The following is a 44,077-nucleotide window of genomic DNA, read 5'->3' on the forward strand; positions in this document are numbered from 1 at the left end:
GGCGCGGTCTTCACCACCCCGGCCACCTCCGTGTCCGCCTCCGAGGCCCAGCACAAGGCCGAGTCGGCGGCGGGCGGCCACCAGGCCGTGGTGCAGAAGCTCGGCGACGGCGCGCTGCGCATCCAGATCAGCGGCCTGGACACCAAGCAGGCGGTGCCGGTCCAGGAGGAGCTCGCCAAGGACCTGAGCATCCCGGTCAAGGACGTCAACACCCAGCTGGTCGGCCCGAGCTGGGGTGAGCAGATCGCCAACAAGGCCTGGCTGGGCCTGGGGATCTTCATGGTCCTCGTGGTGATCTATCTGGCCATCGCCTTCGAGTGGCGGATGGCGCTCGCCGCCCTGATCGCGCTGGTCCACGACCTCACGATCACGGTCGGCGTGTACGCCCTGGTCGGCTTCGAGGTCACGCCCGGCACGGTCATCGGTCTGCTGACCATCCTCGGCTACTCGCTGTACGACACGGTCGTCGTCTTCGACAGCCTCAAGGAAGCCTCCAAGGACATCACCAAGCAGACCCGCTTCACCTACAGCGAGATCGCCAACCGCTCCATCAACAGCACGCTGGTCCGCTCCATCAACACCACCGTCGTGGCGTTGCTCCCGGTCGCCGGTCTGTTGTTCGTCGGCGGTGGCGTGCTGGGCGCGGGCATGCTCAACGACATCTCGCTGGCCCTGTTCGTCGGCCTCGCCGCCGGTGCGTACTCCTCGATCTTCATCGCCACCCCGCTCGTCGCCGACTTCAAGAACGCCGAGCCGGAGATGAAGGCGCTGGCCAAGCGGATCAAGGCCAAGCGCGCCGCCGCGGCGGCCAAGGGCGCGAGCCAGGAGGAGCCGCAGGACGCCGCCCCCGGTGGGGCGGACACCGACGAGGAGGAGGACGCCGCGGTCGTCGGTCCGCGCCGGCAGCCCCCCTCCCGCCCCCGCGGACGCGGCCGCTCGTCGGGCAAGCGCCGATGAGCGAGCGCAGCGAGGCTTCGCCTTGCGCCCCCGCGGCCCTGCAGGAGCTGCTGCTCAGCCGGATCACCGATGTCCCGGACTATCCCAAGCCCGGGGTGATGTTCAAGGACATCACCCCGCTGCTGTCCGACCCGGTGGCCTTCGGGGCGCTCACCGACGCCTTCGTCGAGCTGTGCGCACGGCATCGCGCCGACAAGGTGGTGGGTCTGGAGGCACGCGGCTTCATACTCGCCGCCCCCGTGGCGGTCCGCGCCGGCATCGGCTTCGTGCCCGTACGCAAGGCCGGAAAGCTGCCCGGAGCGACGCTCGGCCAGGCCTACGAGCTGGAGTACGGCACCGCCGAGATCGAGATCCACGCCGACGCACTGGCCCCGGGTGACCGGGTGCTGGTCATCGACGACGTGCTCGCCACCGGCGGCACCGCCGACGCCTCGCTGCAGCTCATCCGCCGCGCGGGCGCCGAGGTCGCCGGCCTGGCGGTGCTGATGGAGCTGGGTTTCCTGGCCGGGCGGCAGCGGCTTTCGCCGGGTCTGCGGGGCGCTCCCCTGGAGGCTCTGATCACGGTCTGAGCCCCTGGCGGGCAGCCTTCGCACACCACACGAGCAGCAGGGGCATCCGGAAGAATCCGGGTGCCCCTGCTGCTGTGTCATGTACGGACCCATGGCCGCGGGGGAGCCGCCGCCGCGGGGTCGATACCATGGCACCCCGACCCGTTCGAGGTCCTGGGGTCCGGAACCGCTTGAGGAGTGCTCTTGCCAGACGAGGCCCAGCCGCTCTCCCCCGGACTGCGTCCGGCGGGATCCGACGCCGCGCGCCCGGACGAGCCGAAGCCGAAGGACGCGGCTTCCAAGGACGCGCCCCGGCCCGAGCGGCCCGGCGCTCCCGACGCAGGCGCGGGGTCCCGGCCGCCGGCCGGCCGGCCCGCCACGTCCCCCACCGAGCAGTCCCGGCAGGCGCCCGCCGCCTCCCCGGCCACGCGTGCGCCCAAGCCGCCCGCCAAGGCCGACCAGCCGGCCGCGCCCAAGCCGCTGCCGCCGACCCCCGCGGGCCGCTCCGGTTCCCCCAACCGGGTACGGGCCCGCCTCGCCCGGCTGGGCGTCCAGCGCTCCAGCCCGTACAACCCGGTCCTGGAGCCGCTGCTGCGGGCCGTGCGCGGCAACGACCCCAAGATCGAGACCGCGACGCTGCGCCAGGTGGAGCGGGCCTATCAGGTCGCCGAGCGCTGGCACCGCGGCCAGAAGCGCAAGAGCGGCGACCCGTACATCACCCACCCGCTGGCCGTCACCACCATCCTCGCCGAGCTGGGCATGGACCCGGCGACGCTGATGGCGGGCCTGCTGCACGACACCGTCGAGGACACCGAGTACGGCCTGGACACCCTGCGCCGGGACTTCGGCGACCAGGTCGCGCTGCTGGTCGACGGCGTCACCAAGCTCGACAAGGTCAAGTTCGGTGAGGCCGCGCAGGCCGAGACGGTCCGCAAGATGGTCGTCGCGATGGCCAAGGACCCGCGTGTGCTGGTCATCAAGCTGGCCGACCGCCTGCACAACATGCGCACCATGCGCTACCTCAAGCGGGAGAAGCAGGAGAAGAAGGCCCGCGAGACGCTGGAGATCTACGCTCCGCTCGCCCACCGCCTGGGCATGAACACCATCAAGTGGGAGCTGGAGGACCTCGCCTTCGCGATCCTCTACCCCAAGATGTACGACGAGATCGTGCGGCTGGTCGCCGAGCGGGCGCCCAAGCGGGACGAGTATCTGGCGATAGTGACCGACGAGGTCCAGGCCGACCTGCGCGCCGCCCGCATCAAGGCCACCGTCACCGGCCGCCCGAAGCACTACTACAGCGTCTACCAGAAGATGATCGTGCGCGGCCGCGACTTCGCCGAGATCTACGACCTGGTGGGCATCCGCGTCCTCGTCGACACCGTCCGTGACTGCTACGCCGCCCTCGGCACCATCCACGCGCGATGGAACCCGGTCCCCGGCCGGTTCAAGGACTACATCGCGATGCCGAAGTTCAACATGTACCAGTCGCTGCACACGACGGTCATCGGGCCCAGCGGCAAGCCGGTCGAACTCCAGATCCGCACCTTCGACATGCACCGCCGCGCCGAGTACGGCATCGCCGCGCACTGGAAGTACAAGCAGGAAGCGGTGGCCGGCGCCTCCAAGATCCGTACGGATGTGCCGAAGAACGCGGGCAAGGGCCAGGACACCGTCAACGACATGGCCTGGCTGCGGCAGCTGCTGGACTGGCAGAAGGAGACCGAGGACCCCGGCGAGTTCCTGGAGTCGCTGCGCTTCGACCTGTCCCGCAACGAGGTCTTCGTCTTCACGCCGAAGGGCGATGTGATAGCGCTGCCGGCCGGCGCCACGCCCGTCGACTTCGCCTACGCGGTGCACACCGAGGTCGGCCACCGCACGATAGGGGCGCGGGTCAACGGACGTCTCGTCCCGCTCGAATCGACCCTGGACAACGGCGACCTGGTGGAGGTCTTCACCTCCAAGGCCCCGGGTGCCGGGCCGTCCCGGGACTGGCTCGGCTTCGTCAAGTCCCCGCGCGCCCGGAACAAGATCCGCGGCTGGTTCTCCAAGGAGCGCCGCGACGAGGCCATCGAGCAGGGCAAGGACGCCATCGCGCGGGCCATGCGCAAGCAGAACCTGCCGATCCAGCGGATCCTGACCGGCGACTCCCTGGTGACCCTCGCGCACGAGATGCGCTATCCGGACATCTCCTCGCTCTACGCCGCCATCGGCGAGGGACATGTCGCGGCGCAGGGCGTCGTCCAGAAGCTGGTGCAGGCGCTCGGCGGCCAGGACGAGGCCACCGAGGACATCGCCGAGTCCACCCCGATCCGGCCGCGCTCCAAGCGCCGCTCCAGCGCCGACCCCGGTGTGGTCGTCAAGGGCGTCGACGACGTCTGGGTCAAGCTCGCCCGCTGCTGTACGCCGGTCCCGGGCGACCCCATCATCGGCTTCGTCACCCGCGGCAGCGGCGTCTCGGTGCACCGCGCCGACTGCCTCAACGTCGACTCGCTGTCCCGGCAGCCGGAGCGGATCCTGGACGTCGAGTGGGCGCCCACCCAGTCCTCGGTCTTCCTGGTCGCCATCCAGGTCGAGGCGCTGGACCGCTCCCGGCTGCTGTCGGACGTCACGCGGGTCCTGTCGGACCAGCACGTCAACATCCTCTCGGCGGCCGTCCAGACCTCCCGCGACCGCGTCGCCACCTCCCGCTTCACCTTCGAGATGGGCGACCCGAAGCATCTGGGGCATGTGCTGAAGGCGGTCCGGGGCGTGGAGGGCGTGTACGACGTGTACCGGGTGACGTCGGCCCGCAGGCCGTAGCCGCGCGCACGAGGAGGGCCCCGGTACGGAAGTACCGGGGCCCTCCTTCGTATCGGGCGCCTCAGCCATCAATGGAGGAACCCCGACGGCGAGCAACCACCTCCGCGAGAGCGATGGGGGTCCCCCCCCGCGCCTTAAGCGTGGGGGAGGTTCAGCCGCAAAGGGGCGCTCAGCCGCCGAACTCCTCAAGGCCCTTCAGCGCCTGGTCCAGCAGGGCCTTGCGGCCCTCCAGCTCCCGGCCGAGCTTGTCGGCCTTGGCGTCGTTGCCGGCCGCCCGGGCCGTGTCGATCTGCTTCTGCAGCTTGTCGACGGCGTCCTGGAGCTGACCGGTCAGCCCCGCGGCGCGGGCCCGCGCCTCGGGGTTCGTCCGGCGCCACTCGGCCTCTTCGGCTTCCTGGATGGCGCGCTCCACGGCGTGCATCCGGCCCTCGATCTTGGGGCGGGCGTCCCGCGGGACGTGGCCGATGGCCTCCCACCGCTCGTTGATCGACCGGAACGCGGACCGTGCGGCCTTCAGGTCGGTGACCGGGAGCAGCTTCTCGGCCTCGACGGCAAGCTCCTCCTTGCGGGTGAGGTTCTCCCGCTGCTCGGCGTCGCGCTCCGCGAAGACCTCGCCGCGCGCCTGGAAGAAGACGTCCTGGGCGCCGCGGAAGCGGTTCCACAGGTCGTCCTCGTGCTCGCGCTGCGCGCGGCCCGCGGCCTTCCACTCCGCCATCAGCTCGCGGTAGCGGGCGGCGGTGGCGCCCCAGTCCGTCGAGGCCGACAGCGACTCGGCCTCGGCGACCAGCTTCTCCTTGGCCTTGCGGGACTCCTCGCGCTGCGCGTCCAGCGACGCGAAGTGCGCCTTGCGCCGCTTGGAGAACGCCGAGCGGGCGTGCGAGAAGCGGTGCCACAGCTCGTCGTCCGCCTTGCGGTCCAGCCGCGGCAGGCCCTTCCAGGTGTCGACCAGCGCGCGCAGCCGCTCACCGGCCGCCCGCCACTGCTCACTGGCCGCCAGCTCCTCGGCCTCGGCGACCAGCTGCTCCTTGGCCTTACGGGCCTCGTCGCTCTGCTTGGCCTTCTGCGCCTTGCGCTCCTCGCGGCGCGACTCGACCGCCTCGACGAGCTTGTCCAGCCGCTTCCTGAGCGCGTCCAGATCGCCGACCGCGTGGTGCTCGTCGACCTGCTGGCGCAGATGGTCGATCGCGGTGCTCGCGTCCTTCGCCGACAGGTCGGTGGTCCTGACCCGGCGCTCGAGGAGGCCGATTTCGACGACCAGGCCCTCATACTTGCGCTCGAAGTAGGCGAGGGCCTCCTCGGGAGTGCCCGCCTGCCACGATCCGACGACCTGCTCGCCATCGGCGGTACGCACGTACACGGTCCCCGTCTCATCGACGCGGCCCCATGGGTCGCTGCTCACAGCGCCTCCTCCACATGATGCCGACGGGGGCGTGCGGCCCCCCCGGCATCGTCCACAGTTTCTGTCCGGCAGAGCCGCGCCCTGGCCGGTCCGACGGGCTGTCTTGCGGGTGAGGGTGGCAGCCGTCGGAGCAGGCACCCTACCCAACGCCAATCTAGGCGAACGGCGCTCGGCTGTCCGCATCCAGCGCGACCGAAATTCCACGGTGCGCACCCGGGGGCGACGCCGCGCCGCCCCCGCCCCGGTCCGCCGGTCAGGACTTCCGCACGCTCGCCCGGTCGATCACGACGGTGGCGTTGGGCGCGGTGTTGCGGGTCTGCGGGTCGGGCGTGGAGCCCGCGTCGGCGATCTTGCGCAGCACGTCCATGCCGCCCGTGATCGTCCCGAACGGCGTGTAGTCGGGGGGCAGCCGGCTGTCCTCGAAGACGAGGAAGAACTGGCTGCCGCCGGAGTTGCGGGTCTTGTCGTTCTGCCCGTCGTAGGTGTTGGCCATCGCGACCGTGCCCGCCGGATACACACCGCCCTTGAGCCGGGCGTCCTTGAGGTTCTCGTCGGGGAGGGTGTAGCCGGGCGAGCCCTTGCCCGTGGCCGTCGGGTCGCCGCACTGCAGGACGTGGATGCCCTGGTCCACCAGGCGGTGGCAGCGGCTGTGGTCGAAGTAGCCCTGACGGGCCAGGAAGGCGAACGAGTTGACGGTGTGCGGCGCCTTGCCCGCGTCCAGCTTCAGACCGATCGTGCCGCAGGTCGTCGTCAGCTTCACCGAGTAGGAGGCCGCGGTGTCGACGGACATCGCCGGTTCCTTCTTCCAGGTCTTCGTCGAGGGCGCACCCTTCGCGGGCCTGGCGCACGGGTCCGGCGCCGCGGACGGTGTCGCGTCGGCCGCCACCTGGTCGTCGCCGGCCAGTCCCGCCGAGGCGTAGGCCGCGGCGCCGGCGGCCAGTGCCACGGCCACGGCGGACGCGATGATCACATTGCGTCGCCTGGCCTTGCTCCGGGCGGTGGACCGCCGCTGCTGCTGACGCTCGAACTTCTCCCGGGCGAGCTGCCGCCGCCGCTGATCCTTGCTGACCACCGGTCGTCTCCTTGTCCGATCATCGATGTGTCCGAGCAGTGCGGTGTCCGGGCGCCGAGGTCCTCGCCCGCCGATCGCCTCCGCCGTGGCCGTACCGTATACGGGTTCGCCCTGGCGGGAGTCGCGCCGGTAGGCTCTGGAGCTGCCGAGATGTCCGGGAGCGGCCTTGCGCGGCGCCCTCCACACCGACCTTTAAGGACGAACGTGCTGATTGCCGGGTTCCCCGCCGGGGCCTGGGGCACCAACTGCTACTTGGTAGCCCCCGCCGCCGGCGAGGAGTGCGTCATCATCGACCCGGGCCACCAAGCGGCCCAGGGAGTCGAGGACGCGGTCGCAAAGCATCGGCTCAAGCCCGTCGCGGTCGTCCTCACCCACGGCCATATCGACCATGTCGCCTCGGTCGTCCCCGTGTGCGGCGCGCACGACGTCCCGGCCTGGATCCACCCCGAGGACCGCTACATGATGAGCGACCCCGAGCGGGCCCTTGGCCGCTCCATCGGTCGGCAGCTCATGGGCGAACTGACGGTGGGGGAGCCGGACGACGTCAAGGAGCTGAGCGACGGCACCGACCTGGAACTGGCCGGAATGCGGTTCTCCGTCGCGCATGCGCCCGGCCATACCAAGGGGTCGGTGACGTTCCGGATGCCCGAGCAGGCGGACGTTCCGCCGGTCTTCTTCTCGGGCGACCTGCTCTTCGCCGGCTCCATCGGACGCACCGACCTGCCGGGCGGCGACCACGCCGAGATCCTGCAGTCGCTGGCGCGCGTGTGCCTGCCGCTGGAGGACTCGACCGTCGTCCTGTCCGGCCACGGCCCCCAGACCACCATCGGCCGCGAGCGCGCCACCAACCCGTTCCTGCGGGAGGTGGCGGCCGGCCTCGGAGACGGCTTCAGCGCCGCTCCACGACGAGGAATGTGACGAGAGCTTCGTGAGCACCTTCAAGGCCCCCAAGGGCACGTACGACCTGATTCCGCCGCAGTCCGCCACCTACCTCGCGGTGCGCGAGGCGATCGCCGCGCCGCTGAAGAACTCCGGTTACGGCTACATCGAGACGCCCGGCTTCGAGAACGTCGAACTGTTCGCGCGCGGCGTCGGCGAGTCCACCGACATCGTGACCAAGGAGATGTACGCCTTCGAGACCAAGGGCGGCGACCGGCTCGCGCTGCGCCCCGAGGGCACCGCGTCCGTGCTGCGCGCCGCACTGGAGGCCAACCTCCACAAGTCCGGCAACCTCCCGGTCAAGCTCTGGTACTCGGGCTCGTACTACCGCTACGAGCGTCCGCAGAAGGGCCGCTACCGCCACTTCTCGCAGGTCGGCGCGGAGGCCATCGGTGCCGAGGACCCGGCGCTGGACGCCGAGTTGATCATCCTGGCCGACCAGGCGTACCGCGCCCTGGGGCTGCGCGACTTCCGCATCCTGCTCAACTCCCTGGGCGACAAGGAGTGCCGCCCCGTCTACCGCGCCGCGCTGCAGGACTTCCTGCGCGGGCTCGACCTGGACGACGACACCCGGCGCCGGGTCGACATCAACCCGCTGCGCGTCCTGGACGACAAGCGCGAGTCCGTCCAGCGGCAGCTGGCCGGGGCGCCGATGCTGCGCGACTACCTGTGCGAGGCGTGCAAGGCGTACCACGAGCAGGTCCGGGAGCTGCTGACGGCGGCGGGCGTGGCCTTCGAGGACGACGAGAAGCTGGTCCGCGGCCTGGACTACTACACCCGCACCACCTTCGAGTTCGTCCACGACGGCCTCGGCTCGCAGTCCGCGGTGGGCGGCGGCGGCCGCTACGACGGCCTGTCGGAGATGATCGGCGGCCCCGCGCTGCCGTCCGTGGGATGGGCGCTGGGCGTGGACCGCACGGTGCTGGCGCTGGAGGCGGAGGGCATCACGCTCGACATCCCCGCCGCCACCGCCGTGTACGCCGTACCGCTCGGCGAGGAGGCCCGCCGGGTGCTCTTCGGCACGGTCACCGAGCTGCGCCGGGCCGGCGTCGCCACCGACTTCGCGTACGGCGGCAAGGGCCTGAAGAACGCCATGAAGTCCGCCAACCGCTCCGGCGCACGGCTGGCTCTGGTGGCCGGCGAGCGGGATCTGGCCGAAGGCGTGGTCCAGCTCAAGGACCTCGAGAGCGGCGAGCAGACCCCCGTCGCGCTGGCCGCGGTGGCCGACGAGGTCCGCCGCCGGCTGGGCTGAGGCCGCCGGTCGGTCGACGCCGGGCCCGCGAATTCGCCGTGTTTACGCGCAGCGAACGGCGGTGCCCGGTGTGCTTGAGGCAGAATGAAGGGCGCGGCCGCGGCCCCGCGGGCCGGTCCGCGCAGCCCATCTCCCAAGGGACCGACGGAACGGCGATATGACGACGACAGCGGTTGACGACGTGTCCATCGACGACGACCACGCGAGCGGCCCGAGCACCATCGGCTCGGGCCGCGGCCTCGCCCTGCTCCTGGTGATCACCGGAGCGCTGGGCGGCCTGGCCGCATGGATCATCACGCTGGACAAGTTCGAGCTGCTGAAGGACCCGAACTTCAAGCCGGCCTGCAGCTTCAACCCGATCATCTCCTGCGGCAGCGTCATGCAGAGCAAGCAGGCGGAGGTCTTCGGCTTCCCGAACCCGCTGGCAGGTCTGGTCGGCTTCGGCGTGATCATCGCGATCGGCATGGCCCTGCTCGCCGGCGCCCGCTTCCGCCGCTGGTACTGGATCGGGCTGAACATCGGCACCGGGCTCGCCGCGGTCTTCTGCATGTGGCTGATGACCCAGTCGCTGTACAGCATCAACGCGCTGTGCCTGTGGTGCACGCTGACCTGGTGCGTGACGATCCTGATGTTCTGGTACACCACCGTGCACAACATCAAGCACGGCGTCATCCCGGCCCCCGAGGGGCTGCGCCGCACGGTGCTGGAGTTCCACTGGGTCGTACCGGTCCTCTGGTACGGCGTGATCGCCCTGTTGATCCTCACCAAGTGGTGGTCCTACTGGAGCACCCTGCTGTAGGCCACGCCTCGCGCACTGCCCGCCCCGGTCCCGTCCCCCGGCGGGCCGGGGCGTTGTCAGTGGGGTGGCATAGGCTCGTCGACGTGGAGCCCGACCTGTTCACCGCCGCCGCCGAAGACCGCCAGGAGAAGGACCCCGCGGGGTCTCCGCTCGCCGTGCGGATGCGTCCGCGCACCCTCGACGAGGTGGTGGGCCAGCAGCATCTGCTCAAACCGGGCTCACCGCTGCGCCGCCTGGTGGGGGAGGGCAGCGGGGGGCCCGCGGGGCCGTCGTCGGTGTTCCTGTGGGGGCCGCCCGGCATCGGCAAGACGACCTTGGCGTATGTGGTCAGCCAGGCGACGAACAAGCGCTTCGTGGAGCTGTCGGCGATCACGGCCGGGGTCAAGGAGGTCCGCGCGGTCATCGACGGCGCCCGGCGCGCCTCCGGCGGCTTCGGCAAGGAGACCGTCCTCTTCCTCGACGAGATCCACCGCTTCAGCAAGGCCCAGCAGGACTCCCTGCTGCCCGCCGTGGAGAACCGCTGGGTCACCCTGATCGCCGCGACGACCGAGAACCCGTACTTCTCGGTGATCTCCCCGCTGCTGTCCCGGTCGCTGCTGCTGACGCTCGAACCGCTCACGGACGACGATCTGCGCGGGCTGCTGCGCCGCGCGCTGACCGATGCGCGCGGGCTCGCCGGGGCGGTCACCCTCCCCGGGGACACCGAGGCGCATCTGCTGCGCATCGCCGGCGGCGACGCCCGGCGCGCGCTGACGGCCCTGGAGGCCGGCGCCGGATCCGCGCTGGCCAAGGGGGAGAAGGAGATCACCCTCCAGACCCTGGAGGAGTCCGTCGACCGCGCCGCGGTGAAGTACGACCGGGACGGCGACCAGCACTACGACGTCGCCAGCGCGTTGATCAAGTCGATCCGTGGTTCGGACGTCGACGCCGCGCTGCATTATCTGGCGCGGATGATCGAGGCCGGTGAGGACCCGCGGTTCATCGCCCGCCGGCTGATGATCTCGGCGAGCGAGGACATCGGACTGGCGGATCCGTCGGCCCTGCAGACCGCGGTCGCCGCCGCCCAGGCCGTGGCGCTGATCGGCTTCCCCGAGGCCCGGATCACGCTGAGCCAGGCCACCATCGCGCTCGCCCTGGCGCCGAAGTCCAACGCCGCCTACACGGCCATCGACGCGGCGCTGGCGGACGTCCGGGCCGGCCGGGCTGGTGCGGTCCCGCCCCATCTGCGCGACAGCCACTACAAGGGCGCCCAGAAGCTCGGCCACGGCCAGGGCTACCAGTACCCGCACGACCTGCCGGGCGGCATCGCGGCCCAGCAGTACGCGCCGGACGAGGTGCACGGCAGGCGGTACTACGAGCCCACCCGCCATGGCGCGGAGGCACGCTACGCCGACGTGGCCGAGCGGGTGCGGGCCCGTCTGCGCGGCGCCACCGGCGAGGGTGGCGCCGAATAGCCCCGCGCGTCAGGGGCCGGCCGGCATCGGGCCGGCCGGCCGCCGGACTACTCGGCCGCCGCCTCGAAGAGCACATGCATCGCCCGCCGCAGCTCCGCCACGTCCCGTACGGGTTCGGGGAAGTCGAAGCGGGCGTCGAAGGCGTGCTGCTCGCCATCGGTGCCGCAGTCCTCCGGGGTACGGCCCCCGGCCCCCCGGACGAACCGCACCCGCAGGCCGAAGCGGTCCAGGCCCACGGGCACCGCCCGGTCACGCGCTGCGCACACCCGGCCGCGGTCGCCCAGCAGGGCGCACAGTCCGCGCACCTGCTCGCTGTGCGCCGCGTGCAGATGCTGCAGCAGCTCCGCCTCGTGGGCGACCAGCGGATCGGGCACCGCGTCGGCGAAGTCGTCCGGTTCGACGGCCTCGGCGCCCCACAGGTCGTCCACCGCGCCCTCACCGACCTCCAGGCGCAGCATCATCCAGGCGGTCCGCCCGTACAGGCCCGGTGCCGGGTCCGGCTGCAGCGCCTCGCCGATGCCGAGCAGCTCGCCCACGGGGTGCCGCTCGGCGAGCAGCATCGCCGCCTCGGCACGCTGCTCATTGCGTACGGGGGTCAGCCAGCCGGCCACCCAGGCCCGTCCGCGGATGCGATGGGGCACCGAAACCGGTGCCACGTCCGTGATCTCCATCACTGCGGCAAGATCATCATCCTGCGCGTGCGCGGCCGCCCGAGCCGCCGCGGAGTCCCCAGGGACCAGCAACAGCACGTCTCCTTCGGGTGTGACGGTCCGGCAGACGGGCGCCGAGAGCCCGGTCTCGTCGGGGTCCTCGACACCGGGGATGCTCAAAGACGCCATACCATGGGACTCGACGAGGGTTCGTACGCGCTCAGCGGCGGTCGGCTGCTGGGCGTCTTCCACGGGACGCGGCTGACCCGCCTCTGTGCTGTGACCAGCACTGGGCAGGGGGATCCCAGGTCGAAACATGCGTTCTCCTCGCGCTAAGGTAAGCCTCACCTAACTTACACGGAGGTCCGTTCCACGTGAACCAGTCGCGTCCCAAGGTCAAGAAGTCGCGCGCGCTCGGCATCGCGCTGACGCCGAAGGCCGTCAAGTACTTCGAGGCCCGTCCCTACCCGCCCGGCGAGCACGGCCGTGGCCGCAAGCAGAACAGTGACTACAAGGTCCGCCTGCTCGAGAAGCAGCGTCTGCGTGCGCAGTACGACATCAGCGAGCGTCAGATGGCGCGCGCCTACGACCGCGCTCGGAAGGTCGAAGGCAAGACCGGCGAAGCGCTGATCATCGAGCTTGAGCGCCGTCTGGACGCGCTCGTCCTGCGTTCGGGCATCGCCCGCACGATCTACCAGGCCCGCCAGATGGTCGTCCACGGCCACATCTCGGTGAACGACCGCAAGGTCGACAAGCCGTCCTTCCGCGTCCGCCCCGGCGACGTCGTGATGGTCCGCGAGCGCAGCCGCGAGAAGCACCCCTTCCAGGTCGCGCGTGAGGGTGGCTACGCCCCCGACGGCGAGACCCCGCGCTACCTCGAGGTCAACCTCCAGGCTCTGGCGTTCCGCCTCGACCGGGACCCCAACCGCAAGGAGATCCCGGTGATCTGCGACGAGCAGCTCGTCGTCGAGTACTACGCCCGCTAAGCACCACCGCAGGCGCAGCACCACGCTCAGCCCGCCGTCTCCCCGCCGCCGCTCGCGGAGGGGGAGGCGGCGGGCTCGTTCGTGGCGGGCGGCGCGATCCGTACCGTGCGGCGCGGTGCGGGCGGCCGGTCCGCGGGCCGCAGGATCCGGGCCACCACCGTGTCCAGGTCGAGCCGCCCGCCCGCGCCCAGCGCGCGCTCGTACGCCTCGTCCCCGAGCCGCTGCCGCGCCTGCTCCTCGCACAGCGTGTGCAGCCGCCTGTAGTGGCGCGAGCCGAACAGCGGCAGCCCCACCGACGGCCAGATCCGCCCCGCGGCGCCCTGGAGCACCGCCGCCTCCCGCGCATCGCCCTCGCCGAGCGTCACCAGCGCCAGCAGCTCGATCGCCAGCACCGCGCCCAGCAGGTCGTGGAAGGCGTGGTCGACGGCCAAGGCCTCCTCCAGCAGCGTGCGGGCCCGTCCGCCGTCGCCCTGGCACCACGCGGCGTAGGCCAGTACGAACTGTGCGTAGGTCAGCGTCCAGCGCTCGCCGTGGCCCTCACAGGCCTCCAGCACCTCCTGGCCCAGCCGCACGGCCTTCGCCAGCTCCCCCTGGAAGGCCGCCGCCATCGCCAGCGCGAGCTGCGCCCTCAGCGCCGTGCCGCCCAGCTCCCCGATCTCCCGGTAGCGCGCCAGCGCGCCGCGCAGCAGCTCCTCCGCGCGCGGCAGATCGTCGCAGACCAGGGCAAGACAGCCGGTGCGGTGCAGCGCGTACGCGGCCGCGGTGGCGTTCCCGGTCCGCTCGGCCTTCTCGCTGCACTCCCGCAGCGCCCCCAGCGCGCCGACGGTGTCCCCCTGGAGCACCGCGACATGGCCGGTCACCCACAGCGCCTTCAACCGTGCCTCGTCGTGGTCGCTCTCCAGCTCCAGGGCCCGGTCCAGCCAGTGCCGGCCCTCCGAGATCCGGCCGCAGCCCACCCAGTAGAACCACAGGGTGCCCGCCAGGTACTGGCCCAGGTGGGTGTCGGCGGCGCTCGCCAGGCTCTGCTCCAGCGCCACCCGCAGATTGGGCAGTTCGGCCTCGATCCGGGCGGCGATCTCGGCCTGCCGGGGGCTGAACCAGTCCAGCTCGCACCAGGTCGCCAGCCCCAGGTACCAGTCGCGGTGCCGGCGCCGGAGCCGGGCGGTGTCGCCGGTCGCGTCCAGCCAGTCCGCGCCGTAGGCCCGTACGGTGTCCAGCATCCGGTAGCGCACACCGGCCGCGCTCTCCTCGCGCACCAGGACCGACTGGGCGACCAACTCCGCGACGACGTCGAGGATTTCCTCGACCGGCAGCTCCGGGCCCGCACAGACGTATTCGGCGGCCTCCAGGTCGAACTGCCCGGCGAAGACCGACAACCGCGCCCACAGCAGCCGCTCCCCGGGAGTACACAGCTCATGGCTCCATCCGATCGCGGTCCGCAGCGTCCGGTGCCGGGGCGGGGTGCCGCGGGCGCCGCCGGTCAGCAGTCGGAAGCGGTCGTCGAGGCGGTGCAGCACCTGGTTGACGGAGAGCGCGCGCAGCCGGCCCGCGGCCAGTTCCAGCGCGAGCGGAACGCCGTCGAGGCGCCGGCACAGCTCGCCGACCGCGGCCTCTTCGGACACCTCGACGGTGAAGCCGGCGACGACCGACGCGGCGCGGTCGGCGAACAGCGCGGCGGCGTCGGCCGCGGCCATCGGCGCCAGCGGCACCACGTGTTCGCCCGGAATGCCCAGCGGCCGCCGGCCGGCGGCCAGCACCCGCAGCCCGGGGCAGTGCCGCAGCAGCTCCGCGGTCAGCTCGGCACACGCCTCGACCAGGTGGTCGTAACCGTCCAGGACGAGCAGCAGCTCGCGCTCCGCGAGGTGCGCGCGGAGCGCGGCGCGCACCGGTCGTCCGCCGCGGTCGTCCGCCGCCAGCGCCTCGGCGACGGTGTGGTCCAGGAGGTGGGGCGCGCGCAGGGAATCCAGCTCGACCAGCCACACCCCGTCGCAGAAGCGATCCTGCAAGATCGCCGCACTGTGTGCGGCGAGACGTGACTTCCCCACGCCGCCGAGGCCGGTGAGGGTGACGAGCCGGGCCGACTCCAGCCGCCGTGCCAGCGCGGACAGTTCGTCGTCGCGGCCGACGAACCGATCGAGCTCCGCGGGAAGGTTGCCGGGGCCCCGCGACCGCTCGGGGGGCGGGCGATCGGAGGGCCCGGGGCGCGTGAGGCGTCGCATGGCACACGGAGAGTACTCGGCGCGATGCGGACCGTACAATCATGCCGTCGCGTTCCGCCCGGGCCCTCCTCGTGGCGCCGGGAACGGGGTACGGACGGACAGTCACGGCGCGATAAGGTCAAGGTTGCCGTTCGAGCGGGACAGTCGAGCGGGAACGAGCCCAGCCCAGACCAGTCGGAGAGTGGTGCCAGCGTGTCCGGTGGAGAGGTGGCCGGGATCCTCGTGGCCGTCTTCTGGGCGATCCTCGTGTCGTTCCTCGCCCTCGTACTGGTGAGGCTCGCGCAGACGCTCAAGGCGACCACGAAGATGGTGGCCGAGGTGTCCGAGAAGGCCGTTCCGCTCCTGGCCGACGCGTCCGCGACGGTCCGCTCCGCGCACACCCAGCTCGCCCGTGTCGACGCGATCGCCGCCGACGTGCAGGAAGTCACCGCCAACGCCTCCGCGCTCTCCTCGACCGTCTCCTCCGCCTTCGGCGGACCGCTGGTCAAGGTGGCCGCGTTCGGCTACGGCGTGCGCCGCGCGATCGGCAAGAAGGGCGCGGCAGACCCTGCTGGGCGCGCAGAGCGCACCGTCGTCGTCGGCCGTACCCTGCCCGGCGCCCGCCGCGGCGGGCGCCGCAACCGTCGCTCCAAGGACTGATCACAGCGATGTTCCGCCGCGCATTCTGGTTCACCACCGGCGCCGCCGCCGGGGTGTGGGCCACGAACAAGGTCCACCAAAAGCTGCGCAAGCTGCAGCCCGACAGCCTCGCCGCCCAGGCCGCGGAGAAGGCCGTCGAGACCGGAAACCGGTTGCGCCAATTTGCATTGGACGTACGGACCGGAATGGCGGACCGTGAAGAGCAGTTGCACGACGCCCTCGGCCTGAGCGAGCCGGCCGAGGTGCGCGAGCTGCCCGCACCGCGCCGCGCGGTGCTCGAACCGCATCACAGAACCACCAAAGCAACCGGACCGAACGGTCTGACCGGACCGACTGGAAAAGAGGACCACTGATGGAGTCGGCTGAAATCCGCCGCCGCTGGCTGCGCTTCTTCGAGGAGCGCGGGCACACCGTCGTGCCGTCGGCGTCGCTCATCGCGGACGACCCGACGCTGCTGCTCGTCAACGCGGGCATGGTCCCCTTCAAGCCGTACTTCCTCGGCGAGGTCAAGCCGCCCGCCCCGCGCGCCACCAGCGTCCAGAAGTGCGTCCGTACACCGGACATCGAAGAGGTCGGCAAGACCACCCGGCACGGCACGTTCTTCCAGATGTGCGGCAACTTCTCCTTCGGCGACTACTTCAAGGAAGGCGCCATCAAGTACGCCTGGGAGCTGCTGACCAGCTCGCAGGCCGACGGCGGCTACGGCCTCGACCCCGAGCGCCTGTGGATCACCGTCTACCTCGACGACGACGAGGCCGAGCGCATCTGGCACGAGGTCGTCGGCGTGCCCAAGGAGCGCATCCAGCGGCTGGGCAAGAAGGAGAACTACTGGTCCATGGGCGTCCCGGGCCCCTGCGGCCCGTGCTCCGAGATCAACTACGACCGCGGCCCCGAGTTCGGCGTCGAGGGCGGCCCGGCCGTCAACGACGAGCGGTACGTGGAGATCTGGAACCTGGTCTTCATGCAGTACGAGCGCGGCGCGGGCACCGGCAAGGAGGACTTCGAGATCCTCGGCGAGCTGCCCAGCAAGAACATCGACACCGGCCTCGGCCTCGAGCGCCTGGCGATGATCCTGCAGGACGTCCCCAACATGTACGAGACGGACACCCTGCGCGTCGTCATCGACAAGGCCACCGAGCTGACCGGCGTCCGCTACGGCCACTCGCACGACTCCGACGTCTCGCTGCGCGTGGTCGCCGACCACCTGCGCACGTCCACGATGCTCATCGGCGACGGCGTCACACCCGGGAACGAGGGCCGCGGCTACGTCCTGCGCCGCATCATGCGCCGCGCCATCCGCAACATGCGCCTGCTGGGCGCCAAGGACCTGGTCGTCGGCGAGCTGCTGGACGTCGTCATCACGACCATGGGCCAGCAGTACCCGGAGCTGATCGAGGACCGCCGCCGCATCGAGACGGTCGCCCTCGCCGAGGAAGCCGCCTTCGTCAAGACGCTCAAGGCCGGCACCAACATCCTCGACACCGCCGTCACGGACACCAAGGCCGCCGGCGGCACGGTCCTGGCCGGCGACAAGGCCTTCCTGCTCCACGACACCTGGGGCTTCCCGATCGACCTCACCCTCGAAATGGCCGCCGAGCAGGGCCTCTCGGTGGACGAGGACGGCTTCCGCCGCCTGATGAAGGAGCAGCGGGAGCGCGCCAAGGCCGACGCCCAGGCCAAGAAGCACGGCCACGCCGACCTGTCCGCCTACCGCGAGGTCGCCGACAGGTCCGGCTCCACGGAGTTCACCGGCTACAGCGCCACCGAGGGCGAGTCCACCGTCGTCGGCCTGCTGGTCAACGGTGTCCCGGCCCCCGCCGCCCACGAAGGCGACGAGGTCGAGGTCGTGCTGGACCGCACCCCGTTCTACGCCGAGGGCGGCGGCCAGCTCGCCGACACCGGCCGGATCAAGCTGGACTCCGGCGCCGTCGTCGAGATCCGCGACGTCCAGCAGCCGGTGCCCGGCGTCACCGTCCACAAGGGCGCCGTCCAGGTCGGCGAGGTGGTGCTCGGCGCGTCCGCGTACGCCGCCATCGACGTCACCCGCCGCCGCGCCATCGCCCGCGCCCACAGCGCCACCCACCTCACCCACCAGGCGCTGCGCGACGCCCTGGGCCCGACGGCCGCCCAGGCCGGTTCGGAGAACTCCCCGGGCCGCTTCCGCTTCGACTTCGGCTCGCCCACCGCGGTGCCCGGATCGGTCCTCACGGACGTCGAGCAGAAGATCAACGACGTGCTGGCCCGTGAGCTCGACGTGCACGCCGAGGTCATGAGCATGGAGGACGCCAAGAAGCAGGGCGCCATCGCCGAGTTCGGCGAGAAGTACGGCGACCGGGTCCGCGTGGTCACCATCGGGGACTTCTCCAAGGAGCTGTGCGGCGGCACGCACGTCCACAACACCGCCCAGCTGGGTCTGGTGAAGCTGCTGGGCGAGTCCTCCATCGGCTCCGGCGTACGCCGCGTCGAGGCGCTGGTCGGCGTGGACGCCTACCGGTTCCTGGCCCGTGAGCACACGGTCGTCTCCCAGCTCACCGAGCTGGTCAAGGGACGCCCGGAGGAGCTGCCGGAGAAGATCTCCGGTGTCCTGGCCAAGCTCAAGGACGCCGAGAAGGAGATCGAGAAGTTCCGCGCCGAGAAGGTGCTGCAGGCCGCCGCCGGGCTGGCCGAGGGCGCCAAGGACGTGCGGGGCGTGGCGCTGGCCGCCGCCCAGGTCCCGGACGGCACCTCCGCCGACGACCTGCGCAAGCTCGTGCTGGACGTCCGCGGCCGGATCCAGGGCGACCGCGCCGTCGTCGTGGCGCTGTTCACGGTCGCCAACGGCCGTCCGGTGACCGTCGTCGCCACCAACGAGGCCGCCCGCGAGCGCGGCATCAAGGCCGGCGACCTGGTCCGTACGGCCGCCAAGACGCTCGGTGGCGGTGGCGGCGGCAAGCCGGACGTCGCCCAGGGCGGCGGCCAGAACGCCGCCGCGGTGCCCGAGGCCATCGAGGCCGTCGAGCGCCTCGTGGCCGAGGCGGCCTGACGCGCGTGAGTGAGATGCGACGCGGCCGGCGCCTCGCGGTGGATGTCGGGGACGCCCGCATCGGGGTCGCCTCGTGCGACCCCGACGGGGTCCTCGCCACCCCCGTCGAGACCGTGCCGGGACGTGACGTCCCCGCGGCGCACCGCCGGCTCAAGGCGATCGTCGAGGAGTACGAGCCGCTCGAAGTCGTGGTCGGCCTGCCCCGCTCCCTCAGTGGGGGAGAGGGGCCGGCCGCGGCCAAGGTCCGGGCCTTCGCCCAGGAGCTGGCGCGCACCATCGCACCCGTAGGGGTCCGGCTGGTAGACGAGCGGATGTCGACGGTCACCGCGACCCAGGGCCTGCGGGCCTCCGGGGTGCGCAGCAAGAAGGGCCGCTCGGTGGTCGACCAGGCCGCCGCGGTGGTCATCCTGCAGAGCGCGCTGGAGACCGAGCGGGTCTCCGGGGAGCCTCCGGGCGAGAGCGTCGAAGTGGTCATCTGATCGCGATACGGTAACGTGCCGCGCGATGTGGCGGTGGTTCGAACAGCCGCACGTGCAAGTAGAGGCGGATCGACACAGCAAGCGCGCTGCCGGACCGGAGCGCACCGCCTCTCGGCTCTAGGGGATCGATGACCGAGTATGGCCGGGGCTACGGCTCCGAACCGTGGCATCCCGAGGACCCGCTCTACGGAGACCAGGGTTCCTACGGAGGCCAGGCGCAGCAGCCTCAGTGGGGCGGGCAGCAGTCCGCCCCGCAGCAGTACACGGGCCCCCAGCAGCAGCACCCACAACAGCCCTACGACGGGGGCTGGGACGGCTCCCAGACCGGGCAACTGCACTACGACCCGTACGACCCCTACGGGCAGCATCCGCCGGCCGACCCGTACGGCGGCGCCGGTCAGAGCCCCTACGGCCAGCAGGACGCCTACCGGCAGCATCCGCAGCAGGCACCGGCACACCAGCAGCACTACCCCCCTCAGCACTACGACCAGCCGACCGCGGCCCCTTATGAGGACGCCGCCGCCGACGACTGGCGGGCCGAGCCGGAGCCGCCGCGCGCACCGGAGCCCGAGCACCCGTTCTTCTCCGACGGTGTGGACGGCCCGTACGGGGACGACCGCGACGACCGGGACGACTACGACGACGACCCGCGCGAAGGGCGCTCCGGCCGTGAGCGCCGCGGCAAGAAGAACAAGAAGAACAAACGCCGCAGCGGTACCGCCTGCCTGGTCGTCACCCTGGTCTTCGCCGGCGCGGTCGGTGCCGTCGGCTACTTCGGCTACGACTTCTTCATGAGCCACTTCGGCCCGGCCCCGGACTACGAGGGCGAGGGCTCGGGCGCGGTCCAGGTCGACATCCCGGACGGGTCGCCGATCTCGGCGATGGGCCGGATCCTCGAGAAGAACGGCGTGGTCAAGAGCGAGGCCGCCTTCAGCGAGGCGGCCGGCAACAAGACTCTGCAGCCGGGAACGTACACCCTCCGCAAGCAGATGTCGGCCGCCTCGGCCGTCGAGCTGATGCTGGACCCCAAGAGCCGCAACGGCCTCACGATCCGCGAGGGACTGCGGGCCGGTGCGGTATATCAACTCATCGACCAGAAGCTGAAGCTCAAGGCGGGCACGACCAAGGACGTCGCCGAGAAGCAGCTCAACAGTCTCGGGCTGCCGTCCTGGGCAAACGACGGCGCGAAGATAAAGGACCCGCTCGAAGGTTTCCTCTATCCGTCGACATACAGCGTCGGGGACAACGCGAAACCCGCCGATGTGCTCAAGCAGATGGTCGGACGCGCCACCAAGGAGTACGCGAAGTACGACCCGGAGGCGAACGCCAGGAAGTTCCACCTCAAGTCGCCGCTGCAGCTCATCACCGTCGCCAGCCTCACGCAGGCCGAAGGCATGACGCACGACGACTTCCGGAAGATGGCAGCGGTCATCTACAACCGGCTCGCACCGAGCAACACCGACACCAATCAGAAACTCGAATTCGACTCGACCTTCAACTATCTGAAGAACCAGAGCAAACTCGACATCAGTACGGAAGAGATCCGGAACTACGACGACCCGTACAACACGTACTTCTACCGGGGCCTGCCGCCCGGTCCGATCGGCAACCCGGGCGAGGATGCGCTGAAGGCCGCCATCAACCCTGACAACGCCAAGAAGTGGCTCTACTTCATCTCGGTCGATCAGAAGAAGACGGACTTCACCACGAATCTCACCGACCACATGAAGCTTGTCAGGGAATTCAACAAGCGGCAGCAAGCGAAGAAGCAGAGCGAGAACTGAGGTCCTGGCTGTGTCGGACAACAAGAAGGCGGCGGTACTCGGCTCCCCGATCGCCCACTCCCTCTCCCCGGTGCTGCACCGTGCCGCCTATGCGGAACTGCGCCTGGCGGACTGGACGTACGACCGCTTCGAGGTCGACGAGGCGGCACTGCCGGGTTTCATGGAGAGGCTTGGCCCTGAGTGGCGGGGCCTGTCGCTGACGATGCCGCTGAAGCGAGCGGTGATCCCGCTGCTCGACGAGATCAGTGACGTGGCGGCTTCGGTCGAAGCGGTGAACACCGTGCTGTTCAAAGCGGATGGCCGCCGCGTCGGCGATAACACCGACATTCCTGGCATGGTCGCTGCGTTGAATGAGCGCGGCATCGCGAAGGTGGAGACCGCGGCGATCCTTGGCGCAGGCGCGACCGCGTCGTCTGCCCTGGCGGCGCTGTCACGGATCTGCGACGGCGAGGTCGTGGTGTACGTGCGCAGCAGGGCGCGCGCGGCCGAGATGTATGAGTGGGGATCTCGGCTCGGTGTCGAGGTGCGCACTGCCGAGTGGGCGGATGCCGAACAGGCACTTCGTGCACCGCTCGTGATCGCCACAACGCCGGCAGGCGCCACCGACGCGCTGGCCATGTCCGTTCCCGAGAAGCCGGCCACGCTCTTCGATGTGCTGTACGACCCGTGGCCCACCGCACTCGCTGCCCGTTGGTCGGCGCACGGGGGTGCCGTGGTCGGCGGCCTGGATCTGCTGGTGCATCAGGCGGTGCTCCAGGTCGAGCGGATGACGGGCCGCGCACCGGCTCCTTTGGCGGCAATGCGTGCTCAGGGGGAAATTGCCCTGGCGCGACCTGTCTCCGAATAGTGGCTTGAAAAGCCCTTGACGGGTCCTGCTTTTCGTCATCATCAATGCGGAGCGATCCGCTGCCCAGTCTCATGAATTATCCGCTTGACCGTGCCTTTCAATTCCCATACGGTTGATCCGTTCACACGTTGTTCTTGGGGGGATTGATGAAGCGCGGCGCATATCGGATCGGGGCGACGGCTGGAGCTTGCCTGCTGACTCTCACGAGCATGGTTCTCACGGGTTCTCCAGCGCAAGCGATGTCCAGTTGCTCGGGTACGCAGCACAAGGAAGTGTCGACTTCCGGGTTCGACGTGGATATCTACGTCGACGTTTGCATACGTTATAACGGGGCCACGTATATCGCTACGGCACAGGGGTACTGGCAAGAGGCCGGTGGTCACAAGTTTGACAACTTTGATGTCCAGGTGCGAGTAGAGGAATTCGACAGCACCAAGAGCCGCAAGACCAGTGATCAGACGGCTGAGATCAACAGCCGAGAGGCGGACGGCTTCCAGGTCCAGAGTGAATGGCTTTCCGGTCAGCAACACGGTTTCTCGGCTGACGGGAAGATCGTCTACAATATCAACGATGATGGAGAAGGCGATTTCGTTTGGAATCTGGCCGGATCGCCATCGATTTGATCCGTCCTTGACGGGATGATCTGCCATTGCGGCCCGACGATTCTTTCGTCGGGCCGCAATTCTTTGTGGTTCGGGATGCTCAGCGAGCTGCCCGGTCCGTTTCCTGGACTGGCCGCCGCCCCTCGCGTGCGACGTGGGAGGATCAGGGGGATGACCGTACGCGGACGAGCAGTACATGAGGAGCACCGTTGAGCAGGTTGCGCTGGCTGACGGCGGGGGAGTCGCACGGCCCCGCACTCGTGGCGACGCTGGAGGGCCTTCCGGCCGGGGTCCCGATCACCACGGAGCTGGTGGCGGACGCGCTGGCGCGGCGCCGGCTGGGCTACGGCCGCGGTGCCCGGATGAAGTTCGAGCAGGACGAGGTCACGTTCCTGGGCGGGGTGCGGCACGGTCTGTCGCTGGGCTCGCCGGTGGCCGTCATGGTCGGCAACACCGAGTGGCCCAAGTGGGAGCAGGTGATGGCGGCCGATCCGGTGGACGCGGACGAGCTGGCGGCGCTGGCGCGCAACGCCCCGCTGACCCGCCCCCGCCCCGGACACGCCGACCTCGCCGGCATGCAGAAGTACGGCTTCGACGAGGCCCGTCCGATCCTGGAGCGCGCCTCGGCCCGCGAGACCGCCGCCCGGGTGGCGCTCGGCGCGGTGGCCCGCTCGTTCCTGAAGGAGACGGCCGGGATCGAGATCGTCTCGCACGTGGTCGAGCTGGCCGCGGCCAAGGCCCCGTACGGCGTGTACCCGAAGCCCTCCGACGTGGCGAAGCTGGACGCGGACCCGGTGCGCTGCCTGGACGCGGACGCGTCGAAGGCGATGGTCGCGGAGATCGACCAGGCACACAAGGACGGCGACACCCTGGGCGGTGTGGTCGAGGTGCTGGCGTACGGCGTGCCGGTGGGCCTCGGCTCGCACGTCCACTGGGACCGGCGACTGGACGCCCGGCTGGCCGCCGCCCTGATGGGCATCCAGGCGATCAAGGGCGTCGAGGTCGGCGACGGCTTCGACCTGGCGCGGGTGCCGGGCTCGAAGGCGCACGACGAGATCGTGGCCACCGAGGACGGGATCAAGCGCAGCACGGGCCGCTCCGGTGGCACCGAGGGCGGTCTGACGACCGGCGAGCTGCTGCGGGTGCGCGCCGCGATGAAGCCGATCGCCACCGTCCCGCGCGCCCTGGCCACCGTGGACGTCTCCACCGGTGAGGCGGCCAAGGCGCACCACCAGCGCTCGGACGTCTGCGCCGTCCCGGCCGCGGGCATCGTCGCCGAGGCCATGGTCGCCCTCGTCCTGGCCGACGCCGTCGTGGAGAAGTTCGGCGGCGACAGCGTGGCCGAGACCCGCCGCAACGTGCGCAGCTTCCTCGACAACCTGGCGATCAAGTGACGCCCCCGGTCGTCGTGCTGGTCGGCCCGCCCGGTGCCGGTAAGTCCACGGTGGGCGCGCTGCTCGCCGAGCGGCTGGGCGTCGGCTATCGGGACACCGACGACGACGTCGTCGCCACCGCCGGCCGGCCGATCGCCGAGATCTTCTTCGACGAGGGCGAGCCGCGCTTTCGCGAGCTGGAGCGCGAGGCGGTACGCGTCGCGCTCGACGAGCACCCGGGCGTGCTCTCGCTCGGCGGCGGCGCGATCCTGGACGAGGGCACCCGCAAGCTGCTGACCGGCCTGCCGGTGATCTTCCTCGACGTCCAACTCGCCGACGCCGTCAAGCGGGTGGGCCTGGACGCCCCCCGCCCGCTGCTGGCGGTCAACCCGCGCAAGCAGTGGCGGGAGCTGATGGAGCGGCGCCGCCCGCTGTACACCGAGGTCGCGCGCGCCGTGATCGCCACGGAGGAGCGCACCCCCGGCCAGGTCGCCGAGGCGATCCTGGACGCATTGGAGCTACGGCCGGCCGCGGGAGACGCCCCGCGGGCGGGCCACAGGGAGGAACAGGCATGACGGAGCAGGCCACCCGTATCCAGGTCGGCGGTACGGCGGGCACCGACCCGTACGAGGTGCTCGTCGGGCGGCAGCTGCTCGGCGAGCTCCCGGGCCTGATCGGCGACGGCGTCAAGCGCATCGCGGTACTGCACCCGGAGGCGCTGGCCGCCACCGGCGAGGCGCTGCGCGAGGACCTCGCCTCCCAGGGCTACGAGGCGATCGCCATCCAGCTGCCGAACGCCGAGGAGTCCAAGACCGCCGAGGTGGCGGCGTACTGCTGGAAGGCGCTCGGGCAGTCCGGCTTCACCCGCAGCGATGTGATCGTCGGCGTCGGCGGCGGCGCCACCACCGACCTGGCCGGCTTCGTCGCCGCGACCTGGCTGCGCGGGGTGCGCTGGATCGCCGTCCCCACCACCGTCCTGGGCATGGTCGACGCCGCGGTCGGCGGCAAGACCGGCATCAACACCGCCGAGGGCAAGAACCTCGTCGGGGCCTTCCACCCGCCGGCCGGCGTCCTGTGCGACCTCGCCGCGCTCGACTCGCTGCCGGTGCACGACTACGTCTCCGGCCTGGCCGAGGTCATCAAGGCCGGTTTCATCGCCGACCCGGCGATCCTCGATCTGATCGAGGCCGACCCCGAGGCCGCCAAGCGCCCGGACGGTGCGCACACCGCCGAGCTGATCGAGCGCGCCATCCGGGTCAAGGCCGAGGTGGTCTCCGCCGACCTCAAGGAGTCGGGCCTGCGCGAGATCCTCAACTACGGCCACACCCTGGCCCACGCCATCGAGAAGAACGAGCGCTACAACTGGCGCCACGGTGCCGCGGTCTCCGTCGGCATGGTCTTCGCCGCCGAACTCGGCCGGATCGCCGGCCGCCTGGACGACGCCACCGCCGACCGGCACCGCACCGTCCTCGCCTCCGTCGGACTGCCGCTGACCTACCGCGGTGACCAGTGGCCCAAGCTGCTGGAGACGATGAAGGTCGACAAGAAGTCCCGCGGTGACCGGCTGCGCTTCATCGTCCTGGACGGTCTCGCCAAGCCGACCGTCCTGGAAGGTCCGGACCCGGCCATGCTGCTCGCCGCGCACGCGGAGATCGCGGCATGACCGGCAAGGCCCGGCGGGTACTCGTCCTCAACGGCCCCAACCTCGGCCGGCTGGGGTCCCGCGAGCCCGACGTCTACGGCGCCACCTCCTACGCCGGACTCGTCGAGGAGTGCACCCGGCTCGGCAAGGAGCTGGGCTTCGAGGCCGAGGTCCGGGAGACCAACGACGAGGGCGAGATGATCCGCTGGCTGCACGAGGCCGCCGACGGATCGATTCCGGTCGTCATCAATCCCGGAGCCTTCACGCACTACTCGTACGGAATGCGGGACGCGGCCGCCCAGCGCACCGCCCCGCTCATCGAGGTGCACATCTCGAACCCGTACGCACGCGAGGAGTTCCGCCACAATTCGGTCATCGCGGCCGTCGCCAGCGGTACGGTCGCCGGATTCGGCATCGGCTCCTACCGCCTCGCGCTCCGTGCGCTGGCCGAGGAACTCGGCAACTGACGTACCACCAAGGGCACTTCGGCCCCGCCCCCGGTCGTTCGCTCGGCGCGCGCCGGGGGTAGGAGCCTTCCCGGCCGCGGCCGGGAGGGTACCGTTCGCAGCAGTACCACCCCTCCCGGCGGCCGTGGGCACAACGGCCCCTGGGGCCGGTGGAACCGCCGCACCGCACCGGGCACCGGCCCGGCCGCCCGGGGCCCCCTCGGCCACCGCCGAGGGCACCCCACCCGGCGTCAGCCGGGGGAGCACCGCACCACGTCGACCGCACGAGACGGAGAGCCACCGGATGCAGTACGCAGTGGGGGCTCCGCTGCCGCCCCACGGGCAGGCATCAGGACCCGGGGCCGCCATGCACTGGACGCCCGACCCGGGACGGCCCACCCCACCCACCTCACCGCCGGCCGCGCCGCCGGCCCCCGCGGCCCCGCCCCCACCCGCCCAGCAGCCCGCCCCGCAGCAGGGCTGGCACGGGCCCGCGCCCCAGCAGGCCCCGCCCACCGGCCACAGCACCACCGACCTCACGGGCCATATCCCGCTGCCACCGGGTGCCCCGGTGCCGCTGCCCAGCCCGCCCACCGACACCGCCGCGCCGGACGCCGGCCAGGCGGCCGTCGCGGTGCTGCTCATCGGCCCGGCCGGAGCAGGCAAGACCAGCGTCGCGCGCCACTGGGCCGACACCCGCCGGGTGCCGACCGCGCACATCAGCCTCGACGACGTCCGCGAATGGGTCCGCTCGGGTTTCGCCGACCCGCAGTCCGGCTGGAACGACCACTCCGAGGCGCAGTACCGGCTCGCCCGCCGTACCTGCGGCTTCGCGGCCCGCAACTTCCTCGCCAACGGCATCTCCTGCATCCTCGACGACGCCGTCTTCCCCGACCGGCCGGTCGTCGGCCTCGGAGGCTGGAAGCGGCATGTGGGCCCCGGGCTGCTGCCGATCGTGCTGCTGCCCGGCCTGGAGATAGTCCTGGAGCGCAACGCCCGGCGCTCCGGCAACCGCCGCCTGTCCGACGAGGAGGTCGCCAGGATCCACGGCCGGATGGCCGGCTGGTACGGCTCCGGGCTGCCGATCATCGACAACTCCCAGCACGACGTCGCCACGACGGCCCGGATGCTGAGCGACGTCGTCGCCCGCTCCATCGCCAGCCCGCCGAGCTGGTGAGCGGGCGGCTCCCCCGGGCGGCGGCGCTCGACCGGCCGCCTCGGGGGAGTCGCCGTACGCTCGTGATATGTCCGAGTTGTACGCGGCCCGACGCACGCGTCTGCGCGACCGCGTAGCCGGGGCCGGAAGTGCCGCCGCACTGATCTCGCGCCCCGCGAACGTCCGCTACCTCACCGGCTGCGCGCCGCCCGGCGCCGCCCTGCTGCTGGGGCCGGGCGACGATGTGCTGCTGTGCGGCAGACCGCTCAGCGGCGATCCGTCCGAGGGCCGTCCGGTCGACGACGTACGGGTGTCGGTGCTGCCCACCCGCGACGGCGACCCGGTCGTGGCCGGCGCCGATCTGGCGGCGACGGCCGGTGCGGACACCCTGGCCGTCGAGGAGCACCACCTCACCGTCTCCCGGCACCGGGCGCTCTCCCAGGTCGCGCCCCGGCTGCGGCTGACCGACATGGCGTGCGCGGTCGAGGCGCAGCGGCTGGTCAAGGACGACGACGAGATCGCCTGTCTGCGGATCGCCGCCGAGATCGCCGACCAGGCGCTGGGCGAGCTGCTCGAATCGATCCTGGTCGGCCGCACCGAGCGGCATCTCGCGCTCGAACTGGAGCGCCGCCTGGTCGACCACGGCGCGGACGGCCCGGCCTTCGCCACCTCCGTGGCGACCGGCCCGAACTCCGGCCGCGCCCGGCATCTGCCCACCGACCGGCGGGTCGAGGAGGGGGACTTCCTCAGCGTCGGCCTGGGCGCGAACTACCGCGGCTACCGCTGCGAGATCGGCCGGACCTTCGTCATCGGCACCTCGCCCTCGGACTGGCAGATCGAGCTGTACGATCTCGTTTTCGCAGCCCAGCGGGCCGGACGCGAGGCGCTCGCGCCGGGGGTGGAGTGCCGCGAGGTGGACCGGGTGACCCGGCACGTGCTGGACACCGCGGGCTACGCCGAGCGGCTCGGGCCGTGGACCGGGCACGGCGTGGGACTCGAAATCGACGAGGACCCTCAGTTGTCCCCGGCCGCCATGGGTAAACTGGACGCTTGCGTGCCGGTCACCGTCGAGCCGGGGGTTCACATCCCGGGCCGCGGGGGTGTCCGGATCGACGACACACTCGTCGTCCGCCCCGAGGCGGACGGCGGGCCCGAGCTACTCACGATCACGACCAAGGAGCTGCTCGCACTGTGAGCCGCAGCGGCTCACTGGGTGCTGCTCCCGGGTCCCACCACCTGCAGTCCAGGAGATTCCGCAACCGTGGCATCCACGAACGACCTCAAGAACGGCATGGTGCTCAAGCTCGAAGGCGGCCAGCTCTGGTCCGTCGTCGAGTTCCAGCACGTCAAGCCCGGCAAGGGCCCGGCCTTCGTCCGCACCAAGCTCAAGAACGTGCTGTCCGGCAAGGTGGTGGACAAGACCTTCAACGCCGGCGTGAAGGTCGAGACGGCCACCGTCGACAAGCGCGGGATGCAGTTCTCGTACATGGACGGCGACTACTTCGTCTTCATGGACATGGACACCTACGACCAGATCCACGTCGACCGCAAGGCCGTCGGCGACGCCGCGAACTTCCTCCTGGAGGGCTTCGAGGCCGTTGTCGCGCAGCACGAGGGTTCGGTGCTCTACGTCGAGCTGCCGGCCGCCGTCGAGCTGGTCATCAAGGAGACCGAGCCGGGCGTCCAGGGCGACCGCTCCACTGGCGGCACCAAGCCCGCCACGCTGGAGACCGGCTACGAGATCCAGGTCCCGCTCTTCATCACCACCGGTGAGAAGATCAAGGTCGACACCCGCTCGGGCGACTACCTCGGCCGGGTGAACAGCTAACCGTGGCTGCCCGCAGCAAGGCCCGCAAGCGCGCCTTCCAGATCCTCTTCGAGGCCGATCAGCGCGGCGCCGACGTGCAGTCCGTGCTCGCGGACTGGATGCGTCACGCCCGGACCGACCCCCGGCAGCCGCCGGTCAACGAATACACCCTGCAGTTGGTCGAGGGGTACGCGGCCCACATCGCCCGCATCGACGAGCTGATCTCCACCTACGCGGTCGACTGGGACCTGGACCGGATGCCGGCGGCCGACCGCTCGATCCTCCGGCTCGGTGCCTTCGAGCTGCTCTGGGTGGACGACACGCCGGACGCGGTGGCGATCGACGAAGCCGTGCAGCTCGCCAAGGAGTTCTCCACGGACGACTCCCCGGCCTTCGTCAACGGCCTCCTCGGCCGGCTCAAGGAGCTGAAGCCGAGCCTGCGGCGCGAGGCGCAGTAGGCGGTCGGCAGAGCGTGTGAACGGGCCCGGAGCGGGGGATACCGCTCCGGGCCCGTCGCATGCCCGCAGAAGCGCCCTGTGGCGCCCTCTGCGCCGTGCCGGGCGCGGGCGCGCCCCCGCGTGGCACGGCGTCTCGCGCCCGCCCCGCGCCGGACGTCTCGCGCCTGCCGCCGTGCTCCGGTCATAGGCCCGCGCGACCCGGTCGCAGGCCGGCAGACGAAAACCGCCGCCCCGGTAGTCCAGGGCGGCGGTACGTTTCTTCAGCGGCGCGCGAGGTCAGATCTCCTCGTGCGTCACGGCGCGGCGGGCGTCGGAATCCAGCACGCCCCAGCTGATCAGCTGCTCGGTCAGCACCGAGGGCGACTGGTCGTAGATGACGGCCAGGGTGCGCAGGTCGTCCTGGCGGATCGAGAGCACCTTGCCGTTGTAGTCGCCGCGCTGGCTCTGGATCGTGGCGGCGTAGCGCTGCAGCGGGCCGGCCTTCTCCTGCGGGACATGGGCGAGGCGCTCCAGGTCGAGCACCAGCTTCGGCGGCGGCTCGGCCGCGCCACCCGGTGTCGTGCCCGGCAGGAGCTCCTGGACCGGGACGCCGTAGAAGTCCGCCAGCTCGGCGAGGCGCTGCACGGTCACGGCACGGTCGCCGCGCTCGTACGAACCCACTACCACGGCCTTCCAGCGGCCCTGGGACTTCTCCTCGACGCCGTGGAGGGAGAGGCCCTGCTGGGTACGGATGGCGCGGAGCTTGGCCCCGAGCTGTTTGGCGTATTCGCTGGACATAAGGCTCCCCAGACGGCTGTATCGACATGCGGCTCCGCCGCGCGGTGGTAACTCACTGTGAGGTTACGCAGCGTAATCTGACTTCGTCAAGCGGAATGGGCCAGACCATCACCCGTCAGGGGTGCGGGCGGGTCCTGAAGGGGCTCCTGCTAACCTGACTGCGTTATTCCGACGTCCTTTAAGGTCCGTCCCGTGAGGCGGAGAAGGAGGTCCGTTTCGTATGGACGCAAACAGTTCTGACGCGGGGGCCCGGCTCCCGGCGCGACCGGTGCTCGAAGGCCCGGACATCACGCGCATGCTCACCCGCATCGCCCACGAGATCGTCGAGCGCGCCAAGGGCGCGGACGACGTGGTGCTGCTGGGAATCCCCACCCGCGGTGTCTTCCTCGCCCGGCGGCTGGCCGCCAAGCTGGCGGAGATCACCGGCCGGACGATCCCGGTGGGCTCGCTCGACATCACGATGTACCGCGACGACCTGCGCCTGGGCCCTGCCCGCACGCTCGCCCGCACGGACATCCCCGGTGACGGCATCGAGGGGCGGCTCGTCCTGCTCGTCGACGACGTCCTGTTCTCCGGCCGCACGATCCGCGCCGCGCTGGACGCCCTGGGCGACATCGGCCGCCCGCGCGCCGTCCAGCTCGCGGTCCTCGTCGACCGCGGTCACCGCGAACTGCCGATCCGCGCCGACTACGTGGGCAAGAACCTCCCCACGTCGCTGCGGGAGACGGTCAAGGTCCAGCTCACCGAGGAGGACGGCCGGGACGCCGTGCTGCTCGGCGTCAAGGAAACCGCCCCGGCCGGCGAGCGATAGCCCATCGCGTACGGACCCGGTGACCCCGGGACCGCAGGCATGCCCGCTCAACGGACATTCCCGTACACCTCCCTCACTCACGGAGAAAACCGGATGAAGCGTCACCTCATCTCGGCCGCCGACCTCACGCGCGACGACGCCGTACTGATCCTCGACACCGCCGAGGAGATGGCCCGGGTCGCCGACCGGCCGATCAAGAAGCTTCCCACCCTGCGCGGACGCACGATCTGCAACCTCTTCTTCGAGGACTCCACCCGGACCCGGATCTCCTTCGAGGCCGCCGAGAAGCGGCTCTCCGCGGACGTCATCAACTTCGCCGCCAAGGGGTCCAGCGTCTCCAAGGGCGAGTCCCTCAAGGACACCGCCCAGACCCTGGAGGCGATGGGCGTCGACGCGGTCGTCATACGGCACAGCGCCTCCGGCGCCCCCTACCGGCTCGCCACCTCCGGATGGATCGACGCGCCCGTCATCAACGCCGGCGACGGCACCCACCAGCACCCCACCCAGGCCCTGCTCGACGCCTTCACCATGCGGCGCCGGCTGATCGGCCCGGACGCCGGGCTGGGCCAGGACCTGAGCGGGCGGCGCATCACCCTCGTCGGCGACGTGCTGCACAGCCGCGTCGCGCGCTCGAACGTCGACCTCCTGCACACCCTCGGCGCCGAGGTCACCCTCGTCGCCCCGCCCACCCTGGTGCCGGTCGGCGTCGAGACCTGGCCGTGCGAGGTCTCCTACGACCTCGACCGCGTGCTGCCGAAGTCCGACGCCGTGATGATGCTGCGGGTGCAGCGCGAGCGGATGAACGCCGCCTTCTTCCCGACCGAGCGCGAGTACTCGCGCCGCTACGGCCTGGACGGCGAGCGGATGGCGCGGATGCCCGAGCACGCCATCGTGATGCACCCCGGCCCGATGGTCCGCGGCATGGAGATCACCGCCGAGGTCGCCGACTCCGACCGCTGCACGGTCGTCGAGCAGGTGGCCAACGGCGTCTCCATCCGCATGGCCGTCCTGTACCTGCTGCTCGGCGGCAACGAGCCCGCCGTCACCCACACCCGTACCGAGGAGAAGTAAGACCATGAGCAAGATCCTGATCCGTGGTGCGAAGGTGCTCGGCGGCGAGGCCCAGGACGTCCTGATCGACGGCGAGACCATCGAGGCCGTCGGCACCGGGCTGTCCGCCGAGGGCGCCGACGTCGTCGAGGCCGAGGGCAAGATCCTCCTGCCGGGCCTCGTCGACCTGCACACCCATCTGCGCGAGCCGGGCCGTGAGGACTCCGAGACCGTTCTGACCGGGACCCGGGCGGCCGCCGCCGGCGGCTACACCGCCGTGTTCGCCATGGCCAACACCTTCCCCGTCGCCGACACCGCCGGCGTCGTCGAGCAGGTCTACCGGCTCGGCCAGGAGCACGGCTACTGCGATGTGCAGCCCATCGGCGCCGTCACCGTCGGCCTGGAGGGCAGCAAGCTCGCCGAGCTGGGCGCCATGCACGAGTCCGCCGCCGGGGTCACCGTCTTCTCCGACGACGGCAAGTGCGTGCACGACGCTGTGATCATGCGCCGGGCCCTGGAGTACGTGAAGGCCTTCGGCGGCGTCGTCGCGCAGCACGCCCAGGAGCCGCGGCTCACCGAGGGCGCCCAGATGAACGAGGGCATCGTCTCGGCGGAGCTGGGACTCGGCGGCTGGCCGGCGGTGGCCGAAGAATCGATCATCGCCCGGGATGTCCTGCTCGCCGAGCACGTCGGCTCCCGCGTGCACATCTGCCACCTGTCGACCGCCGGGTCCGTCGAGATCGTCCGCTGGGCCAAGTCCCGCGGGATCGACGTGACCGCCGAGGTCACCCCGCACCACCTGCTCCTCACCGACGAGATGGTGCGCACGTACAACCCCGTCTACAAGGTCAACCCGCCGCTGCGCACCGAGCGCGACGTGATGGCCCTGCGCGAGGCCCTCGCCGACGGCACCATCGACATCGTCGCCACCGACCACGCCCCGCACCCGCACGAGGACAAGGACTGCGAGTGGGCCGCGGCCGCCATGGGCATGGTGGGCCTGGAGACCGCGCTGTCGGTCGTGCAGCGGACGATGGTCGAGACCGGCCTGCTGACCTGGGCGGACGTCGCGGACCGGATGTCCCACGCGCCCGCGCGGATCGGGCAGGCCGAGGGCCACGGCCGCCCCATCTCGGCTGGTGAGCCGGCCAACCTCACCCTGGTCGATTCCGCTTACCGTGGAGAGGTGGACCCCGCGGGCTTCGCCTCGCGCAGCCGCAACACCCCCTACGAGGGCCGTGAGCTGCCGGGACGTATCACCCACACGTTCCTGCGGGGCCGCGCAACGGTCGTCGACGGGAAGCTGGCGTGACTCCTCCACTCATCCGACTGGCCCAAGCACAGCAGTCCGCGCCGGTCACCGACTGGGCCGCACGGATCGGCTGGGTCGTCGGCCTGCTGGTCTTCGTGGCCTTCGTCTACTGGCTGATGCGCCAGGGCTGGAAGTGGCGCGGCACGCTCCAGGGCGACCTGCCCGAGTTGCCCGGCACCCCCGACCAGCCCGGAGAGCCGCGCCTGACGCTCAGCGGCCGCTACCACGGATCCACCACGGCCGGGCAGTGGCTCGACCGGATCGTGGCGCGCGGCCTGGGCACCCGTAGCCGCGTCGAGCTGACCCTGACCGACCAGGGCCTGGACGTCGTACGGCCGGGCGCCGCGGACTTCTTCGTCCCGGCCGCCGCGCTGCGCGGCGCCCGCCTCGACAAGGGCATCGCGGGCAAGGTCCTCACCGAGGGCGGACTGCTGATCGTCACCTGGCAGCACGGCGACCGGCTGATCGACTCCGGTTTCCGCGCCGACCGGGCGGGCGAGCACCCCGCCTGGGTCGAGGCCATCAACGCACTGAGCACCACCACCGAGCACACCGAAACGGAAGGCGCACGATGACGACCTCCACCAGGGGGACCGCCAAGATCCCCGCCGTACTCGTCCTGGAGGACGGCCGCACCTTCCGCGGCCGCGCCTACGGGGCCGTGGGGGAGACCTTCGGCGAAGCGGTGTTCTCCACCGGCATGACCGGCTATCAGGAGACGCTGACCGACCCCTCGTACCACCGCCAGGTCGTCGTCATGACCGCCCCGCACATCGGCAACACCGGTGTGAACGACGAGGACCCCGAGTCGCAGCGGATCTGGGTCTCCGGCTACGTCGTCCGCGACCCCGCCCGCACCCCGTCCAACTGGCGCTCGGTGCGCTCCCTGGACGACGAGCTGGTGGCCCAGGGCGTCGTCGGCATCAGCGGCATCGACACCCGCGCGCTCACCCGCCATCTCCGCGAGCGCGGTGCGATGCGGGTCGGCATCTTCTCCGGCGAGGCGCTGCCCGACGCGGGCGTGATGCTGGCCAAGGTGCGCCAGGCCCCCGAGATGCAGGGCGCCGACCTGTCCACGCAGGTCGCCACCAAGGAGGCGTACGTCGTCCCGGCGATCGGGCCCGACGGCGCAGCCGTCCCGATTGGCGCAGCGAAGTTCACCGTCGCCGCCATCGACCTGGGCATCAAGGGCATGACCCCGCACCGCATGGCCGAGCGCGGCATCGAGGTGCACGTCCTGCCCGCCACCGCCACCGTCGAGGACGTCTACGCGGTCGCACCGGACGGCGTGTTCTTCTCCAACGGCCCCGGCGACCCGGCGACCGCCGACCACCCCGTCTCCGTCATGCGCGGAGTGCTGGAGCGCAGGACGCCGCTGTTCGGCATCTGCTTCGGCAACCAGATCCTCGGCCGCGCGCTGGGCTTTGGCACCTACAAGCTCAAGTACGGGCACCGCGGCATCAACCAGCCGGTGCAGGACCGTACGACCGGCAAGGTCGAGGTCACCGCGCACAACCACGGATTCGCCGTCGACGCCCCGCTCGACAAGGTTTCCGACACCCCCTTCGGCCGCGCCGAGGTCTCCCACGTCTGTCTCAATGACAACGTGGTGGAGGGCCTCCAGCTGCTCGACCAGCCGGCCTTCAGTGTCCAGTACCACCCCGAAGCCGCCGCGGGTCCGCACGACGCCGCGTACCTCTTCGACCGCTTCGTATCCCTGATGGAGGGCCAGCGTGCCTAAGCGCACCGATATCCAGTCCGTCCTGGTCATCGGCTCCGGCCCGATCGTCATCGGCCAGGCCGCCGAGTTCGACTACTCCGGCACCCAGGCCTGCCGGGTCCTCAAGTCCGAGGGCCTGCGCGTCGTCCTGGTGAACTCCAACCCGGCGACGATCATGACCGACCCGGAGATCGCCGACGCGACCTACGTCGAGCCGATCACCCCGGACTTCGTCGAGAAGATCATCGCCAAGGAGCGCCCCGACGCGCTCCTGCCCACCCTCGGCGGCCAGACCGCGCTGAACACGGCCATCTCGCTGCACGAGGCCGGCACCCTCGACAAGTACGGCGTCGAGCTGATCGGCGCCAACGTCGAGGCGATCAACAAGGGCGAGGACCGCGACCTGTTCAAGGAGGTCGTCGAGGCCGTCAACGCCAAGATCGGCCACGGCGAGTCCGCCCGCTCGGTCATCTGCCACTCCATGGACGACGTCCTCAAGGGCGTCGACGAGCTCGGCGGCTACCCGGTCGTCGTCCGCCCCTCCTTCACCATGGGCGGCGCCGGCTCCGGCTTCGCCCACGACGAGGAGGAGCTGCGCCGGATCGCCGGGCAGGGCCTGACGCTGTCTCCCACCACCGAGGTGCTCCTGGAGGAGTCCATCCTCGGCTGGAAGGAGTACGAGCTGGAGCTGATGCGCGACAAGAACGACAACGTCGTGGTCGTCTGCTCCATCGAGAACTTCGACCCGATGGGCGTGCACACCGGCGACTCGATCACCGTCGCGCCGGCGATGACGCTCACCGACCGCGAGTACCAGATCCTGCGGGACATCGGCATCGCGGTCATCCGCGAGGTCGGTGTGGACACCGGCGGCTGCAACATCCAGTTCGCGGTCAACCCCGAGGACGGCCGGGTCATCGTCATCGAGATGAACCCGCGCGTCTCGCGCTCCTCGGCGCTGGCCTCCAAGGCCACCGGCTTCCCGATCGCGAAGATCGCCGCCCGGCTCGCCGTCGGTTACACCCTCGACGAGATCCCCAACGACATCACCGAGAAGACCCCGGCGTCCTTCGAGCCGACGCTCGACTACGTCGTCGTCAAGGTGCCGCGCTTCGCCTTCGAGAAGTTCCCGGCCGCCGACGCCACGCTGACCACGACCATGAAGTCGGTCGGCGAGGCGATGGCGATCGGCCGCAACTTCCCCGAGGCGCTGCAGAAGGCCCTGCGCTCCCTGGAGAAGAAGGGCAGCCAGTTCGACTTCGTGTCCGCCCCGGGCGCGAAGGCGGAGCTGCTGGAGCTCGCCCAGGTCCCGACCGACGGCCGGATCAACACCGTCATGGCCGCGATCCGGGCCGGCGCCACCCCGCAGGAGGTCTTCGACCACACGAAGATCGACCCCTGGTTCGTCGACCAGCTCTTCCTGGTCAAGGAGATCGCCGACGAGATCGCCGGCGCCGACAAGCTCGAACCGGAGATCCTTGCGGACGCAAAGCGCCACGGCTTCTCCGACGCCCAGATCGCGGACATCCGCGGGCTGCGCGAGGACGTCGTGCGCGAGGTCCGGCACGCCCTCGGCGTCCGCCCCGTCTACAAGACCGTCGACACCTGCGCCGCCGAGTTCGCCGCGAAGACCCCGTACTTCTACTCGTCCTACGACGAGGAGACCGAGGTCGCCCCGCGCGAGAAGCCGGCCGTGATCATCCTCGGCTCCGGCCCCAACCGCATCGGCCAGGGCATCGAGTTCGACTACTCCTGCGTCCACGCCTCCTTCGCGCTCAGCGACGCCGGCTACGAGACCGTGATGGTCAACTGCAACCCGGAGACCGTCTCGACGGACTACGACACCTCCGACCGCCTGTACTTCGAGCCGCTGACGCTCGAGGACGTCCTGGAGATCGTGCACGCCGAGACCCAGGCGGGCCCGGTCGCCGGCGTCGTCGTCCAGCTCGGCGGGCAGACCCCGCTGGGCCTGGCGCAGGCGCTCAAGGACAACGGCGTGCCGATCGTCGGCACCTCGCCCGAGGCGATCGACCTCGCCGAGGAGCGCGGCGCCTTCGGCCGGGTGCTGACCGAGGCCGGTCTGCCCGCGCCCAAGTACGGCACCGCCTTCTCCTTCGACGAGGCCAAGCGGATCGCCACCGAGATCGGCTACCCGGTCATGGTCCGCCCGTCCTACGTGCTGGGCGGCCGCGGCATGGAGATCGTCTACGACGAGCCGTCGCTCGGCGGGTACCTGGAGCGGCACGCGGGGCTGATCTCCGAGCACCCGGTCCTCATCGACCGGTTCCTCGACGACGCCATAGAGATCGACGTGGACGCGCTCTACGACGGCCACGAGCTCTACCTCGGCGGCGTCATGGAGCACATCGAGGAGGCCGGCATCCACTCCGGCGACTCCGCCTGCGCGCTGCCCCCGATCACCCTCGGCGGCTTCGACATCAAGCGGCTGCGGGCGTCGACGGAGGCGATCGCCAAGGGCGTGGGCGTCCGCGGCCTGATCAACATCCAGTTCGCGATGGCCGGCGACATCCTGTACGTCCTGGAGGCCAACCCGCGCGCCTCGCGCACCGTGCCCTTCACCTCGAAGGCCACCGCGGTACCGCTGGCCAAGGCCGCCGCCCGGATCTCGCTCGGCGCCACCATCGCCGAACTGCGCGCCGAGGGCATGCTGCCCAAGAACGGCGACGGCGGCACCCTGCCGCTGGACGCGCCGATCTCGGTCAAGGAAGCCGTCATGCCCTGGTCGCGGTTCCGCGACGCCTCGGGCCGCGGTGTGGACACCGTCCTGGGCCCCGAGATGCGCTCCACCGGCGAGGTCATGGGCATCGACTCGGTCTTCGGCACGGCGTACGCCAAGTCCCAGGCCGGCGCCTACGGGGCGCTGCCCACCAAGGGCCGGGCCTTCGTGTCCGTCGCCAACCGCGACAAGCGCTCGATGATCTTCCCGGCCCGTGAGCTGGTCGCGCACGGCTTCGAACTGCTCGCTACCTCCGGCACCGCCGAGGTGCTGCGCCGCAACGGCATCAACGCCACCGTGGTGCGCAAGCAGTCCGAGGGCGAGGGCCCCGACGGCGAGAAGACCATCGTCCAGCTGATCCACGACGGCCAGGTCGACCTGATCGTCAACACCCCCTACGGCACCGGCGGCCGGCTCGACGGCTACGACATCCGTACCGCCTCCGTCGCCCGCGGCGTCCCCTGCCTGACCACGGTCCAGGCGCTGGCCGCCGCCGTCCAGGGCATCGAAGCGATGGCCCGCGGCGATGTGGGCGTGCGTTCCCTCCAGGAACACGCCGAACATCTCATCGCGGCCCGCGAGGAGTAGGGCCCACGAGGGGGACACCGAAGCGGTGTCCCCCTCGTCATGAGCCCCTCGACCGACCCTCACCGCGAAAAGGCCAGCCGAACGATGTACCGCCTCTTCTTCCAACTGATCTTCCAGCGCATGGACCCCGAGAAGGCCCACCACCTGGCCTTCCGCTGGATCCGCTGGGCCGCGCGCACCCCCGTGCTGCGCACCTTCCTCGCCGCCGCCCTGGCGCCCCGCTACAAGGAGCTGCGCACCGAGGCCCTGGGCCGCCGGATGCACGGCCCCTTCGGCCTGGCCGCCGGCTTCGACAAGAACGCCGTCGCCGTCGACGGGATGGCCATGCTCGGCTTCGACCACGTCGAGATCGGCACCGTCACCGCCCAGCCGCAGCCCGGCAACCCCAAGAAGCGCCTCTTCCGGCTCGTGCCGGACCGCGCGCTGATCAACCGCATGGGCTTCAACAACGACGGCTCCGCCTCCGTCGCGGCGCGCCTGGCGGCCCGCAACCCGGTCTTCCCGACGACGCTCGGCGTCAACATCGGCAAGACCAAGATCGTCCCGGAGTCCGAGGCGATCGGCGACTACGTCACCTCCACCGAGCGGCTCGCCCCGCACGCCGACTACCTGGTCGTCAACGTCTCCTCCCCGAACACCCCGGGCCTGCGCAACCTCCAGGCCGTCGAGCACCTGCGCCCGCTGCTCAGCGCCGTACGCGAGGCCGCCGACCGCACGGTCACCGACCACCGGGTCCCGCTGCTGGTCAAGATCGCCCCGGACCTCGCCGACGCGGACATCGACGCGGTCGCCGACCTCGCCGTCGAGCTGGGCCTGGACGGGATCATCGCCACCAACACCACCATCGCCCGCGAGGGCCTCGGCCTGACCTCCGACCCGAAGGTGATCGCCGAGACCGGCGGCCTGTCCGGCGCGCCCGTCAAGGAGCGCTCCCTGGAGGTGCTGCGCCGCCTCTACGCCCGCGTCGGCGACCGGGTCACCCTCATCGGCGTCGGCGGCATCGAGACCGCCGAGGACGCCTGGCAGCGCATCCTGGCCGGCGCCACGCTGATCCAGGGCTACAGCGCGTTCATCTACCAGGGCCCGTTCTGGTGCCGCGCGATCCACAAGGGACTCGCCGCGCGTCTGCGCAACAGCCCGTACGCCACCCTCGCCGACGCGGTCGGCGCCGAGCACAAGAAGGTGACCGCTTAAATGAGCCCGGAGCCCTTCGGCGCGCGCCTGCGCCGCGCCATGGACGAGCGCGGCCCGCTGTGCGTCGGCATCGACCCGCACGCCTCCCTGCTGGCCGACTGGGGCCTGAACGACGATGTCGCGGGCCTGGCCCGCTTCACCCGCACCGTCGTCGAGGCGCTCGGCGAGCGGGTCGCGGTCTTCAAGCCGCAGGCGGCGTTCTTCGAGCGCTTCGGCTCGCGCGGCCTCGCCGTCCTGGAGACCGCCGTCGTCGAGGCGCGCGAGCGCGGCGCCCTGGTCCTGATGGACGCCAAGCGCGGTGACATCGGCTCGACCATGGCGGCGTACGCCGAGACCTTCCTGCGCACCGACTCGCCGCTGTTCTCGGACGCCCTGACGGTCTCCCCGTACCTCGGCTACGGCTCGCTGAAGCCGGCCGTCGACCTGGCGCGGGAGAACGGCTGCGGGCTCTTCGTCCTCGCCCTCACCTCCAACCCGGAGGGCGCGGAGGTTCAGCGGGCGGTGCGCGAGGACGGCCGCACCATCGCCGCGACCATGCTCGGCCACCTCGCCGCCGAGAACGCCGACGCCGAGCCGATGGGCTCCTTCGGCGCGGTGGTCGGCGCCACGCTCGGCGATCTCTCCTCGTTCGATCTGACGATCAACGGCCCGCTGCTGGCTCCGGGCATCGGCGCCCAGGGTGCCACCCCCGCCGACCTCCCGACCGTCTTCGGCGACGCCGTGCGCAACGTCGTCCCGAGCGTCAGCCGGGGTGTCCTGCGGCACGGCCCGGACACCGCGGCACTGCGCGCGGCGGCGGACCGATTCGCCGGCGAAGTGCGCAGCGCGCTCGATTAGGGAGCTTCCAGCGGGGACTTTGGTCCCGAATTGTCCTGGTCAGCAGAGTCTGACCAGGACTTTTCGTCTGTTCTCGCTGACTCTGACGCGATCGGCCGCTAGTCTCCGTCGAGAGCACTGCACGTAAGCGCGTTGCTCGTTGCTCCGCAGTTGTGGGGCGACTAGGTTCCACACCGGTCCGTATCCGACAGTTCGACATCCGAGGTGACGTAGGCGTGGCTCTTCCGCCCCTTACCCCTGAACAGCGCGCAGCCGCGCTCGAGAAGGCCGCCGCGGCTCGCCGGGAGCGCGCCGAGGTCAAGAATCGGCTCAAGCACTCCGGTGCATCCCTCCATGAGGTCATCAAGCAGGGCCAGGAGAACGACGTCATCGGCAAGATGAAGGTCTCCGCCCTGCTGGAGTCCCTGCCGGGCGTCGGCAAGGTCCGCGCCAAGCAGATCATGGAGCGACTCGGGATCTCCGAGAGCCGCCGTGTCCGGGGTCTTGGCTCCAACCAGATCGCGTCGCTGGAGCGCGAGTTCGGCAGCACCGCTTCCTGAATTTTCCGGCATCACCGGGAAGCTGGAATAATCGCTGCATGAGTTCTGCAGTCTCCGGGGGGACGACCCCCGCGCCCCCGGCCAGACAACCGCGACTGACCGTGCTCTCCGGCCCCTCCGGGGTCGGCAAGAGCACGGTCGTCGCGCATATGCGCAAGGTCCACCCCGAGGTCTGGCTCTCGGTCTCGGCCACCACCCGCAAGCCGCGGCCCGGGGAGCGGCACGGTGTCCAGTACTTCTTCGTCGACGACGAGGAATTCGACAAGCTGGTCGCCAACGGCGAGCTGCTCGAATGGGCCGAATTCGCGGGCAACCGCTACGGCACCCCGCGCAAGGCGGTGCTGGACCGCCTGGAGTCCGGCGAGCCGGTCCTGCTGGAGATCGATCTGCAGGGCGCCCGCCAGGTCCGTGAGTCCATGGCGGAGGCCCACCTGGTCTTCCTGGCCCCGCCGAGCTGGGACGAGCTGGTCCGCCGGCTCACCGGCCGGGGCACCGAGGCGCCCGAGGTCATCGAGCGCCGGCTGGAGGTCGCCAGGGTCGAGCTGGCCGCGGAGAAGGAGTTCGACGCGACGCTCGTCAACACCTCCGTCGAGGACGTGAGCCGTGAGCTGCTAGCCTTGATGCTGCATCGATCCGAGGAGCCCAACGCCGGCGGCTGACGCCGCGGAGCCGCACCGGCCCTCGGACCGGCCGAGATTTTGCGCCGTGCCGTATGGCACAAGGGCGCGTGACACCCAGGCTTCATCCCCTTTCGGAAGGTAGAGAGTGTCCTCTTCCATCACCGCACCCGAGGGCATCATCAACCCGCCCATTGATGAGCTTCTCGAGGCCACCGACTCGAAGTACAGCCTCGTGATCTACGCCGCCAAGCGCGCGCGCCAGATCAACGCGTACTACTCCCAGCTCGGCGAGGGCCTCCTCGAGTACGTCGGCCCGCTGGTCGACACGCACGTCCACGAGAAGCCCCTCTCGATCGCGCTCCGCGAGATCAACGCGGGTCTGCTGACCTCCGAGGCCATCGAGGGCCCCGCTCAGTAAGCAGCAGTACTTTTCACCAAGGGCCCGGCAAGGGGCACCGCCCGGCGACCGGCCGGGGGAGCGACCGCCGGGCCCTTGGTGTGTCATAGGGGCGTACGGACCTACGGACCTTCAGCTCGGGGAGCGGCGAAGCGATGGACAAGCGGGAGCGGGAGCGGCCCAGGGTCGTCCTGGGTGTCAGCGGCGGCATCGCCGCGTACAAGGCGTGTGAGCTGCTGCGGCGGTTCGCCGAGTCCGGGCACGACGTACGGGTGGTGCCCACCGCCTCGGCGCTGCACTTCGTCGGCGAGGCCACCTGGTCGGCGCTGTCCGGCAACCCGGCCACCACCGAGGTCTGGGAGTCCGTCCACGAGGTCCCGCACGTCCGCATCGGCCAGGCCGCCGACCTCGTCGTGGTCGCCCCCGCCACCGCCGACATGCTGGCCAAGGCCGCCCACGGCCTCGCCGACGACCTGCTGACCAACACCCTGCTCACCGCGCGCTGCCCGGTGGTCTTCGCCCCGGCGATGCACACCGAGATGTGGGAGAACCCCGCCACGCAGGAGAACGTCGCCACCCTGCGCCGGCGCGGTGCGATCGTCGTCGAGCCCGCCGTCGGCCGGCTGACCGGCGTCGACACGGGCAAGGGCCGCTTCCCCGACCCGGTCGAGATCTTCGAACTCTGTCGCCGGGTCCTGGTCCGTGGCGCGCAGGGCGCCTCGGTGCAGGACCTGGCCGGCCGCCATGTGGTCGTCACCGCCGGCGGCACCCGTGAACCGCTGGACCCCGTCCGCTACCTGGGCAACCGCTCCTCCGGCAAGCAGGGCTACGCGCTCGCCGCGACCGCGGCCGCCCGCGGCGCCCGGGTCACGCTGGTCGCGGGCAACACCGAGCTGCCCGACCCCGCCGGGGTGGACGTGCTGCACATAGGCACCGCCCGCCAGCTCCGGGAGGCCGTCCTGAAGGCCGCGGCGGATGCCGACGCGGTCGTCATGGCCGCGGCCGTCGCCGATTTCCGTCCCGCCGTCTACACCACCGGCAAGATCAAAAAGGTCGAGGGCCGGGAGCCGGAACCAGTCACCCTGGTCCGGAATCCGGACATCCTCGCCGAGCTCTCCGCCGACCGCGCCCGCCCCGGGCAGATCGTCGTGGGCTTCGCCGCGGAGACCGACGACGTGCTGGCCAACGGACGTGCCAAGCTCGCCCGCAAGGGCTGTGACCTGCTGGTCGTCAATGAGGTCGGCGAGCACAAGGCCTTCGGCTCGGCCGAGAACGAGGCGGTGATCATGGCTGCCGACGGCACCGAGACCCCGGTCCCCTACGGCCCCAAGGAAGCCCTGGCAGACACGGTCTGGGACCTGGTGGCCCCGCGCCTGCCCTAGTCCCGGGCCTGCTCGCGCCCGTACGGCCGAATCTCGCCCATCGGTCACCTCAACGGCCTCACGAAAACCGGCGTGTCCCCTTGACCCGACCCATACTCAAGGTGATCGTCCTACCGTGAGGCGTGGTGTTGCAGGTCACGAGGGGTCCATAAATCGAGACCGCGTGCCCGAACGCCACATACGACCGATAAACTGGCGAGTGGATCGGGCCGAGCGCAGCTCTCGGCCCTTCCGCCAATGATCAGCCAGCAGCCGCTGCAACCCCAGGGAGCGATGTGTCCCGCCGCCTGTTCACCTCGGAGTCCGTGACCGAGGGCCACCCCGACAAGATCGCTGACCAGATCAGCGACACCATCCTCGACGCGCTCCTCAAGGAGGACCCGACTTCCCGGGTCGCCGTCGAGACGCTGATCACCACCGGCCTGGTCCATGTGGCCGGCGAGGTGACGACCAAGGCGTACGCCGACATCCCCAACCTCGTCCGCAACAAGATCCTGGACATCGGCTACGACTCGTCCAAGAAGGGCTTCGACGGCGCCTCCTGCGGCGTCTCGGTGTCCATCGGCGCGCAGTCCCCGGACATCGCCCAGGGTGTCGACACCGCGTACGAGAACCGCGTCGAGGGCGATGACGACGAGCTGGACCGGCAGGGCGCGGGCGATCAGGGCCTGATGTTCGGCTATGCCTGCGACGAGACGCCCGAGCTGATGCCGCTGCCGATCAACCTGGCGCACCGGCTCTCCCGGCGTCTGTCCGAGGTGCGCAAGAACGGGACCATCCCCTA

41 protein-coding genes (1 of these 41 cut by a window edge) are annotated in these 44,077 nt (G+C 70.9%); 36 read left to right on the plus strand and 5 right to left on the minus strand.

Annotated features, from left to right (window positions below):
• The 3 genes from secF to ACFWZH_RS13645 form a co-directional block, all read left to right on the plus strand.
• Positions 1-957, plus strand: partial view of a protein translocase subunit SecF gene (gene secF, locus ACFWZH_RS13635; RefSeq protein ID WP_384429020.1) — the 3' portion only. Its footprint begins 165 nt before the window's first position; the window shows 957 of its 1,122 coding nt (coding positions 166-1,122); its start codon lies beyond the left edge, outside the window; its stop codon occupies positions 955-957.
• A complete protein-coding gene (locus ACFWZH_RS13640; RefSeq protein ID WP_384429023.1) occupies positions 954-1,526 on the plus strand; it encodes an adenine phosphoribosyltransferase in 573 nt (190 codons plus the stop codon). Before secF ends, ACFWZH_RS13640 begins: the two co-directional genes overlap by 4 nt.
• 183 nt (positions 1,527-1,709) lie before the next feature.
• A complete protein-coding gene (locus ACFWZH_RS13645) occupies positions 1,710-4,304 on the plus strand; it encodes a RelA/SpoT family protein (protein WP_384429026.1) in 2,595 nt (864 codons plus the stop codon).
• Positions 4,305-4,473: 169 nt separating this feature from the next.
• Here ACFWZH_RS13645 and ACFWZH_RS13650 read toward each other — a convergent pair whose 3' ends face one another.
• Positions 4,474-5,703, minus strand: a complete 1,230-nt coding sequence (locus ACFWZH_RS13650; protein WP_384429029.1) for a DUF349 domain-containing protein — start codon at positions 5,701-5,703, stop codon at positions 4,474-4,476.
• A gap of 253 nt (positions 5,704-5,956) precedes the next feature.
• Entirely contained in the window at positions 5,957-6,775 is an 819-nt protein-coding gene (locus ACFWZH_RS13655) for a peptidylprolyl isomerase (protein WP_384429031.1), read from the minus strand.
• A gap of 204 nt (positions 6,776-6,979) precedes the next feature.
• Here ACFWZH_RS13655 and ACFWZH_RS13660 point away from each other — a divergent pair, with 204 nt between their 5' ends.
• The 4 genes from ACFWZH_RS13660 to ACFWZH_RS13675 all read left to right on the plus strand — a co-directional run bounded on the left by ACFWZH_RS13660 (position 6,980) and on the right by ACFWZH_RS13675 (position 11,219).
• Positions 6,980-7,693 carry an MBL fold metallo-hydrolase gene (locus tag ACFWZH_RS13660; RefSeq protein WP_384429034.1) on the plus strand — a complete coding sequence of 238 codons (714 nt, stop codon included), beginning with the start codon at positions 6,980-6,982 and terminating at the stop codon, positions 7,691-7,693.
• A gap of 10 nt (positions 7,694-7,703) precedes the next feature.
• Positions 7,704-8,966 carry a histidine--tRNA ligase gene (gene hisS, locus ACFWZH_RS13665; RefSeq protein WP_384429037.1) on the plus strand — a complete coding sequence of 421 codons (1,263 nt, stop codon included), beginning with the start codon at positions 7,704-7,706 and terminating at the stop codon, positions 8,964-8,966.
• 157 nt (positions 8,967-9,123) lie between these two features.
• Positions 9,124-9,765 carry a vitamin K epoxide reductase family protein gene (locus ACFWZH_RS13670; protein WP_384429040.1) on the plus strand — a complete coding sequence of 214 codons (642 nt, stop codon included), beginning with the start codon at positions 9,124-9,126 and terminating at the stop codon, positions 9,763-9,765.
• 83 nt (positions 9,766-9,848) lie between these two features.
• On the plus strand, positions 9,849-11,219 hold the full coding sequence (locus ACFWZH_RS13675) for a replication-associated recombination protein A (RefSeq protein ID WP_384429042.1): 1,371 nt from the start codon (positions 9,849-9,851) through the stop codon (positions 11,217-11,219).
• Between the two features lie 47 nt (positions 11,220-11,266).
• Here the strand turns inward: ACFWZH_RS13675 and ACFWZH_RS13680 are convergent, their stop codons facing one another.
• Complete coding sequence (locus ACFWZH_RS13680; protein ID WP_384429045.1) at positions 11,267-12,058, minus strand: DUF2470 domain-containing protein; 792 nt, start codon at positions 12,056-12,058, stop codon at positions 11,267-11,269.
• Between the two features lie 185 nt (positions 12,059-12,243).
• On the opposite strand from ACFWZH_RS13680, the gene rpsD reads away from it, so the two are divergent.
• On the plus strand, positions 12,244-12,855 hold the full coding sequence (rpsD, locus tag ACFWZH_RS13685; protein WP_384429048.1) for a 30S ribosomal protein S4: 612 nt from the start codon (positions 12,244-12,246) through the stop codon (positions 12,853-12,855).
• A 26-nt stretch (positions 12,856-12,881) separates the two neighbouring features.
• On the opposite strand, the gene ACFWZH_RS13690 is transcribed toward rpsD, so the two are convergent.
• On the minus strand, positions 12,882-15,074 hold the full coding sequence (locus ACFWZH_RS13690; RefSeq protein WP_384429051.1) for an ATP-binding protein: 2,193 nt from the start codon (positions 15,072-15,074) through the stop codon (positions 12,882-12,884).
• Between the two features lie 207 nt (positions 15,075-15,281).
• On the opposite strand from ACFWZH_RS13690, the gene ACFWZH_RS13695 reads away from it, so the two are divergent.
• The 15 genes from ACFWZH_RS13695 (at position 15,282) to nusB (ending at position 29,329) form a co-directional block, all read left to right on the plus strand.
• Entirely contained in the window at positions 15,282-15,713 is a 432-nt protein-coding gene (locus ACFWZH_RS13695; RefSeq protein WP_384429124.1) for a DUF948 domain-containing protein, read from the plus strand.
• Positions 15,714-15,721: 8 nt separating this feature from the next.
• Positions 15,722-16,066: a DUF6167 family protein gene (locus tag ACFWZH_RS13700; protein ID WP_384429054.1), complete on the plus strand. Its 345-nt coding sequence runs from the start codon at positions 15,722-15,724 to the stop codon at positions 16,064-16,066.
• Positions 16,066-18,735 carry an alanine--tRNA ligase gene (alaS, locus tag ACFWZH_RS13705; RefSeq protein ID WP_384429056.1) on the plus strand — a complete coding sequence of 890 codons (2,670 nt, stop codon included), beginning with the start codon at positions 16,066-16,068 and terminating at the stop codon, positions 18,733-18,735. Before ACFWZH_RS13700 ends, alaS begins: the two co-directional genes overlap by 1 nt.
• 14 nt (positions 18,736-18,749) lie before the next feature.
• Complete coding sequence (gene ruvX / locus ACFWZH_RS13710; protein ID WP_384429127.1) at positions 18,750-19,214, plus strand: Holliday junction resolvase RuvX; 465 nt, start codon at positions 18,750-18,752, stop codon at positions 19,212-19,214.
• A gap of 128 nt (positions 19,215-19,342) precedes the next feature.
• The gene (mltG, locus tag ACFWZH_RS13715; RefSeq protein WP_384429059.1) at positions 19,343-20,998 is read left to right on the plus strand and encodes an endolytic transglycosylase MltG; all 1,656 of its coding nucleotides are present in this window, start codon (positions 19,343-19,345) and stop codon (positions 20,996-20,998) included.
• A gap of 10 nt (positions 20,999-21,008) precedes the next feature.
• Positions 21,009-21,845, plus strand: a complete 837-nt coding sequence (locus ACFWZH_RS13720) for a shikimate dehydrogenase (RefSeq protein ID WP_384429061.1) — start codon at positions 21,009-21,011, stop codon at positions 21,843-21,845.
• Between the two features lie 209 nt (positions 21,846-22,054).
• Positions 22,055-22,468, plus strand: coding sequence for a hypothetical protein (locus ACFWZH_RS13725; protein WP_384429064.1), 414 nt, complete (start codon positions 22,055-22,057; stop codon positions 22,466-22,468).
• A gap of 188 nt (positions 22,469-22,656) precedes the next feature.
• Positions 22,657-23,841: a chorismate synthase gene (gene aroC / locus ACFWZH_RS13730; protein WP_384429067.1), complete on the plus strand. Its 1,185-nt coding sequence runs from the start codon at positions 22,657-22,659 to the stop codon at positions 23,839-23,841.
• A complete protein-coding gene (locus ACFWZH_RS13735) occupies positions 23,838-24,395 on the plus strand; it encodes a shikimate kinase (RefSeq protein WP_384429070.1) in 558 nt (185 codons plus the stop codon). The genes aroC and ACFWZH_RS13735 overlap by 4 nt, the downstream gene beginning before the upstream one ends.
• Positions 24,392-25,483 carry a 3-dehydroquinate synthase gene (gene aroB, locus ACFWZH_RS13740; protein WP_384429073.1) on the plus strand — a complete coding sequence of 364 codons (1,092 nt, stop codon included), beginning with the start codon at positions 24,392-24,394 and terminating at the stop codon, positions 25,481-25,483. The genes ACFWZH_RS13735 and aroB overlap by 4 nt, the downstream gene beginning before the upstream one ends.
• Entirely contained in the window at positions 25,480-25,929 is a 450-nt protein-coding gene (aroQ, locus tag ACFWZH_RS13745; RefSeq protein WP_384429075.1) for a type II 3-dehydroquinate dehydratase, read from the plus strand. Before aroB ends, aroQ begins: the two co-directional genes overlap by 4 nt.
• Before the next feature lie 283 nt (positions 25,930-26,212).
• Entirely contained in the window at positions 26,213-27,085 is an 873-nt protein-coding gene (locus tag ACFWZH_RS13750; RefSeq protein ID WP_384429079.1) for a Pro-rich N-terminal domain-containing protein, read from the plus strand.
• Between the two features lie 67 nt (positions 27,086-27,152).
• Positions 27,153-28,259 (plus strand): aminopeptidase P family protein, encoded by a 1,107-nt coding sequence (locus ACFWZH_RS13755; protein ID WP_384429082.1) that lies wholly within the window; start codon positions 27,153-27,155, stop codon positions 28,257-28,259.
• A gap of 66 nt (positions 28,260-28,325) precedes the next feature.
• Positions 28,326-28,892: an elongation factor P gene (gene efp / locus ACFWZH_RS13760; RefSeq protein ID WP_384429085.1), complete on the plus strand. Its 567-nt coding sequence runs from the start codon at positions 28,326-28,328 to the stop codon at positions 28,890-28,892.
• A gap of 2 nt (positions 28,893-28,894) precedes the next feature.
• A complete protein-coding gene (gene nusB, locus ACFWZH_RS13765) occupies positions 28,895-29,329 on the plus strand; it encodes a transcription antitermination factor NusB (protein ID WP_384429088.1) in 435 nt (144 codons plus the stop codon).
• 276 nt (positions 29,330-29,605) lie between these two features.
• On the opposite strand, the gene bldD is transcribed toward nusB, so the two are convergent.
• Positions 29,606-30,106 carry a transcriptional regulator BldD gene (gene bldD, locus ACFWZH_RS13770; protein WP_384429091.1) on the minus strand — a complete coding sequence of 167 codons (501 nt, stop codon included), beginning with the start codon at positions 30,104-30,106 and terminating at the stop codon, positions 29,606-29,608.
• Positions 30,107-30,326: 220 nt separating this feature from the next.
• Between bldD and pyrR the strand changes: the two genes are divergently transcribed.
• From pyrR to ACFWZH_RS13835, 13 genes are all read left to right on the plus strand, one after another.
• Positions 30,327-30,917, plus strand: coding sequence for a bifunctional pyr operon transcriptional regulator/uracil phosphoribosyltransferase PyrR (gene pyrR / locus ACFWZH_RS13775; RefSeq protein WP_384429094.1), 591 nt, complete (start codon positions 30,327-30,329; stop codon positions 30,915-30,917).
• Between the two features lie 93 nt (positions 30,918-31,010).
• Entirely contained in the window at positions 31,011-31,988 is a 978-nt protein-coding gene (locus ACFWZH_RS13780) for an aspartate carbamoyltransferase catalytic subunit (RefSeq protein WP_384429097.1), read from the plus strand.
• 4 nt (positions 31,989-31,992) lie between these two features.
• Positions 31,993-33,279, plus strand: a complete 1,287-nt coding sequence (locus tag ACFWZH_RS13785; protein ID WP_384429100.1) for a dihydroorotase — start codon at positions 31,993-31,995, stop codon at positions 33,277-33,279.
• Positions 33,276-33,854, plus strand: a complete 579-nt coding sequence (locus ACFWZH_RS13790) for a hypothetical protein (protein WP_384429103.1) — start codon at positions 33,276-33,278, stop codon at positions 33,852-33,854. Before ACFWZH_RS13785 ends, ACFWZH_RS13790 begins: the two co-directional genes overlap by 4 nt.
• Positions 33,851-35,020 (plus strand): glutamine-hydrolyzing carbamoyl-phosphate synthase small subunit, encoded by a 1,170-nt coding sequence (gene carA, locus ACFWZH_RS13795; RefSeq protein WP_384429106.1) that lies wholly within the window; start codon positions 33,851-33,853, stop codon positions 35,018-35,020. Before ACFWZH_RS13790 ends, carA begins: the two co-directional genes overlap by 4 nt.
• Entirely contained in the window at positions 35,013-38,324 is a 3,312-nt protein-coding gene (carB, locus tag ACFWZH_RS13800; protein ID WP_384429109.1) for a carbamoyl-phosphate synthase large subunit, read from the plus strand. The genes carA and carB overlap by 8 nt, the downstream gene beginning before the upstream one ends.
• An 84-nt stretch (positions 38,325-38,408) precedes the next feature.
• A complete protein-coding gene (locus ACFWZH_RS13805; RefSeq protein ID WP_384429130.1) occupies positions 38,409-39,518 on the plus strand; it encodes a quinone-dependent dihydroorotate dehydrogenase in 1,110 nt (369 codons plus the stop codon).
• Complete coding sequence (gene pyrF / locus ACFWZH_RS13810) at positions 39,519-40,355, plus strand: orotidine-5'-phosphate decarboxylase (RefSeq protein WP_384429112.1); 837 nt, start codon at positions 39,519-39,521, stop codon at positions 40,353-40,355.
• Positions 40,356-40,570: 215 nt separating this feature from the next.
• Entirely contained in the window at positions 40,571-40,894 is a 324-nt protein-coding gene (locus ACFWZH_RS13815) for an integration host factor (RefSeq protein WP_006607450.1), read from the plus strand.
• Between the two features lie 38 nt (positions 40,895-40,932).
• Positions 40,933-41,553 carry a guanylate kinase gene (gene gmk, locus ACFWZH_RS13820; RefSeq protein WP_384429115.1) on the plus strand — a complete coding sequence of 207 codons (621 nt, stop codon included), beginning with the start codon at positions 40,933-40,935 and terminating at the stop codon, positions 41,551-41,553.
• Positions 41,554-41,659: 106 nt separating this feature from the next.
• Complete coding sequence (rpoZ, locus tag ACFWZH_RS13825; protein WP_005319902.1) at positions 41,660-41,932, plus strand: DNA-directed RNA polymerase subunit omega; 273 nt, start codon at positions 41,660-41,662, stop codon at positions 41,930-41,932.
• Positions 41,933-42,066: 134 nt separating this feature from the next.
• Positions 42,067-43,293: a bifunctional phosphopantothenoylcysteine decarboxylase/phosphopantothenate--cysteine ligase CoaBC gene (gene coaBC / locus ACFWZH_RS13830; protein ID WP_384429118.1), complete on the plus strand. Its 1,227-nt coding sequence runs from the start codon at positions 42,067-42,069 to the stop codon at positions 43,291-43,293.
• Between the two features lie 275 nt (positions 43,294-43,568).
• Positions 43,569-44,077, plus strand: a 509-nt coding sequence (locus tag ACFWZH_RS13835) for an S-adenosylmethionine synthetase N-terminal domain-containing protein (protein ID WP_384429121.1), incomplete at its 3' end; no start/stop codon positions are given.

The sequence above is a fragment of the Streptomyces sp. NPDC059008 genome (assembly GCF_042749045.1).
In the GTDB taxonomy this organism is placed as follows: domain Bacteria; phylum Actinomycetota; class Actinomycetes; order Streptomycetales; family Streptomycetaceae; genus Streptomyces.

Bases quoted from the DNA above. Each gene is read 5' to 3' on its own strand.
- bldD (WP_384429091.1), bottom strand. From the start codon at position 30,106: ATGTCCAGCGAATACGCCAAACAGCTCGGGGCCAAGCTCCGCGCCATC.
- ACFWZH_RS13680 (WP_384429045.1), bottom strand. From the start codon at position 12,058: ATGGCGTCTTTGAGCATCCCCGGTGTCGAGGACCCCGACGAGACCGGG.
- ACFWZH_RS13805 (WP_384429130.1), top strand. From the start codon at position 38,409: ATGTACCGCCTCTTCTTCCAACTGATCTTCCAGCGCATGGACCCCGAG.
- ruvX (WP_384429127.1), top strand. From the start codon at position 18,750: ATGCGACGCGGCCGGCGCCTCGCGGTGGATGTCGGGGACGCCCGCATC.
- ACFWZH_RS13640 (WP_384429023.1), top strand. From the start codon at position 954: ATGAGCGAGCGCAGCGAGGCTTCGCCTTGCGCCCCCGCGGCCCTGCAG.
- mltG (WP_384429059.1), top strand. From the start codon at position 19,343: ATGACCGAGTATGGCCGGGGCTACGGCTCCGAACCGTGGCATCCCGAG.
- ACFWZH_RS13750 (WP_384429079.1), top strand. From the start codon at position 26,213: ATGCAGTACGCAGTGGGGGCTCCGCTGCCGCCCCACGGGCAGGCATCA.
- ACFWZH_RS13780 (WP_384429097.1), top strand. From the start codon at position 31,011: ATGAAGCGTCACCTCATCTCGGCCGCCGACCTCACGCGCGACGACGCC.
- ACFWZH_RS13670 (WP_384429040.1), top strand. From the start codon at position 9,124: ATGACGACGACAGCGGTTGACGACGTGTCCATCGACGACGACCACGCG.
- gmk (WP_384429115.1), top strand. From the start codon at position 40,933: ATGAGTTCTGCAGTCTCCGGGGGGACGACCCCCGCGCCCCCGGCCAGA.
- carA (WP_384429106.1), top strand. From the start codon at position 33,851: ATGACGACCTCCACCAGGGGGACCGCCAAGATCCCCGCCGTACTCGTC.
- coaBC (WP_384429118.1), top strand. From the start codon at position 42,067: ATGGACAAGCGGGAGCGGGAGCGGCCCAGGGTCGTCCTGGGTGTCAGC.
- aroB (WP_384429073.1), top strand. From the start codon at position 24,392: ATGACGGAGCAGGCCACCCGTATCCAGGTCGGCGGTACGGCGGGCACC.
- ACFWZH_RS13785 (WP_384429100.1), top strand. From the start codon at position 31,993: ATGAGCAAGATCCTGATCCGTGGTGCGAAGGTGCTCGGCGGCGAGGCC.
- pyrR (WP_384429094.1), top strand. From the start codon at position 30,327: ATGGACGCAAACAGTTCTGACGCGGGGGCCCGGCTCCCGGCGCGACCG.
- ACFWZH_RS13690 (WP_384429051.1), bottom strand. From the start codon at position 15,074: ATGCGACGCCTCACGCGCCCCGGGCCCTCCGATCGCCCGCCCCCCGAG.
- alaS (WP_384429056.1), top strand. From the start codon at position 16,066: ATGGAGTCGGCTGAAATCCGCCGCCGCTGGCTGCGCTTCTTCGAGGAG.
- ACFWZH_RS13725 (WP_384429064.1), top strand. From the start codon at position 22,055: ATGGTTCTCACGGGTTCTCCAGCGCAAGCGATGTCCAGTTGCTCGGGT.
- aroQ (WP_384429075.1), top strand. From the start codon at position 25,480: ATGACCGGCAAGGCCCGGCGGGTACTCGTCCTCAACGGCCCCAACCTC.
- pyrF (WP_384429112.1), top strand. From the start codon at position 39,519: ATGAGCCCGGAGCCCTTCGGCGCGCGCCTGCGCCGCGCCATGGACGAG.
- ACFWZH_RS13755 (WP_384429082.1), top strand. From the start codon at position 27,153: ATGTCCGAGTTGTACGCGGCCCGACGCACGCGTCTGCGCGACCGCGTA.
- ACFWZH_RS13700 (WP_384429054.1), top strand. From the start codon at position 15,722: ATGTTCCGCCGCGCATTCTGGTTCACCACCGGCGCCGCCGCCGGGGTG.